This window comes from Vibrio sp. 10N.239.312.D08 (assembly GCF_041466145.1).
Classification (GTDB): Bacteria; Pseudomonadota; Gammaproteobacteria; order Enterobacterales; family Vibrionaceae; genus Vibrio; species Vibrio crassostreae_C.
This window is the reverse complement of record NZ_JBFSSD010000044.1, coordinates 1-41754: the sequence shown is the minus strand read 5'-3', so window position 1 is coordinate 41754 and position 41754 is coordinate 1. Positions and strand designations below refer to the sequence as shown.

At 44.1% G+C, this 41754-nt stretch carries 33 protein-coding genes and 1 other annotated feature; of the genes, 17 read left to right on the top strand and 16 right to left on the bottom strand.

Annotated elements, in window-relative coordinates:
• Positions 1-503: 503 nt before the first annotated feature.
• Positions 504-1649 carry a Na/Pi symporter gene (locus AB6D58_RS19315; protein WP_136982885.1) on the bottom strand — a complete coding sequence of 382 codons (1146 nt, stop codon included), beginning with the start codon at positions 1647-1649 and terminating at the stop codon, positions 504-506.
• Between the two features lie 389 nt (positions 1650-2038).
• Here AB6D58_RS19315 and nhaR point away from each other — a divergent pair, with 389 nt between their 5' ends.
• Positions 2039-2929: a transcriptional activator NhaR gene (gene nhaR, locus AB6D58_RS19310; RefSeq protein WP_017059341.1), complete on the top strand. Its 891-nt coding sequence runs from the start codon at positions 2039-2041 to the stop codon at positions 2927-2929.
• A 100-nt stretch (positions 2930-3029) separates the two neighbouring features.
• Positions 3030-3323 (top strand): metalloregulator ArsR/SmtB family transcription factor, encoded by a 294-nt coding sequence (locus AB6D58_RS19305; RefSeq protein WP_004735028.1) that lies wholly within the window; start codon positions 3030-3032, stop codon positions 3321-3323.
• Positions 3324-3640: 317 nt separating this feature from the next.
• Here AB6D58_RS19305 and rpsT read toward each other — a convergent pair whose 3' ends face one another.
• The gene (gene rpsT / locus AB6D58_RS19300) at positions 3641-3901 is read right to left on the bottom strand and encodes a 30S ribosomal protein S20 (RefSeq protein ID WP_004739529.1); all 261 of its coding nucleotides are present in this window, start codon (positions 3899-3901) and stop codon (positions 3641-3643) included.
• Positions 3902-4152: 251 nt separating this feature from the next.
• Here rpsT and murJ point away from each other — a divergent pair, with 251 nt between their 5' ends.
• The 6 genes from murJ (at position 4153) to ispH (ending at position 12013) form a co-directional block, all read left to right on the top strand.
• Positions 4153-5715 (top strand): murein biosynthesis integral membrane protein MurJ, encoded by a 1563-nt coding sequence (murJ, locus tag AB6D58_RS19295; RefSeq protein WP_032545655.1) that lies wholly within the window; start codon positions 4153-4155, stop codon positions 5713-5715.
• 70 nt (positions 5716-5785) lie between these two features.
• On the top strand, positions 5786-6721 hold the full coding sequence (gene ribF / locus AB6D58_RS19290; RefSeq protein WP_372158151.1) for a bifunctional riboflavin kinase/FAD synthetase: 936 nt from the start codon (positions 5786-5788) through the stop codon (positions 6719-6721).
• A 63-nt stretch (positions 6722-6784) separates the two neighbouring features.
• Positions 6785-9661 carry an isoleucine--tRNA ligase gene (ileS, locus tag AB6D58_RS19285; RefSeq protein WP_372158148.1) on the top strand — a complete coding sequence of 959 codons (2877 nt, stop codon included), beginning with the start codon at positions 6785-6787 and terminating at the stop codon, positions 9659-9661.
• A gap of 157 nt (positions 9662-9818) precedes the next feature.
• A complete protein-coding gene (gene lspA / locus AB6D58_RS19280; RefSeq protein ID WP_004739521.1) occupies positions 9819-10319 on the top strand; it encodes a signal peptidase II in 501 nt (166 codons plus the stop codon).
• A gap of 149 nt (positions 10320-10468) precedes the next feature.
• Positions 10469-10900 (top strand): FKBP-type peptidyl-prolyl cis-trans isomerase, encoded by a 432-nt coding sequence (gene fkpB / locus AB6D58_RS19275; protein ID WP_017059345.1) that lies wholly within the window; start codon positions 10469-10471, stop codon positions 10898-10900.
• Between the two features lie 156 nt (positions 10901-11056).
• Positions 11057-12013: a 4-hydroxy-3-methylbut-2-enyl diphosphate reductase gene (gene ispH, locus AB6D58_RS19270; protein ID WP_029235087.1), complete on the top strand. Its 957-nt coding sequence runs from the start codon at positions 11057-11059 to the stop codon at positions 12011-12013.
• A 139-nt stretch (positions 12014-12152) separates the two neighbouring features.
• On the opposite strand, the gene btsR is transcribed toward ispH, so the two are convergent.
• From btsR to AB6D58_RS19255, 3 genes are all read right to left on the bottom strand, one after another.
• Positions 12153-12884, bottom strand: coding sequence for a two-component system response regulator BtsR (gene btsR, locus AB6D58_RS19265; RefSeq protein WP_061019027.1), 732 nt, complete (start codon positions 12882-12884; stop codon positions 12153-12155).
• 105 nt (positions 12885-12989) lie between these two features.
• On the bottom strand, positions 12990-14660 hold the full coding sequence (locus tag AB6D58_RS19260; RefSeq protein WP_017080271.1) for a sensor histidine kinase: 1671 nt from the start codon (positions 14658-14660) through the stop codon (positions 12990-12992).
• Positions 14661-14924: 264 nt separating this feature from the next.
• Complete coding sequence (locus tag AB6D58_RS19255; protein WP_017062863.1) at positions 14925-16415, bottom strand: carbon starvation protein A; 1491 nt, start codon at positions 16413-16415, stop codon at positions 14925-14927.
• A 374-nt stretch (positions 16416-16789) separates the two neighbouring features.
• Between AB6D58_RS19255 and AB6D58_RS19250 the strand changes: the two genes are divergently transcribed.
• Positions 16790-17140 (top strand): DUF2799 domain-containing protein, encoded by a 351-nt coding sequence (locus AB6D58_RS19250; RefSeq protein WP_017059350.1) that lies wholly within the window; start codon positions 16790-16792, stop codon positions 17138-17140.
• Positions 17141-17258: 118 nt separating this feature from the next.
• On the opposite strand, the gene murQ is transcribed toward AB6D58_RS19250, so the two are convergent.
• The gene (murQ, locus tag AB6D58_RS19245; RefSeq protein ID WP_032545650.1) at positions 17259-18179 is read right to left on the bottom strand and encodes an N-acetylmuramic acid 6-phosphate etherase; all 921 of its coding nucleotides are present in this window, start codon (positions 18177-18179) and stop codon (positions 17259-17261) included.
• A 45-nt stretch (positions 18180-18224) separates the two neighbouring features.
• A complete protein-coding gene (locus AB6D58_RS19240; protein ID WP_372158145.1) occupies positions 18225-19340 on the bottom strand; it encodes an anhydro-N-acetylmuramic acid kinase in 1116 nt (371 codons plus the stop codon).
• Positions 19341-19461: 121 nt separating this feature from the next.
• On the opposite strand from AB6D58_RS19240, the gene nagZ reads away from it, so the two are divergent.
• The 3 genes from nagZ (at position 19462) to tyrA (ending at position 23000) form a co-directional block, all read left to right on the top strand.
• The gene (gene nagZ / locus AB6D58_RS19235; protein ID WP_372131556.1) at positions 19462-20451 is read left to right on the top strand and encodes a beta-N-acetylhexosaminidase; all 990 of its coding nucleotides are present in this window, start codon (positions 19462-19464) and stop codon (positions 20449-20451) included.
• A gap of 246 nt (positions 20452-20697) precedes the next feature.
• Positions 20698-21771, top strand: a complete 1074-nt coding sequence (locus AB6D58_RS19230) for a 3-deoxy-7-phosphoheptulonate synthase (RefSeq protein WP_017059354.1) — start codon at positions 20698-20700, stop codon at positions 21769-21771.
• A gap of 101 nt (positions 21772-21872) precedes the next feature.
• A complete protein-coding gene (gene tyrA, locus AB6D58_RS19225) occupies positions 21873-23000 on the top strand; it encodes a bifunctional chorismate mutase/prephenate dehydrogenase (protein WP_017056144.1) in 1128 nt (375 codons plus the stop codon).
• Between the two features lie 143 nt (positions 23001-23143).
• On the opposite strand, the gene AB6D58_RS19220 is transcribed toward tyrA, so the two are convergent.
• The 3 genes from AB6D58_RS19220 to ettA form a co-directional block, all read right to left on the bottom strand.
• Positions 23144-24154 carry a M23 family metallopeptidase gene (locus tag AB6D58_RS19220; RefSeq protein ID WP_102321445.1) on the bottom strand — a complete coding sequence of 337 codons (1011 nt, stop codon included), beginning with the start codon at positions 24152-24154 and terminating at the stop codon, positions 23144-23146.
• A gap of 49 nt (positions 24155-24203) precedes the next feature.
• Positions 24204-24572, bottom strand: a complete 369-nt coding sequence (locus AB6D58_RS19215; RefSeq protein ID WP_371724422.1) for a PilZ domain-containing protein — start codon at positions 24570-24572, stop codon at positions 24204-24206.
• Positions 24573-24662: 90 nt separating this feature from the next.
• A complete protein-coding gene (gene ettA, locus AB6D58_RS19210) occupies positions 24663-26330 on the bottom strand; it encodes an energy-dependent translational throttle protein EttA (protein ID WP_017056147.1) in 1668 nt (555 codons plus the stop codon).
• Positions 26331-26593: 263 nt separating this feature from the next.
• On the opposite strand from ettA, the gene sltY reads away from it, so the two are divergent.
• Together sltY and trpR are read left to right on the top strand one after the other, a co-directional pair.
• On the top strand, positions 26594-28543 hold the full coding sequence (sltY, locus tag AB6D58_RS19205; protein ID WP_102321444.1) for a murein transglycosylase: 1950 nt from the start codon (positions 26594-26596) through the stop codon (positions 28541-28543).
• A gap of 172 nt (positions 28544-28715) precedes the next feature.
• Positions 28716-29009 (top strand): trp operon repressor, encoded by a 294-nt coding sequence (trpR, locus tag AB6D58_RS19200; protein WP_102394033.1) that lies wholly within the window; start codon positions 28716-28718, stop codon positions 29007-29009.
• Positions 29010-29137: 128 nt separating this feature from the next.
• Here trpR and yjjX read toward each other — a convergent pair whose 3' ends face one another.
• The 6 genes from yjjX to AB6D58_RS19170 form a co-directional block, all read right to left on the bottom strand.
• Positions 29138-29659 carry an inosine/xanthosine triphosphatase gene (gene yjjX, locus AB6D58_RS19195; RefSeq protein WP_017059359.1) on the bottom strand — a complete coding sequence of 174 codons (522 nt, stop codon included), beginning with the start codon at positions 29657-29659 and terminating at the stop codon, positions 29138-29140.
• Positions 29622-32000: a putative bifunctional diguanylate cyclase/phosphodiesterase gene (locus AB6D58_RS19190; protein WP_372152497.1), complete on the bottom strand. Its 2379-nt coding sequence runs from the start codon at positions 31998-32000 to the stop codon at positions 29622-29624. The genes yjjX and AB6D58_RS19190 overlap by 38 nt, the downstream gene beginning before the upstream one ends.
• A gap of 333 nt (positions 32001-32333) precedes the next feature.
• Positions 32334-33509 (bottom strand): prephenate dehydratase, encoded by a 1176-nt coding sequence (gene pheA, locus AB6D58_RS19185; protein ID WP_017059361.1) that lies wholly within the window; start codon positions 33507-33509, stop codon positions 32334-32336.
• 12 nt (positions 33510-33521) lie between these two features.
• Positions 33522-33643 (bottom strand) — a sequence feature (Phe leader region).
• A 110-nt stretch (positions 33644-33753) separates the two neighbouring features.
• Complete coding sequence (gene hpf / locus AB6D58_RS19180) at positions 33754-34089, bottom strand: ribosome hibernation-promoting factor, HPF/YfiA family (RefSeq protein ID WP_004735034.1); 336 nt, start codon at positions 34087-34089, stop codon at positions 33754-33756.
• 424 nt (positions 34090-34513) lie between these two features.
• Positions 34514-35938, bottom strand: coding sequence for a transporter substrate-binding domain-containing protein (locus AB6D58_RS19175; protein ID WP_372158140.1), 1425 nt, complete (start codon positions 35936-35938; stop codon positions 34514-34516).
• Positions 35939-36078: 140 nt separating this feature from the next.
• Positions 36079-36807: an outer membrane protein assembly factor BamD gene (locus tag AB6D58_RS19170; protein ID WP_017059363.1), complete on the bottom strand. Its 729-nt coding sequence runs from the start codon at positions 36805-36807 to the stop codon at positions 36079-36081.
• A gap of 137 nt (positions 36808-36944) precedes the next feature.
• Here AB6D58_RS19170 and rluD point away from each other — a divergent pair, with 137 nt between their 5' ends.
• The 3 genes from rluD to clpB all read left to right on the top strand — a co-directional run bounded on the left by rluD (position 36945) and on the right by clpB (position 41378).
• Positions 36945-37919 (top strand): 23S rRNA pseudouridine(1911/1915/1917) synthase RluD, encoded by a 975-nt coding sequence (gene rluD, locus AB6D58_RS19165; protein ID WP_017059364.1) that lies wholly within the window; start codon positions 36945-36947, stop codon positions 37917-37919.
• Between the two features lie 2 nt (positions 37920-37921).
• Positions 37922-38662, top strand: a complete 741-nt coding sequence (gene pgeF, locus AB6D58_RS19160; RefSeq protein WP_372158137.1) for a peptidoglycan editing factor PgeF — start codon at positions 37922-37924, stop codon at positions 38660-38662.
• Positions 38663-38804: 142 nt separating this feature from the next.
• Positions 38805-41378: an ATP-dependent chaperone ClpB gene (clpB, locus tag AB6D58_RS19155; protein ID WP_017062851.1), complete on the top strand. Its 2574-nt coding sequence runs from the start codon at positions 38805-38807 to the stop codon at positions 41376-41378.
• Positions 41379-41754 lie beyond the last annotated feature (376 nt).

Below are 41754 nucleotides of genomic sequence, written 5' to 3'. Positions count from 1 at the left end.
GGTTGGAGAGTTGATCTTATTCTTCGTGCTGAAGGATTAGAATGCGGTGTTCATGACACGCTTACTATGTTACTCGTATACTCTCAACGCGCATTGGCTCTTTCTCTTCGATACTCGCTTACACGCATCTCGAATCTTTTTTCGATTCATCATTCCCTAGACTGACGAAGGAAGGAGTTGGGAGTCTCTTTCGTGGTGTGTTTGTGGGATTCCCTATCACGCTCGTTCCTCGCTGTAGGGAATGACGGAAATATATAGATGCGGGTAAACGAGATGCGGGATACGAAGAGCTAGAACGGACTTCTTTGGTGAGTAATGCTTACCTTACCGATTTACTCTTATATCGTATCAGTTTCAGCTCTTGTCACAAGCTTACTCATATCTCGAATTTGATTTTAGCTCTTCGTTACTCGTTTACCCGAATCCCGTATCTGCTCTTAAAAAGAAAAAGCCCGCAACCTAGGAGGTAGCGGGCTTTGCTATAAGCGATGTTTATTTTGCTATTAAGCGGTAAGAGCTAACACGCTACCAGGCAGTACAAGGAATACCGCAACAAGGTAACCAGCCACTACAGCTTTGTTCTTCACAGCCATGTCTGAAATCATGTCTGCCGCTTTAACTGGAAGTTCACGTAGGAACGGGATACCGAAGATGAATACCGTTGACATGATGTTGAACACCAAGTGTACTAGAGCAATTTGTAGTGCGAATACTGCGAACTCACCAGACACTGCTGTAGCTGCAAGTAGAGCCGTAATACATGTACCGATGTTCGCACCCAGAGTGAATGGGTAAACGTCACGTACTTTAAGAACACCTGAACCTACTAGTGGAACCATCAAGCTTGTTGTCGTAGAAGAAGACTGAACAAGGATAGTCACGATAGAGCCAGAAGCGATACCGTGGATTGGACCACGACCGATTGCGTTCTTTAGAATCTCACGAGCACGACCAACCATTAGGCTCTTCATCAGCTTACCCATTACAGTAATAGCTACGAAGATAGTTGCGATACCTAGAGCGATAAGTATGATGCCGCCAACAGTGTCGCCAAACGTTGATAGTGGTTCTTTAATCGCACTTACAACAGGCTTAGTGATTGGCTTGATGAAGTTAAGACCACCCATGCTCATATCACCTGTTGCTAGCATCGGTGATACTAACCAGTGAGAAATTTTCTCTAGAATTCCAAACGCCATCTCTAGTGGTAGGAAGATAGCAACGGCTAATAGGTTAAAGAAGTCGTGGATTGTCGCACTTGCGAATGCACGTTTGAACTCTTCTTTACAACGAACGTGACCAAGGCTAACTAGCGTATTGGTTACCGTAGTACCAATGTTAGCACCCATGATCATAGGAATTGCTAGCTCAACAGGTAAACCACCTGCCACAAGGCCAACGATAATTGAAGTAACTGTACTTGATGATTGAATAAGCGCTGTTGCTACTAAACCAATCATTAAGCCTGCAACTGGGTGTGAAGCAAATTCGAAAAGAACCTTTGCTTGCTCGCCTGTTGCCCATTTGAAGCCTGTACCAACCATTGAAACTGAAAGTAATAGTAGGTAAAGCATGAATGCCAAGTTAGCCCAGCGTAGCCAACGAGTAGTGCTCGAGATAGGCGCTGCTGCAGTAGTAGCTTGGTTCATAATGTTTTCTCCATTGGACCGTTTAAGTCTGTGTTTGGTCTGTTTGTTTAATCTGAGCGTGATGTTAGAGGGGAAATATTTCAGTAATATTACATTTTGGTTTAGGTGCGACTTTTTTGTGATGATTTACTCTTTAAATATTCCAATTGCTAATGTGGTTGTTTTAAGTTGTTGTTTTAAATTGTTTTTTAATGGAAATTCTATAGGTGATATAGATCTTAAAAGTTAGAAAAAAATTGAAAATAATCGATGAAATATTACATTATGAAATCAGACACTTCGAAAAAATAAGTGGTAAATCTATGTTTGGTTAGGTTTTTCCGAGTTTGTTGAGTGGCGGTGTCATATTTGATATAAAAGGGTATCTACTCTTTTATTACGGCACATCTATGTCGCACCTCAACTACAACCATCTGTATTACTTCTGGATGGTTTGCAAGCAAGGCTCTGTTACTAAAGCTGCAGAAGCCCTATTCCTAACACCACAAACGGTAACGGGGCAGATAAAAGCCTTAGAAGAACGCATGGATGGCAAGTTGACCAAGCGTAATGGCCGAAGTGTTGAGCCTACAGAGCTTGGGCAACTGGTCTTTAAATATGCCGATCGTATGTTTGGCCTGAGTTACGAGATGCTGGACATCGTGAATTACAGCCAGCACTCCAATATTCTGTTTGATGTTGGCGTCGCGGATGCGCTCTCTAAAAGACTCGTCAGTAAGATACTGATGTCGACCATCCCTCCAGATAACAGCATTCACTTGCGCTGTTTTGAATCGACCCATGAAATGCTACTTGAGCAACTCTCTCAACATAAGCTCGATATGATTTTGTCTGACTGTCCGGTGGACTCTAGTCAAAGCCCGGGCCTGTTCAGTAAAAAGCTGGGTGAGAGTGGAATGAGCTTTTTTAGTTCAGGTCAGGTTGAAGGGGTTAATTTCCCTGCTGTATTGGAGCAAAGAAAGCTTTTGATCCCTGGCAGCCGAACCTCAATGGGTCGTAAAGTGCTGCAATGGTTTGATAGACAAGGGCTTAAGCCAGATATTTTAGGTGAGTTTGATGATGCCGCATTGATGAAGGCTTTTGCTCGTTACCATCATGACGTAATATTTTTAGCACCGACGATTTATATGTCTGAAGTGGAAGACGACACATCACTGCAACTATTAGGCGGTATTGAAGAGTTAAAAGAGGAGTACTACGTCATATTTGCTGAGAGGATGATCCAACATCCAGCAGTAAAAAACGTATGTGACGCAGATTTTAGCAAATTGTTCGAGTGAGATAGTTTGTTAATGAATTGATATCGATTATCATAACTCCGCAATATGCCGGAAATACTGATAGCCCGTAGTTGGCGTAAAGGTTGTAGGGAGCCAAACTATGAACTTAAAAGAGATGGAGAAGAACTCAGCACAAGCTGTGATTCTACTCAAAGCCATGGCTAACGAGCGTCGCTTACAGATTTTGTGCCTATTACATGGCACTGAACTGTCGGTTGGGGAGTTGTGTGGCAAGTTGGAACTGAGTCAGTCTGCTTTATCTCAACATCTTGCTTGGTTGAGAAGAGATGGTTTGGTCGAAACTCGCAAAGAAGCTCAAACTGTGTATTACACATTGAGTAGTGAAGAAGTAAAAGCGATGATTAACCTACTGCATGGTATTTACTGCAAGTAGCTTATTGCTGGTGGGAGGGGGATTTCTTATCAGCGATAGAATAACACAAGGAAGTGTTAGCATTTCACATTGAACGTTAGTGTTTACCTACCTATCTATCTATCTATCTATCTATCTATCTATCTATCTATCTATCTACGTACCAATTTGCTTCTCTATTTATTTTTCTGATTGTTTGTTTTATCTATCTGCTTAAATTGTTTATCGGTCAGAAAAACGGCTGTTAGCACGTAAAATAAAAGCGTTACTCAAAATTTAGATATAAAAAAACCGGCCTAGGCCGGTTTTTTTCGTTTTGCGTTGTAATCAAATTTCTATTAAAGAGCTTTGATTGCAGCAGCGAAACGAGACTTATGACGTGCAGCTTTATTCTTATGAATAAGGCCTTTAGTCGCCATACGGTCAAGAAGTGGTGTAACTTCTACAAGAGCAGCAGTTGCAGCTTCTTTATCACCAGCTGCGATAGCTGCGATAGTCTTTTTCATGTAAGTGCGCATCATAGAACGACGGCTAGCATTGTGCTGGCGACGTTTCTCAGCTTGGATAGCGCGCTTCTTAGCAGATTTACTGTTTGCCAAGGGTCTAACTCCCAAAAACTTAGTTCGGTGACAATTTAAGGGCGAGGACTATCCCTCATTAGCGCTTAATTGTCAAATGATTTGTGCAAAAACCAATCGTAGCCAAACAAACTTTGGTATGGAAAGGTCATCGCGGTTAAGATGGCGGGGATTCTAACAGCATTTTTAGACCAATGCTAATAAATATGCTTCTTAGGACAGGATAGTATTTATCCTCGCTTGAAAGTAATCAACCAGTGTCAGAGGTTTCTGTGAGTAAACGACTATTAAAGTCAGGCCTGATTGTCAGCGCAATGACTTTTGTTTCCCGTGTATTGGGGCTAGTACGTGATGTAGTAGTAGCAAATTTGATGGGGGCAGGAGCGAGTGCCGACGTATTTTTCTTCGCTAATAAAATTCCTAATTTCTTACGTCGACTTTTTGCAGAAGGTGCGTTTTCTCAAGCGTTTGTTCCTGTATTAACGGAATATCACGCCGCAGGTGATAAAGATAAGACACGAGATTTAATTGCTAAGGTGTCGGGGACGCTCGGGGTTTTAGTTTCTATTGTCACCGTCATCGGGGTATTGGGCTCTGGCGTGATCACCGCGATGTTTGGTGCGGGTTGGTTTATCGACTGGCTAAATGATGGCCCATCAGCACCCAAATTTGAGCTAGCGAGCTTTATGCTCAAGATTACCTTTCCTTATTTATGGTTTATCACCTTCGTCGCTTTATCTGGTGCCATTCTTAATACATTAGGTAAATTTGCGGTCTCTTCTTTTACTCCTGTGTTCTTGAACGTGATGATCATAGGCGCTGCATGGTTTATCTCACCTAATTTAGAACAACCAGAAATTGGTTTGGCTATTGGTGTGTTTCTTGGTGGCTTAGTCCAATTCCTTTTCCAAATGCCTTTCTTGATCAAAGCGGGTGTGTTGGTTAAGCCGAAGTGGGGATGGAGAGACCCGGGTGTGGTTAAGATCCGCACATTAATGATCCCTGCTCTGTTCGGTGTATCGGTCAGCCAAATCAACTTATTGTTTGATACCTTTATTGCCAGCTTCCTCGCAACAGGCTCTATCAGTTGGTTGTACTACTCAGACCGACTGCTTGAATTTCCTCTCGGTTTGTTCGGTATCGCGATTGCGACTGTGATTCTTCCTGCTTTGTCTCGTAAACACGTAGATGCTCAAGGGGAAGGGTTCGCGCATACCATGGATTGGGGCGTGCGCATGGTGTTGCTGCTTGGTATTCCTGCGATGTTAGGTCTTATCGTTTTAGCTAAACCCATGTTGATGGTGCTATTTATGCGTGGTGAGTTCTCTCCACACGATGTACAGCAAGCATCGATGTCATTGGTAGCTTACGCATCAGGCTTGCTTAATTTCATGCTGATTAAAGTTTTAGCTCCGGGCTATTACTCTCGCCAAGATACCAAAACACCGGTTAAGTACGGCATTATCGCTATGGTGACCAATATGGTGTTTAACGCGATCTTTGCTTATTTTTATGGCTATGTGGGTTTGGCGATTGCGACGGCACTGTCTGCCTTTGTGAATATGGCCTTGTTATATCGAGGATTGCACCTTGCGGGTGTGTATCAATTAACTAAGACAACCTTGTTGTTCAGTGCCAAATTAATTATCTCAGGTGTGGTGATGGTAGCGGCTATTTTATGGCAGCTGGATAATATGCAACATTGGCTTGAATGGAGCTTTAGCCAGAGAGCGCTGACATTAACTGGCTTGATTGGACTTGGTGGCTTTGTTTATATTGTTTCGGTACTGATTTTAGGTATCCGAGTAAAACATTTAAAAGCAGCGACAGATTAATACTGATTAGTATATAATCCGTCGGTTTCACACAATAAATGATGCAAATAACAGGTTTTAGCTGATCATAATGGAACTGATCCGAGGTATACACAATATTAAAGCGCAGCATCATGGCTGTGTATTAACCATAGGTAACTTCGATGGTGTTCATTTAGGACATCAAGAGGTTTTGAGTCAGGTTTCTAAACAAGCTGCAGCATTAGGGCTACCTTCTGTTGTTATGACGTTTGAACCGCAGCCTATGGAGCTGTTTGCCCGAGATGGAGCGCCAGCACGTTTAACTCGTTTACGAGACAAATACGTGCAACTGAGTAAGCTAGATATCAGTCGCTTATTGTGTGTTAATTTTAATCAGTATTTTGCAAGTTTATCCGCGGAAGCATTCATTAAGGATCTTTTGGTTGATAAGCTTGGTGTGAAGTTCTTGGTGGTTGGTGACGATTTTTGCTTTGGTAAAGGTCGTACCGGTAATTTCGCTATGCTCAAAGAGGCGGGCGAGAAGTACGGTTTTGAGGTGGTCAGCACCCAAAGCTATTGCTTAAACCAATTACGAGTAAGCAGTACTGAGATACGAAATGCATTAGCGGTCGATGACTTGGCTGCAAGTGCTACCATGTTAGGACGTGATTACAGTATTAGTGGTCGAGTGTCCCATGGTCGAAAACTAGGGAGAACTATCGGTTTCCCTACCGCTAATATTCCATTAAAGCGTTGTGTTTCTCCTGTATCGGGAGTGTATGTTGTTGAAGCTTTGGATATCGACGGTGTTCCTGTCGGTGGCGTTGCTAATATTGGACAACGACCAACAGTTAATGGGGTAAGGCAGCAATTGGAAGTGCATTTTTTTGACTTTAAAGCCAATTTATATGGTAAACAGTTAGAAGTACGACTTTTGCACAAACTGCGCGACGAGATAAAATTTGAATCGTTCGACGCACTAAAGAATCAAATAGAATTGGATGCTGAAGCCGCAAGGGTGTGGCTGCTTCAGCTAAAGAATTAATCGGATGATTCCACCGATTAACATAATGTCTAACTTCGCCCAATATAACGGAATTAAGAATCGATGAGTGATTATAAAGATACCCTGAACTTACCAGAAACAGGGTTCCCAATGCGCGGCAATCTGGCAAATCGTGAGCCAGAAATGCTGAAGCGTTGGTACAAAGAAGATCTTTACGGCGAAATCCGTAAGGCAAAGAAAGGTAAAAAATCTTTCGTACTGCATGATGGCCCTCCATACGCGAACGGCGATATTCACATTGGCCACGCGCTGAATAAGATTCTTAAAGACATTATTATCAAATCTAAGACCCTTTCTGGTTTTGATGCACCGTACATCCCTGGTTGGGACTGTCACGGTCTTCCAATCGAGCTAATGGTTGAGAAGAAGAAAGGTAAGCCTGGTCAGAAGATTTCGGCGGCTGAATTCCGCGAAGAGTGTCGAAAGTACGCTGCGGGTCAAGTTGAAGGTCAGAAAGAGAGCTTCAAACGTCTTGGCATCATGGGCGAGTGGGACAAACCTTATCGCACTATGGATTTTGGCACAGAAGCGAACATCATTCGTTCTCTTGGCAAAATCGCAGACAAAGGTCACCTTCTTAAAGGTTTCAAACCCGTTCACTGGTGTACTGATTGTGGTTCTGCTCTGGCTGAAGCTGAAGTTGAATACAAAGATAAAGTTTCTCCATCTATCGATGTGAAATTTACAGCAGCTGACGAAGCGGCGCTTCTAGAGAAATTTACTCTAGCTGAAGGTCATGCGGGTCAAGGCGAAATTTCTATCGTTATCTGGACAACAACACCATGGACTCTGCCTGCTAACCGCGCAGTATGTCTACGTGATGATCTTGAATACGTGCTTATCCAAGTTGAAGCGAATGGCGACCAGCCTGCTCAACGTATCGTTGTTGCTTCTGAACTAGCAAAAGACGTAATGGATCGTGCAGGTATCGAGCACTTCCACAACCTTGGTTTTGCTACAGGTGCTGATCTTGAGCTTTCTCAGTTCAACCACCCGTTCTACGACTTTACTGTTCCTGCAGTTCTTGGCGATCACGTAACAACAGATTCAGGTACTGGTGTGGTTCACACTGCGCCTGGTCACGGTCAAGAAGATTTCGTGGTTGGTAAAAAGTACAACCTAGAAATCGCTAACCCAGTTGGTTCTAACGGCGTTTACCTGCCAGATACAGAGCTATTTGCTGGTCAGCACGTATTCAAAGCGAACGACTCTGTTTTAGAAGTTCTAAAAGAGAAAGGTGCACTTCTGCATCACCACGCTTACGAGCACAGCTACCCACACTGTTGGAGACACAAAACTCCAATCATCTTCCGCGCAACGCCACAATGGTTCATCTCTATGGATCAAGCTGGCCTACGTGCTAAAGCACTAGAGTCAATCAAGAGTGTTGAGTGGTTGCCTGAATGGGGTCAAAGCCGTATCGAAGGCATGGTTGAAGGTCGTCCTGAGTGGTGTATCTCTCGTCAACGTACTTGGGGTGTGCCAATTGCTTTGTTTGTTCATAAAGAAACAGCAGAACTTCACCCAGAAAGCCCAGCGCTTATTGAAAAAGTTGCGAAGCTAGTTGAAGAGAAAGGCATTCAAGCTTGGTGGGATGTAGACGCTGCTGAACTTATGGGCGCAGAAGACGCTGATAAGTACGAAAAAGTAATGGATACGCTAGACGTATGGTTCGACTCAGGTGTTACGCACTTCTCTGTTGTTGATTCTCGTGAAGAGTACAACTTCCTGAACGAAGAGCGCACTCACAGTGCTGATCTTTACCTTGAAGGTTCAGACCAACACCGTGGCTGGTTCCAGTCTTCTCTAATTTCATCTATCGCGATGAAAGACGAAGCACCGTACAAGCAAGTACTAACGCACGGTTTCGTAGTGGATGGTAACGGCCGTAAGATGTCTAAATCTATCGGTAACGTTGTTGCTCCTAAAGACGTAACCAACAAGCTAGGTGCAGATATCCTGCGTCTATGGGTTGCTTCTACAGACTACACGGGTGAAGTTGCGGTTTCTGATGAAATCCTGAAGCGTTCAGCGGATGCTTACCGTCGTATTCGTAACACGGCTCGTTTCTTCCTAGCGAACTTGAACGGTTTCAACCCTGAAACTGACCTAGTTCCTGCTGAAGAGATGGTTGCACTTGATCGCTGGGCTGTTGGCCGTGCTCAAGCTGCACAAGAAGAGATTGTTAAAGCATACGGCGAGTACAACACTCACGGTGTGACTCAACGTCTAATGCAGTTCTGTTCTATCGAAATGGGTTCTTTCTACCTAGACGTAATCAAAGACCGTCAGTACACAGCGAAGCAGGGCAGCCATGCTCAACGTAGCTGTCAAACGGCGCTTTACTACATCGTAGAAGCTCTAGTTCGTTGGATGGCACCTATCATGTCGTTCACTGCAGATGAAATTTGGAACGAAATGCCAAGCTCTTTACCAACTGGAGAGCAGCGCGACACGTTCGTATTCACAGGTGAGTGGTTCGAAGGTCTATTTGGTCTTGCAGAAGGCGAAGAGCTAAGCAACGAATTCTGGACTGAAATCCAGTCTGTTCGTGGCGCAGTGAACAAGCTTCTTGAAGATGCTCGCAAAGAGAAAACGATCGGTGGTGCACTGCAAGCTGAAGTGACTCTATACGCTGACGATGCACTAGCGGCTAAAATCAACAAGCTAGAAGATGAGCTACGTTTCGTACTTATCACCTCTGCAGCTGTTGTTAAGCCACTGAGCGAGAAGTCTGATGCAGCGCAAGCGACAGACGTTGCTGGTCTATTCGTTGAAGTTGCGGCTACTGAAGCTGAGAAGTGTGACCGTTGCTGGCACCACACTCCAGATGTAGGCACTATCGAAGGCCACGAGAAAGTTTGTGGTCGTTGTGTGTCGAACATCGACGGTGAAGGCGAAGTGCGTAAGTTCGCATAACGACTCAGAGAAAGACTGAACTTTTTGTAAAAATCATAGCCCCAGTATCAACTGGGGTTATTTTTAGTTATAGGAAATGTGTTTAACCAAGTTGGTAATCAAGGTCACGTAAGGTGACTAACAATGAATACCAACTTCGTAAATACTAGGAATAGAAATGAGTGAAGTTTCGTTAAAACAATCTGGTGTACGTTGGTTATGGCTGGCTCTATTGGTCTTCTTGGCTGATATCGGCATTAAACTCTTTGTCATGGACAATATGGGTTATGGTTGGGCAAACCGTATTGAGGTGCTGCCATTCTTTAACTTTTTGTACGTGCATAACTACGGTGCAGCGTTTAGCTTCTTGAGTGATCAAAGTGGTTGGCAGCGTTGGTTATTTACGGGTATCGCATTTGCGGTAACAGGTATGCTGACGTACTGGATGAGCAAACTACCAGCAACAGAGAAGTGGAATAACATTGCTTATGCGATCATCATTGGTGGTGCAGTAGGTAATGTGTTTGACCGAGTCGTACATGGCTTTGTTGTCGATTACTTAGACTTCTACTGGGGCACTTACCACTGGCCTGCATTTAACTTAGCGGATATGGGAATCTGTATCGGTGCTGCGATGATCATCTTAGATGGTTTCCGTAAGAAAGACGAAAGCAAATAGCTTGCTTCAAAGTCAGTCTATGACTCACAGAATAGAATAGCCCTAAGCGCTGTCGGTTGATTCCGACGGCGCTTTTTTTTATGCTTCAGTCAACAAGGAAGCAAAGCACAGCGCATCCTCAAATAATAAAGAAGTCTAAGGAAAGTAACGTGGCAGCAATTAAAAATGATTCAGCAGTAACTCTACATTTTACGATTAAAATGAAGGATGGTTCAGTTGCCGATAGTACGGAGAACATGGGCAAACCAGCGAAGTTCGTCATGGGTGATGGCAGCCTAAGTGAGAACTTTGAAGCGTGCTTACTTGGACTTGAAGCCGGCACTGAAAAGTCTATCGAACTGAAGGCGGAAGACGCGTTTGGTATGCCAAACCCAGATCATATTCACTATATGGATCGTGCTAAGTTTGTTGGCGACTCTGAAGTTGAAGTGGGCACTATCATGGCATTTTCAGGTCCTGACGGTATGGAAATTCCAGGTATTATTACTGAGATCGCAGGTGATTCAGTGACGGTTGATTTTAATCACCCACTCGCTGGTCAAGACGTTAGCTTTGACGTCAATATCTTAACGGTAGAATAACTCTCTTAACGTTAGAATAGCTGTCTTCACGCTAGAATAAGATAGCCTTACAGCTGTGATCTCACCCAGAGCTTCACTGTCTAGACGCTTCACTGTAGAATGCGAACCTCGCTGACGGCGAACTCTATAGAAGCAACCTTAGTACCGCGGTAAATGATGAGCAATGAAATGAAAATAATGTTAGCTAACCCTCGTGGCTTTTGTGCCGGTGTCGATCGTGCGATCAGCATCGTAGAGCGTGCACTCGAAATGTATCAGCCACCGATCTATGTTCGCCATGAAGTGGTACACAACCGCTTTGTTGTTGAGGGGCTCAAGCAGCGTGGTGCTATTTTTGTCGAAGAACTGAGTGAGGTGCCAGACGACAACATCGTGATCTTTTCGGCTCACGGTGTTTCTCAAGCGGTTCGTAAAGAAGCGAAAGAGCGTGAGTTAACGGTATTTGATGCGACGTGTCCTTTGGTGACTAAAGTTCATATGGAGGTTGCTCGTGCGAGCCGCAAACATATGGAAGTGGTACTGATTGGCCACGCAGGTCACCCTGAAGTGGAAGGCACTATGGGTCAGTACGCGAGCCAAACTGGTGGTATGTACTTGGTTGAAAGACCAGAGGACGTACAGAACCTCGTGGTGAATGATCCAAGTAACCTGCACTATGTTAGCCAAACTACGCTATCAGTAGATGAAACTGCAGATGTGATTGAAGAGCTACGTCGAGTGTTCCCTGAGATTCAAGGCCCACGTAAAGACGACATCTGTTACGCGACTCAAAACCGTCAAGACGCTGTGCGTGAGATGGCGAATGACGTTGATGTGGTGATAGTGGTTGGTTCTAAGAACTCATCGAATTCAACTCGTCTAAAAGAGCTAGCTGAGAAACTAGGCACACCAGGCTACCTAACTGACTGTCCTGAAGACATTCAAACCGAGTGGGTTGAAGGGAAAAAGAAAATCGGTGTAACAGCCGGTGCTTCTGCTCCTGAAGAGCTGGTAAACCAAATTCTAGATCGTATTCGTGAGCTAGGTGCGACTGACGTTGAAGAGATTCAAGGTCGTGAAGAGAACATGTTCTTTGAAGTACCAAAAGAGCTACAGATTAAGCAAGTCGACTAATCTCTATTGATTGGTGACAAGATCGATGCGTAACACTATCGATTTGCAAACACTATTGATTTGTAAACAGCAGGAAGCCAACGTTGATACGTTGGCTTTTTTGATCGTGCTTTGGAACAAGGCGTCTAATTCTAACGCGTTACTGGAGACCGAGTTGCTCTTTTAAAGTCTTTAAATAACGACGACTCACCGGGACTTCAAAGCCAGTCAGGGTAATGATCTCTGCTAATCCATTTTCTAGCAGTTTGATCTCTTGGATCGATTTTATGTTGATCAAATACTGTCGATGACAGCGGATCAAATCGGTCTTTTCTTCCAAGATCTTTAGTGTTAACTGTGAGGTTGCGGTTTGCGATGAGCTACGAACATGCACACCACTGATATCGGAATAGGCGCACTCTACCGTTTGGCTTGCCATGATCACAATGCGGTTATGACCAATACATGGGATTTGCTCTAAGTGACAGGGAGCAATCGCTGAGATGTTCTGTTCTGGTGCTTTCTGATTTTGTTTGATGACCTTATTCAGGCGGCAAACACTCTTATTTAATCGACAAGGTTCAACGGGTTTGAGTAGGTAGTCAAAGGCATTGTCTTCAAAGGCTTGAATCGCATATTGATCGTAGGCGGTCACAAATACCACGTAGGGCATGGTTTCTGGGTCAAGCATGCTCAGCAATTCAATCCCAGTAACCTGAGGCATTTGAATGTCCAAATACACCACGTCAGGCTTGAGAAGGTTGATTTGCTTTAGCCCTTCAATTGCATTACTCGCTTGGCCAATGACTTCCACTTCTCCGGTTTCGGTCAGCAGCTCAATCAGCTCTTCGCGAGCAAAAAGCTCATCATCGATAACTAGTGCCTTTAACATCCTACAATCTTCATCTTGGTTCTATCCCTGCTTGGTTCACGCTTATCTTTTAAATGTCTGCTTCTAAATGTTTCAACTCGGAGCGATCCGTCTCCGAAAATACCATTATTTGAGTATAGGTATGATAAAACTCATTCGAGTAAATTGCTGTGGTTGAGATTCTATTTTTAGTGCTGAATCTTGTCCAAAGAAATTAGTGAGTCGTTTATCAACAATTTCCATCCCTAATCCTACATGATCTTGAGATGGCTTCTGATAATTACCTGCATTGTCTTCAACGGTTAACTTGAACCCACCCTCGAAAGCCTCGCTAGAGATCTTTACTTTACCGCCTTCCAACATATTAGATATCCCATGTTTGATGGCGTTTTCTACCAGCGGTTGCAGGGTAAAGCTCGGCAATTGAGATTCATATAACTGCGGGTCGATATCCCATTCCACTTCTAGTCGATCGGTAAAGCGTGCTTTCTCTATGGTCAGGTAAGCGTTGACGTGTGCCAGTTCGTCTTTGAGCTTCACGGTGTTGATGTTCTGCTTTAGGTTGCTTCTAAAGAAGTGAGACAGGTGTTGAATCAACTCTCGAGCTTTATCTGGGTCACGACGTGTTACTGCGCTGATAGTATTAAGCGCATTGAACAAGAAGTGCGGGTTCACTTGAGCGTGCAGCAGTTTGATTTCTGCTTGTGTCAGTAGCGTTTGCTGCTGCTGGTAGTTGCTAAATAGGATCTGGCTCGATAATAGTTGAGCGATACCTTCACCCATCGACATATTGATAGTTGAGAATAGTTTCAGCTTTGGCTCATACAGTTTGATGGTGCCGACCACTTCGTTACCCGCGCGCAATGGAATAATCAACGCAGAACCCAATTTACAATCCTGCGACAAGGAGCATTGGTATGGGTTCTCTTTGCCATCAAGGTAGATGATGTCGTTCTGTTCCATCGAAGTGAGCGTGCTTTGCGATGAAATCGGGGTGTTCGGAATATGGTGTTCATCACCAATACCAACGAACGCGAGGATTTTCTCTCGGTCGGTAATCGCTACCGCCCCTACGTTGGTCTCTTCATAAACGATACGTACGATTTTTTGTGCGTTATCGGAATTGAACCCACCATGCAAAATACCCACCGAACGTTCGGCAATGGTCAGTGCGCGGCGTGAGAAGGTAGCCGAGTACTTTTCGAAGATGGTTTTTCTGTCTTGGATGATGCTCATGAACAGTGCTGCACCGACCGAGTTAGCGATGATCATTGGCGCCGCAATATCGGAGACCAGAGCATAGGATTGTTCGAAGGGTTTTGCGACCGCCAGCAGAATCAGCATCTGAATGATCTCTGCAAACAGGGTTACCGAGAAAACCACTAACGGATTAAACAGTTGGCTGGCTTTGTTCTTTCTCACGAGATAAACGTGTAACAGGCCGCCAATCAAGCCTTCTGCTGTGGTTGAAATCGCACAAGCCAAGTCTGTGAAGCCGCCTAATGAGTAACGGTGAATTCCACCAGTAAAGCCGACGGCAAAGCCAACGACAGGGCCGCCAAACAGACCTCCCATTACCGCACCCATCGCACGCGTGTTGGCGATGGCATCATTGATCTGCAGTCCGAAATAGGTACCCATAATGCAGAACAGGGAAAACAGAACGTAGCAGCTGATCTTATGGCTTAAGCGAGATGAGATGCTCAACAAAGGGAGAATCAGTGGTGTTTTACTCAGCATGTAAGCAATCACTAAGTAGACGCAGGTTTGTTGCAGCAGAGAGAGAATGAGTTCCATATTTTCACCTATTGAGACGCTTGTTAAGTGTAAAGCTCATTGCTTGGTAACGGTAGCTTTGCTTGTGTTTTCGTAGGTTATATTCGCTTCCCAGAGTCGAAAGCACTAACGCCTGAAAACACTAAAGCCCATCACAGTGGACGGGCTTTAGTCTTAGATTCCACGAATCACTGAGTGATTACGGGAGCAAGCGAAGTTGTGTTTGGCTGTTCTTTTGTCTCATTCTCTGAAGATTGGTCTCTTGTTCCCAAGAGCCTTAAAGAACTAGGCTGTTTTGGTAACGCCTTTTGCTTCTTTCTCTTCTTCATCAGCTAGGTCGATATCGCCTTTGCCTTTTGAAATTTTAATAACGTAAGCCGCAACACCTAGCGCACTCACCACACCAATGATGGTTGAGATTTGCATTGGTAGACCGAAGCCCAGTTGGCTGTTGTTCAGGATGAATGTGATACACACAGACGTCATGAAGATAGCTGGAACTGTTGTTACCCAGTGCAGTTTGTTGTGGCGAAGTAGGTAAGCTGAAGCTGTCCACAGCATCATTACGGCTGTTGATTGGTTAGCAAAACCGAAGTAGCGCCAGATGATACCGAAATCAACTTGAGTCAGGATGCCACCGATAACGAACAGTGGTAACGCCATTAGTAGACGGTTACGCAGTGTTTTCTGTTCCATGTTGAAGTATTCAGCAAGGATAAGACGGCTTGAACGGAACGCTGTGTCACCAGAAGTGATTGGTAGGATAACCACGCCAAGGAAAGCAAGGATACCGCCAAATACACCCAGTAGACCAAATGAAGCGCTGTATACCACGTTACCTGGGCCGCCGTTTGCAATTGCGTCAGACAGAGACTCAACCGAACCGAAGAAAGACAGAGCAAGTGCACACCAGATTAGAGCGATGATGCCTTCACCAATCATTGCGCCGTAGAATACGAAGCGACCGTTCTTCTCGTTTTCCATACAACGCGCCATCAGAGGAGACTGAGTGGCGTGGAAGCCAGAGATAGCACCACATGCGATAGTGATGAAGAGAGCAGGCCAAAGTGGTAGGTCATTCGGGTTCATGTTGGTGAACATGTCGCTGATCTCAAAGCCCCCCATGATTTGGTGTTCGTCAGATAGACCAATCGCAGTGATTAGGCCAACAGACATAAAGATAAGCAGTGCACCGAACAGTGGGTAGAAGCGACCAATGATTTTATCGACAGGGACAATCGTTGCGATGATGTAGTAAGCAAAGATGATAACAACCATCGTAGTTGCAGACATCGCGAAATCAGTTTGGTCGTTCACTAGGTTAGTGATCATACCTGCTGGAGCAGATACGAATACCACACCAACAAGAAGCAGTAGAACAATGGCAAAGATGTTCATAAAGTGTTTTGCGCCATTGCCTAGGTAACGTCCAGTGATGGTTGGAACCGAAGCTCCGCCATTACGGATAGATAACATACCTGAGAAGTAGTCGTGTACTGCACCTGCGAAGATACAACCTAGAACGATCCAAAGCATTGCTGCTGGACCATAAAGGGCACCCATGATAGGGCCGAAGATTGGACCTACACCTGCGATGTTAAGCAGCTGAACTAGGTAAACCTTTGGTGTCGACATTGGAACGTAGTCCACGCCATCTTGCTTAGTGTGAGCAGGTGTTTGGCGTTTTTCATTGATACCGAAAATCTTCTCGATAAAGGTACCGTAAATAAAGTAGCCACCAATGAGTGCTGCGACACAGGTAAGAAACCACATCATAATTTGTTATCCCTGAATGTATTAATTAAGTCAGGGTGTATATTAAAGGAGTCGATGAGAAGAAACTTCCGCTACGAGAGTGAGTGGTCGAATAGCCAATTTAGCGGTGTTATAACTGATTTAGTGGTTTGTTCACTGTGATGAGTGGCCGATATTTCTATCGAGAGGCCGATATTTCTATCGAGAGGCCTATTAGCTCTATAGAGAGGTTGTTTGAGTTGGCTTAACGGCGACTATTGATTCTGAGTGGTCGGAATGAACCTAAAGTGGCGAACATTAGACAATAAGTGGACATCGATAGGCGTTCAGCGGAGAATCACCACAAAGGCAGCGCTTCGTCAGAAAGTGGTGAAGTAACAATATAAAGGATTGAAATGAAAAAAATAATCGTACTATTCGCCGTGGCATTTAGCCTTGCAGGATGCAGCGCCAATGTTCAAGATTTAGCAGCTGAAGGCAATTGGCAAGAGATTGGCTATCGTGATGGTATCAAAGGCCACACTCAGCGTTCGTATTCAGAGATGACTGAGCTTGGCGCAGTCGATCAAGCGAGTTACACAGAAGGTTATCACCTAGGTGTGACTGAATATTGTAATCCGAACCATGCTTATCAGATTGGTTTATCTGGTCAGGTGTATGAAGGCGTGTGTTCTGGTACGGAAGACGCTCAACGTTTCCGTATGGAATGGCAACGCGGCTGGGACGAGTTCTCAAACGACTATTAAGCCCAAGCTAGCCATAAAAAATTAAAACTAAAAAAAAGACCAGTACCGCGTGTGTGCTGGTCTTTTTGTATGTCGTTGAAGTAGCTGTCTAAATGAGAAGCTACAAGCCAAATTAAGATTACTGATTATTCTCGACGGCTTTTCTCAAGAAGCCATTTTGCTTATCAAGCTGAGCCTTGGCTAACTCTAAATCTAGCCCTGTTAGAATCATCAAAATAGATAACTTCACATCGTAATCAGTCGCTTTAAGTGTCGACACCGCCAGTGCTTTATCGCACTCCGTTGCTTGGATAACGATACGAGCGGCGCGGGCAACCAACTTTTCATTGGTCGCTTTTACGTCGACCATAAGGTTTTGGTAGCTCTTACCAATGCGAATCATGCTGGCAGTGGTCAGCATATTAAGCACCAGCTTTTGTGCTGTACCTGATTTGAGTCGTGTTGAACCAGTCAATGCTTCTGGGCCAACCACCGGGCTAATTGCGATTTGAGCGATTTCAGCAATTGGAGAGTCAGGGTTACAAGATAATGCAACCGTTACTGCGCCAAGCTGATTGGCATAGTTGAGTGCACCAATCACGTAAGGTGTGCGACCGCTCGCAGCAATACCTACCACGACATCATTTTCTGAAAACTGAATCGCTTTCAGATCTTCAATGCCGAGAGTTAGCGAGTCTTCTGCACCTTCTTTGGCTTTTAAAATCGCCTCTGGTCCGCCTGCAATTAAGCCGATAACCATTTTGTCCGAAACACCGAAAGTCGGTGGGCATTCTGAGGCGTCTAACACACCTAATCGACCACTGGTGCCTGCGCCCATATAAATCAGTCGACCACCGTTTTGAAAGACATGAGCAATTTTATCGACCGCTTTCGCGATCTGTGGCAGTTCCGCTTCAATCGCCAGCGGGACTTGCTTGTCTTGTTGGTTAATCTTTTCAACCACTTCGAGAGAGGTGAGCAGATCAATATCCATAGTGTCAGGGTTTCTCCCCTCCGAAACGAGGTGCGAGAGCGCTGATATGAGAGCGTCGTTACTCATAATGATCCTTAAATGGTGATTCTAAAATGATGGTTCTAAAGTTGTTTAGTCAGCACGATAGAGAACGCCTAGAGAGGCCGCTCTGCTTGCGCCAGTCACTTCTGGTAAATTGCTTGGCAGTTGATGAATATGACGTTGAGCAAGCCACGCAAAAGCCATCGCTTCCATGTAATCGGCGTTCACGCCTTTACTGGTGGTTGAGTCAACCTCCCAACTTGGAAGCAGTTCAGACAGCCTCTTCATCAACAATGGATTTCGTGTACCACCGCCACACACATACAGTGCAGGCTGGTCACCCAAGCGATAAGTCTCCACTTCATTGGCTATCGTCAATGCGGTGTATTCGCAAAGTGTGCGCTGAACATCTTCTGCTGCAAGATCTTTAAATTCTGTTAATTGTTGCTCTAGCCACGGTAGATTAAACAGTTCTCTACCAGTACTTTTCGGTGGTATTTGAGATAGATAAGATTCATTTAACAACTGTTCGAGAAAGGCTTGATTGAGCTGACCTTTAAGCGCAAATTGGGCATCACGGTCAAACTTATCGCCCGTGTGTTTATCAACCCAAGCGTCCATCAACATATTGCCCGGGCCAGTATCATAACCAAGTGTTGGCTGATTAGGGCGCAGCACTGAAATATTCGAGATACCACCAATATTCAACACCACAACTGAGCTGTCTTGTGGCTGGAAAATAGTATGGTGGAAGGCAGGGACTAATGGCGCACCTTGTCCGCCTAATGCCATGTCTTTACGCCTGAAATCGGCAACCGTTTGAATCTGTGTTTTAGCGGCAATGATGTTGGCATCACCCAACTGCATGGTAAATGGCGAATCGCCGCTTGGCTGGTGGAATACCGTTTGACCATGATTACCAATCGCAGTCACAGAAGATGCAGGTGTACCTGACTTTTCGAGAAGTTGCAAAACCGCATCGCCAAACAGATGGCCAAGCTGGTGGTCGAGTTCTCCAATGGCAATTAAATCGGTTTTCTGACCAATACAAACTTCAAGCAGACGCGCTTTGAGGTCGTCAGGCATTGGGAACTCATCATGAGCAAGCAATGTGATGCGCGTATCTTCAATCGACACTAAGGCAGTATCAACACCGTCCATACTCGTCCCTGACATCACACCGATATACAGTTCTTTATGATCCATTTCTAAGCTCTTGCACTGCATTCTTAAAGTCTTCCACAGATTGGTTTAAAAACATTGTAAAGCAAATTTAAAGAGAATAATCTCGGGAAGTTTATGAAATTAGGTTTAATAAGGGATAAATATGGGACCGTTGTGGGTTGATGTTGCAGGCTACGAGCTGACAGCTGAAGACAGAGAAATTTTAGATCACCCAACTGTTGGTGGTCTCATCTTATTTGCTCGAAACTACCACGATAGCAAACAGTTATCGGCGTTAAACAAAGAAATTCGTAAGGTAGCGAAACGTCCTATTTTGATTGGTGTCGATCAAGAAGGTGGCCGAGTTCAGCGCTTCCGCGATGGCTTTTCAATTATCCCAGCTGCTCAAGAATTCGCGACTAAGAATAATGGCGAACAGTTAGCAGAACAAGCGGGCTGGCTGATGGCGGCAGAATTGATTGCCCACGATATCGATCTGAGCTTTGCGCCAGTATTAGACAAAAGCCATGACTGTAAAGCGATTGGTAGCCGAGCGTTTGGCGAAGATATTGATACTATTGTTCGTCATAGCAGCGCTTTCATCAAAGGCATGAAGTCGGTTGGCATGGCGACGACAGGCAAGCACTTCCCTGGACACGGTGGCGTGATTGCTGACTCACACTTAGAGACGCCATATGACCCTAGAGACGACATCTTTGAAACAGACATGGCAATCTTCAAGGCGCAAATTGAAGCTGGAATATTGGATGCCATGATGCCAGCTCACGTGGTTTTCTCTCACTATGATGATCAACCTGCGAGCGGTTCACAGTATTGGCTGCAGAAAGTATTGAAGCAGCAGCTTGGGTTTAAAGGCTTGGTGTTCTCTGATGATTTAACGATGGAAGGCGCTGCCATAATGGGTGGACCAGCCGACAGAGCGAAAGCGGCCTTGAATGCAGGTTGTGACATGGTGTTGATGTGTAATAAACGAGATGCACAAATTGAAGCTCTGGATAACTTAGCGATTCAAGAGGTGCCTTTAGCCAACTCATTGCTTAAAAAACACAGCTTTGATTTGTCGAAACTTCACTCGGATGCTAGGTGGAAAGAGACCTCAGAGACGATTAAGCGAATGCTAGGCAGTGAGTGATAAATAAACACATAATAATTTTAGATAAGGCGATATGATAAATATCGCCTTTTTTGTATGTGTGATCCATGGTTTAAACCTATTTATCTCTTAGAGTGAGCTAAATTCAATGTGTAAGATAAAATTTACAGTTAATGTTTTTTATTGTTTACACTTGCAATCGTTTTTTTAGCTGTTATTGTGTTTTTAAAGATTGTTAGCCCAAATGGAAATGTTGGGTGTAAAAATAAATATACAGGTTGAGTTATGCAGAAAAGTGAATTAAGCAATGTCAATATCATCGACGAACAGGTACTGATTACTCCTGAGGAGTTAAAAGCAAAACTGCCTTTGAGTGATAATGCTCGTCGTTTCATTCAAGAGTCTCGTCAAACTATCGCAAACATCATTCATAAGAAAGATCATCGCATGCTTGTTGTATGTGGCCCATGTTCTATCCATGACATTGAAGCTGCGAAAGAGTACGCGAAACGCCTAAAAGCCTTATCTGAGCAACTTAGCGATCAACTGTATATTGTTATGCGTGTTTACTTTGAGAAACCTCGTACCACTGTCGGTTGGAAAGGTTTGATCAATGACCCACATCTAGACGGCACTTTCGATATTGAGCATGGTCTGCATGTTGGTCGTGAACTACTTGTTGAACTCGCTGAGATGGAAATCCCACTAGCGACTGAAGCATTAGACCCAATTAGCCCGCAATACCTAGCAGATACCTTCAGCTGGGCGGCTATTGGCGCTCGTACGACTGAATCTCAAACTCACCGTGAGATGGCAAGTGGTCTTTCAATGCCAATCGGTTTTAAAAACGGCACCGATGGCAACCTAGGCACTGCAATCAACGCAATGCAGGCGGCTTCTTCTAGCCACCGTTTCATGGGTATCAGCCGCGAAGGTCAGGTTGCACTACTAACAACGCAAGGTAACCCAAATGGTCACGTGATTTTACGTGGCGGTAAGCAGACGAACTACGATTCAGTATCGGTACACGAATGTGAGCAAGAGCTGGGTAAATCTGGTTTAGAGGCAGCGCTAATGGTCGACTGTAGCCACGCGAACTCTCGTAAAGATTTCCGTCGCCAACCTTTAGTTGCAGAAGATGTGATTCACCAAATTCGTGAAGGCAACAAGTCGATTATCGGCCTGATGATTGAAAGCCATATTAACGAAGGAAACCAATCTTCGGATATACCTCTCAATGAGATGAAATACGGCGTTTCTATTACCGACGCGTGTATCAATTGGGATTCAACTGAGGCACTATTGAAGCATGCACATACGGAATTAGTCCCGTTCTTAGAGAACCGTTTGAAAGGTTAGTCAGAGTTTTAAATTTAAGTGCCTCATCTAATGGGGCATTTTAAGATCTGTTACTAGCGAAATCAGCGTTAGTACGGGCTTATAGATTAGTAAGGAATAAAATGGCCGTTGAACTGAACGAATTACGCGACCAAATCGATGCTGTCGATAAACAAATGTTGGATTTACTTGCTCAGCGATTGGCTCTAGTAGAGAAAGTCGGTGAAGTAAAAAGTGAACATGGTTTACCTATTTATGTACCAGAGCGTGAGGCTGCAATGCTGGCATCTCGTCGTCAAGAAGCCGAGAAAATAGGGGTTCCACCACAGCTAATCGAAGATATTTTGCGTCGTACTATGCGTGAGTCTTATGCCAGTGAGAAAGATTCTGGTTTTAAGTGTCTAAACCCAGAGTTACGTTCAGTGGTTATCGTTGGTGGTAATGGTCAACTTGGTGGCTTGTTTGGTCGTATGTTCAAACTGTCTGGCTACGAAGTAAAAATCCTTGGCAGCCAAGATTGGGATAAGGCCGACGAAATCTTAGATAATGCTGGGCTTGTGGTTGTTACGGTTCCAATTCACCTAACGGAAGGTGTGATTGCGAAGCTAGGTAATCTACCAAGCGATTGTATTCTATGTGATTTGACGTCAATTAAATCTAAACCTCTACAAGCAATGATGAACATGCATCAAGGCCCAGTAGTTGGATTGCACCCAATGTTTGGTCCTGATGTTCCTAGCCTTGCTAAGCAGGTGATTGTTTACAGTGATGGTCGTGGTTCTGAAAGTTACCAATGGCTACTGAATCAATTTGGTATTTGGGGCGCGAGCCTTTGCCAGATGGATGCAGCTGAACACGATCACGGCATGACCTTGATTCAAGCACTTCGTCACTTCACCTCTTTTGCTTACGGCTTGCACCTGAGTAAAGAGAACCCGAACATTGATCAACTTCTGAAACTAAGCTCACCAATCTACCGACTTGAGATTGCGATGGTTGGTCGTCTATTTGCTCAAGACCCGAACTTGTACGGTGATATCATTCTGTCTTCGGATGAGAATATAGAGATGATTCGACGCTTCCATAGCTGTTTCGGAGAAGCGTTAGAAATCCTAGATGGCAAAGATAAGGCTAAGTTTGTTGAGAGCTTCAACCAAGTGAGTGATTGGTTTGGTGACTACTCACAACAATTCTTGCAAGAGAGCCAAAGTCTTCTAAAACAAGCACATGACTCGATTCATCGTGGTTAATACTGATTTGAAATCATAAAAAAGAGCGACCATCTGGTCGCTCTTTTTGTTTGTGCTGAACGCTATGAAAGCATTTTGCCTACAGTAGACTAAAAGCAATTAGACCATCATAGGCCAAATCAACAGGTCTTAGCTATTAACAACTAGTTAGTCGTGATAGGTTTTTTGCTATCTTCACTCGATACGGTGTCGATGGTCGAGCTAATGTAAGGCACGTTAGTCAGGTTGATCTGCAAGCGAACCACATTATCAATCAGCTGAACGAGTGGGCCCCACTTAACCTTTTTCTCTTTCTCGAACACGTAGTTGAAGTTTTCCGGTGTCCAATCCATCAAGTATTGAGGGTTCAATGAACGACCAAGGAAGCGTACTTCATAATGCAAGTGTGGGCCGGTTGAGTTACCTGAGTTACCACAGCTCGCAATCACATCGCCTTTACTCACAAACTGACCGCTACGTACCTTGAACTTCTGTAGGTGCGCATAAGAACTCATGAAACCAAACGAGTGACGCATAGTAATAAAGTTGCCGAAGCCTTTTTTACTTGGGCGTACCGTTTCAATGACTCCATCTGCGGGCGCGACAATATCTTCACCACGCTTACACGTTAGATCGATACCAGTATGTACATGGCGTTTCCCTGAAATAGGGTTAGTGCGGCTACCATAAGAAGAAGATATACGTTGATAAGCCATCGGACTGTCGTTTGGAATCAAGCGGAACATTGTGGCTCTTACTGCTGAATCGACTGCAGCCGCATCAATGCGATCTTCTAAAGAAATATCATCGGTAAGCAGATCTTCATCAGCAAGACCCAGTACTGATTCCACATCGAATACACGCTTACCAAGTAGCTGAATCGTGCCTTCTTTCTCGGTCAGTGTTTGCGATAGCGAATGGTTGGTTTCTACTTGCTCAGCATAAAGAAATTCTGTTTGTTCTTTTTCAACAATCAGTGTTTCAATCAACTGTTGGGCATCACCCGCTTGCAGTGCGAGTTCTTGTTTACTCTCGAAGTGCATGTACGCCGCTCCGCCAATCAATAGCGGTACTGAAAAAATGGCAGTAGTGCAAATGAGCACGGCTTTACGGCCGAAGTAAAACGTCTGTTCCCCCTGACTAGAGGGAATAGTAATGGACACTTTTTTAGACATGGTTCTGTATTAACTAAATGCTTCTAATAGAAAAAGGGTAATGGAGATATTATTCCTTGCCTAAGTCGGTAAGGTGTTCAATCTCTCTATAAAGCAGGTCATTGTCACCAACATTAAGCTCAACAAGGCGCTTAAGGTGGCTGATACTATCAATATCTAAATGCTCTATGCGTAAACGCATTGAGGTATTGATGGTAGAGACTATCGTTGCTTCTAACTGAATATTGATATCACTGTTTTCGAGTTTAAAGCTCACTTGAACAGGGACATCATGGCTAAGTTGTTTTGATTCATTGCATTGAATGAGTAAACCATGGAGTGATAAGTCTTGCACTGAGCCTGATACCTTTACTTGTCCTTGTGAGATCTCAGTCGGGACTTGATAAATAACTCGTGAAAATTGACGTCTTTCAACCATAAGTAATCTCTCTATATCGATGCATTACACGTAAGCCAGATATATCAAAGGCCGCTATTATCGCGGCCTTTGTTCAAAATACAAGCTTATTTACTTAGCTATACGCTTGTACTTGATACGGTGCGGCTCTGCCGCTTGTGCGCCTAGAGTCTGCTTAAGCCACTCAGTGTACTCAGTATAGTTACCTTCGTAGAAGTTAACTTGACCTTCATCACGGTAGTCTAAGATATGGGTCGCAATACGGTCAAGGAACCAACGGTCATGCGAGATAACCATTGCACAGCCCGGGAATTCAAGCAGTGCTTCTTCAAGAGCACGTAGCGTTTCAACGTCAAGGTCGTTGGTAGGCTCATCGAGTAGCAGTACGTTACCGCCCGCTTTTAGCAGTTTCGCTAAGTGAACACGGTTACGTTCACCACCAGAAAGCTCACCGATGATCTTCTGTTGGTCGTTGCCTTTAAAGTTGAAACGAGAACAGTAAGCACGCGCAGGGATTTCGAAGTTGTTGATCTTAATGATATCAGCGCCTTCAGAGATCTCTTGGAATACTGTCTTAGTGTCGTCCATGCTGTCACGGAACTGATCAACAGAAGCAAGCTTAACGGTTTCGCCTAGTTCAACTGTACCTGAATCTGGCTGTTCTGCACCGCTTAGCATCTTGAATAGTGTTGATTTACCTGCACCGTTGGCACCAACGATACCGACGATTGCACCCTTAGGCATGCTGAACGATAGGTCGTCGATAAGAACGCGATCACCAAACGATTTAGTTAGGTTGTTCACTTCAAGAACTTTGTCACCTAGACGCTCACCTGGCGGGATAAACAGTTCGTTAGTTTCGTTACGCTTCTGGTATTGGCCAGTTGTCAGTTCTTCAAAACGAGCCATACGAGCTTTAGACTTAGCTTGACGGCCTTTAGGGTTTTGACGAACCCATTCAAGTTCTTTCTCGATTGTCTTTTGACGTGCGCTTTCGCCCGCTTTTTCTTGCTTAAGACGCTCGTCTTTTTGCTCTAGCCAAGACGTGTAGTTACCTTCCCATGGGATACCTTCACCACGGTCAAGTTCTAGAATCCAGCCAGCTGCGTTGTCTAGGAAGTAACGGTCGTGGGTAATCGCCACAACAGTACCACTGTAATCAACAAGGAAGTGCTCAAGCCATGCTACTGATTCTGCATCCAAGTGGTTGGTTGGTTCATCAAGAAGCAGCATGTCTGGCTTTTCAAGAAGTAGACGACAGATAGCAACACGACGACGCTCACCACCTGATAGGAATTCAATTTTCGCATCCCACTCAGGAAGACGAAGTGCATCAGCAGCACGCTCTAGAGCAGTCTCTAAGTTGTGACCGTCTTTTGCTTGAATCAGAGCTTCTAGTTCGCCTTGCTCTTTTGCCAGTGCATCGAAGTCTGCATCTGGTTCTGCGTAAGCTGCGTAAACCGCATCAATACGCTTAAGTGCGTCAGCAACGTCAGAAACCGCTTCTTCTACGATTTCACGAACAGTTTTTGATTCGTCTAGCACAGGCTCTTGTGGTAGATAACCTACTTTAAGGCCTTGTTGTGCACGTGCTTCACCATCAATATCAGTATCAATACCAGCCATGATACGTAGTAGGGTAGATTTACCTGAACCATTTAGACCCAAAACACCGATTTTAGCGCCAGGAAAAAAGCTAAGAGAAATGTCTTTAAGAATTTGACGCTTAGGTGGAACAGTTTTGCTCACCCGAGACATGGTATATACGTATTCAGCCATTGCCGATCGATCCTAATTATTGTTCAAAATTGTCTGTTATTTTATACCAATATCCTCAAAGATGTTACTCCTAGGGCAGAAAAGCCACTCTTGAACAAATCCTTACCTATTATTGTCACATTGGTCATTAAAACTATATTTAATGGGCTTCTGAGGCGAAGTGTTAAATATTAATAATATTTACACTCAAATCCTTTACATTTGATGTGATGTCGGGCGTAAATAGACTTCACGTATTCATACACGCACTAAGGAAAGAGCGAATGTTTTTCCGCATTGGTAATACGAAAATTGCTGTGGCTGCATCGGCAATTTTGTCTTCGGTTTCACTGGCTCCGGTCGCTATGGCTAGCAATGCATCCGAGCTTGAAATGCAGCGTGACGTTTATGACAAAGCGCAAGAGGTTTTAGACAGCCGTGATCTAAAAGCTTACTCCGCGCTGCGTAACAAAATTCAAACATACCCTTTAACACCTTACACCGATTATCGGGCCTTTCTGATTGGCTTAGGTGATCGCACACCTGCTGAGGTCGATGCTTTCATTGAAGAGAACAAGGCATTGCCTTTCTCCAATCGAATGCGCGCACCTTATTTGGACTCATTGGCTTCTCAAAAACAGTGGAAGACGATCCTTGAGTTTCAAACCAAAGAGCCTGTCGGTGAAAAATACCAATGTATTTATTATCGAGCGCATTACGAGCAAGGTAACCAAGAGCTTGCCTTTAAAGGAGCTAAACAACTTTGGTTGAGTGGTAGTGGTGTTGATGACGCTTGTGACCCTTTATTTAAAAGCTGGGATCAAGCTGGGCTAAGAACTGATGAGCTGATTCTGGATAGAATGCTGCTAGCGTTCGAGGGCCGTAACGGTAAGTTAATGAGCTATCTGATTAAGCAATTGGATCATGATGAGTCAATTGCTCAAGCGAAGCAGATGAAGGCGTTGTACAACAAGCCTGAAAATGTACTCGCGTTTGCTAAAAAACATCCAGCGAATGAATTCTACCAAGCTCAAACCGAGTTTGCTTTCGAGAAGCTAGCAAGGAAATCATCAAGCAGTGCTCAAAAGGTGTTTGATGATGTCATCAAGGCTCAGAAGTTTTCGAAAGAGAAATCTCAAGAGCTCGCTGATTACCTAACGTTTCGTCTGATCAACACCGACTCTGAAGAGTTAATGGTGTGGCGCGACAAAATGCTCGCGAGTTCATCAAAGCAAGTTCTGCTGGAACGACGTGCTCGCTTAGCAATTCAACATGCCGATTGGACGGGTTTGAAAGAGTGGATAGCGCGCTTGGATGATAAACATCAGGCTTCGCTTCGTTGGCAATATTGGCAGGGCAGAGCTGAAATCGCGACGGGCGATACTGACAAAGGCAATAAGCGACTGTCAGATATCTTGGGTCAGCGTAATTTCTACAGTGTGGCTGCGGCTAAGCAGTTAGGTAAGCCAGTTCAATATCCAACATCGACACTTAAATACAATGCTGAAACAGTGAAGCCATTCGACACCTCTTTGGTGCGTATTGGTGAACTGATTGACCGAGACAAAATTGCGGCAGCGAAAAGTGAATGGCGCTGGTTACTGACCAATGCAGATAAAGAGCAAAAAGAGATGCTTGCCGCTTACGCTGCGACACAGCGTTGGAATCACTTTACCGTAACAGCGAGTATCTCTGCGAAGATGTGGGATAACATTGCGCTGCGCTTCCCTGTTGCTCATAAGTGGTGGTTTAACTTCTACGCTGAAAAGCACGATCTCGATCCAATCACTTTGATGTCTTTAGCAAGACAAGAGAGTGCGATGGATTCAGAAGCTCGCTCTCCAGTTGGCGCGCGTGGCATTATGCAAATTATGCCCAAGACGGCGCAATACACAGCGAACAAACATAAGATTAAGTATCAGGGCAGCGATGATCTTTATGATGTCGGCAAAAACATTGAGATTGGCAGTCACTACTTAGATGGTTTACTCGCTCAATATGATGACAACCGTATCTTTGCGTTTGCGGCTTATAATGCTGGACCTAGCCGTGTGAAACAGTGGCGTTCACGCAGCGATGAAAAGCTCGATGCCTTTGCATTTATCGAAATGATCCCATTCAAAGAGACACGTGGCTACGTTCAGAATATCTTGATGTTTGAGACCTACTATCGAGATATCTTGGGTGAGAAAGGGACGTTTTTAGCGCCCCATGAGGCAAAAACGAAATACTAAGCCTTCGGCATTTGGCCCGAAACTGAGTAAGAATAAAGGCAGTGAGTGCGAACCATTTCCACTTACTGCCTTTTTACATTGGATCGCATCAAGTGTTTCGGTATAAAGTGTTAAACGCTTTCAATCGTTAAGCGACTCTTTAAAGTCAGAATTTAAAAGTAAGTGTAGAGATATGGCATCACAACCTGAATATGATAATTGGCAACAACTGATGGACTTGGTAAAGACGGCTGTCGAAAAAGATCAGCACGAGCTGTTGTTGACTATGATGATGACACCAGACGAGCGAGATGCTCTGGTTGCTCGAATTAATATCTTCTGTGAGCTGATGAAAGGCGATATGTCTCAACGACAGGTGAGTCAAATGCTGGGCGTAGGCGTAGCGACGATAACCAGAGGCTCAAATGAGCTAAAGGCCAAATCTGAGCAAGAGAAAATCGTGATCGCCGACCTATTGCTAAAGTAATAATGGAATTAAGCTATCACGCGATAGTATGAATACGAATTCGATAAAAAACGCTAACTGGATGTTAGCGTTTTTTGTTTCTGAAGATTGTTCTTGGAATCTTTTGAAGTTTAAGGAAGCCTCAAATACTAAATAGGAAAGTGTTCAGGATTCACAAATGGGATCAGAGCCAAAATTAAAGCTTGATGATAGACCGAACTGCGTGATAATTGGTTATGTGTCAGTAGGCCAATGGCACCACCTTTCTGTTTGATATTGTCGGTACCAAACACTTCATCCATCACATCCCCTAACTCGTTTGCATGCTCTAGTTTCTCAAGCACGGCTGGTGGCAGCATCAGACTTGCTGAACGAGACTCGCCACGTTGGCCATTCGTTTCGATCACCATCCAGGCAAAGGTGACGTTTGTTTCTATTCCCGCTTCTAGACCAACATAGAAGTCTGCATCAGGCTGAGCTTGAGTTGCGTTGTGAACTCGATTCACGGCACCTTGATAGGTTTCATCATTGCTCATCGGTTGATCGGCGACACCACTAGGGACGCTGATGCCTTTGAAATCAAATTCAGTATCAGGAAAAGCAGATAAGAACGCACTTTTAACGGCGTTTATTTTAGCTGGGTTCAGCGATGCGATGATTACAGATTTCATGTGTCGGATTCTTTTTGTTGTCGATTAGATTGAGTTGATGTTGTCGGTACCAGTCACTCAATTCTTCTAGTGGCATGGGTTTACCAAAGTAATAGCCTTGCAGCATATCGCACTGTGCATCCTGTAACCACTGGTGCATGTCTTGAGTTTCAATCCCTTCGGCGGTGACCTTTTTCCCCTGAGCATGACACAACCCGATAACTGGTTTTACGATGTTCTGGTTATCGGTTTCAATTAAGGTATCCAAAAACGCTTTATCCAATTTAATTTTCTGAGTTGGATACTGCACCAGTTGAGTGATAGAGGTGTAACCGGAACCAAAGTCATCAATCGCCAGTCGATAACCCATGCATGACAGCTCATTCAGCAATGGGAAGCCTTCTGAGTTTGAGTAAAAGGTTTCAGTGATTTCAAAATCGATTAGGCTTGGTGGAATTCGATTTAACTCCGCGTGTTCTTTAATGAAACCCGCAAGGTGAGTGGTTTCAATGCCAGCAGAAGATAAGTTGATCGACAATTGAATCGAGTGATCAAATTGAGCCTGAAGTCGATGGAATGAAGCAAACGCATTCTGTATTACCCAGCGGTCAACATGTTCAAACAGCCCGGTTTGTTCGGCTATTGGAATGAACTCATCTGGTGGAACCAAACCAAGTTGCTTTGAATTCCAACGCAATAACACCTCAACGCCAATAACATCAGTCCCGGTGGAATCCATGTAGGGCATGTAAACGAGCCTGAATTCATCATCAAAATTCTTACCTCTAAGCGCACGTTCAATATCTGCTTGGCGCTGAATGGCTTTGTCTAAATCCCGTGAATAGTCAGCAAATTGGTTTTTACCGGCACGCTTGGCTTGGTACATCGCGGTATCCGCGTTGGACAGAAGCTTCTCGATTGAGTTGCCATCATTAGGGTAGGTCGCAATACCAATACTGACCGTGATCGGAAAGCTGCCTGATTCGGTGACAAAGCCTTTTTGCAGTGGAGTGAGCAAATCGTTCGAGAATCGATGCGCGACATTTCCTCGGTGACTAGGAGCGTTAATGTAGACAACGAACTCGTCTCCAGAAAGTCGGGCTGGCATACAATGAGCGTCGAACTCCTCTTTATAGTGACGACAAATATCTGAAATACGCTGAGCAAAAGAGACCAGAATCGAGTCGCCGATTTGATGTCCGTATTTGTCGTTCACAAACTTGAAGTTGTCCAAGTCAAAATAGAGAACCCAGGTTTCGGTATTCGAACTCGGTTTTGGCAACGATTGCTGAACGAAGGTTTGAAACTGATGCCTATTGGCTATTTGGGTTAACTGATCATTTTCGGCCAAGAGCTTGGTCTGTTGGTAGGTGTTATCTAACTCTTGGTACATGTCATAAAAACGCTGTGATAGGCGGCCAAGCTCATCACGAGTGCCCAAGCGTTCGATGTTCTTACGTTGTTTTTTTTCGACTTGCTGTAGCTGTCGATCGAGCCGCGTTATTGGAGTAATCACAGTGCGAGACAGAAGCATGAGTAGAAGAGCGACAGTCACAAACGCAGACAGGGCAAACGACAAACTCAGCTTGTTCCAAATTGAATCGAGCTTGTTTTCTAATAGGAATTGCGCCGGATCGACCGTGGCGTACAGTTCTGGAGCAAGCTTGACTGAGTGGGTGACATCATTTTCCAAAGAAACCGCTATGGATGTGAAGAATAAACTGGTTTGGTAGTCGAACTCTATCTGTTTTCTCAGCGCATTAAATTTGTCGAGAGAGACAGAGACAACAACAAAGAACACATCGTCGGGTTGATTGTTAACGGTTGGGAAAATCGCTTTTCTATCTACCTTGTCATAGTGAACCAACATCCCTTCGCCTTGGGAGTTTTGAATATAGTTGGTACTCGATGTTGCTAAGGTGTCTTGATAGTGCAGGTCAACATACTCCAATATCTTACTGTCAATCTGAGTGCGTGAGTCATTGCTATTATCCGCGTAATAACGCAGTTTTCGATCACCATTAAGAAGCGCTAAACCTGTATAGCTTTCATCGTCATCTTGCAGGAAATGAATGGCTTCTCGAAGATTACTGACCAGTTCAAGATCGCGAGATAGATTTTGATCAGTGAGAAAATAACGCTTCACCATATCACTCTGGGTCAAGGTGTAAGAGTAGCTATTGAGGAACGAACGAGATTGGCGAAAGTATCCGGCTAGTTTTTCCATGTTCAGTTGAAGTGCGTTGTCTTCGCGTTTGATGAAACTGCTTTTTTGCGTCGAATAAATAATATAGCTAGAAGCCGCGGTACTGATCAGTATCACAGGGGCTATTAGTAGTAAGATTTTAGTACTTAGCTTCATAGTTAATGACAACACTATTTATAAATTAAGCGCATAAGTTTATGTTACTTAATGCTTACTCGCTATTAATTATACGTAGTTCGATGATTTCCTGTGAAGGGGGTAAGGTTTTGTCTTTATTGATAAAAAAAGCCACTAATGAGTTTTTGTTAGAAAGGCTCAAGTAGTGGAGAGAGTAAGCGTGCCGAATGTGCGAAACAAGTGAATTGTGTTTCAGGCATGCTAGGGTGAGTTTTCTTAGCGAGAATAGTACTCGACTAGAGGGTGATTTAAGTATTTGGCCTGCTGTAGGCCAAATACTTATGTTAGCTAAAAGCTGATACTCACTTTCAGCTATGACAACTTAACTTGAGTCGCTTTGATGTTCTCACTTGGGTAGCAACCCAACACCTTAAGGTGGCGAGTAATGGCTGTTAGTTCCGTTATCGCTTGTTGCATATTATCTGAATCCAGATGCGCCTCTAAATCGACATAGAACATCTCTTCCCAAGGGTTACCCATGATAGGACGAGATTCTAGCTTAGTCATGTTGATGCCTAAGCGTTGCAGGATCAGTAGTGTTTCTACCAAAGAACCCGCCTCTTGAGATGTCGACATGATGAGCGTTGTTTTCGCTGGTATTTGAGTCGATACTTCAACAGGCTTACGCGCCACAACGATGAAACGAGTGTGGTTCTCTGTTTGGTTTGCAATATTGCTCTGGATTGGCTGTAGTCCATAAAGCTTACCGCTCGATGCATTACCAATAGCAGCTACGTCATTACCACCCAATTCTTTAACTTTTTTCATTGCATCAGCGGTGCTTGCGCAAGACTCAAGGTTGACACCCTTAAGGCGGCTCAAGAACTCACTGCATTGTTGATGAGGTTGTGGGTGCGAGTAGAGTGTTTTGATGTCTTCTAAACGGATATCACTTTTAGCAACAAGGCAGTGCTCAATCGGTTGAGAAAGTTCGCCAACAATGTATAGAGTCGTATGCTGTAACAGGTCGTAGACCTCGTTAATTGACCCTGAACTGGTGTTCTCAATCGGCAGGACACCGTAGTCGGCATGGCCAGACTCTACTGTTGATGCGACTTCTTTGAAGTGATTACAGTTCAGCTCAATCAATTCCATATTCTTGCGGCTGAAGTATTCGCGGCTCGCAAGGTGAGAATACGATCCCTTAGAACCTAAGAATGCAACGCGAGCCAATGGTTTACGGCTTTGCGGGTTCGCTAGGTTTTGTAAGTATGACTGTTGTAGTAAAACGGAATCTTCGATGATGGTGTGAAACAGCTTGGTAATGTACTGCGCATCAAGTTCGTATTTATCTTTGCCGTTGTTGATCAGCTTAACTAATAGTTGTTGTTCTCGTACTGCATCACGAACTGGTTTTGATGTCTCTACTTTGCTTTTAGCGACTTCGATACTTAGCTTGCGACGCTCTGAAAGTAACTTCAGGAGTTCGTCGTCTAAATCATTAAGACGAAGGCGGATATCATCCAGTGAAATTGAGCGGTCAGTCATAAATGTGTCCTTATAAAAAAGCCTCCCTAGTGTGGGAGGCTTCTTGTTCGTTTTTGACTTGTTTTTCTAAAACGACTTAGCCTCCGATTTACGGAAGAAAAAAGAAGTCAAAAATAAACAAAGATTGAGTGTGCATAAAAAGTGATTGTTTTATGAATGTTTAAACACAATAAGCAAGCGAGCTACGAGCGTCAAGCAAAAAAATAGCGCCCTGAGGCGCTATTTTTTAATCTGTTCTCTTTCCTTATTCTACTTCAGCTTCTAGCTCTTCGATTTCAGGCTTTTCAGCGCGGCGCGCTTCTGGTTTATGGCGTAGCTTGTTGAGTTGACGCTCTAGTTTTTGTTCTACTTCGTTGATCGCTACGTAGAGGTCGTCATGGATTGATGAAGCAACAAGTTGGCCTTTTGGTACGGTTAGTACCGCTTCAAATTTCTTCTTCTTGTTTGGTTCTTCGCTAAAGCTCGCTTGGCAGCCAATGATGTCTACTTGCCATTTATCTAGCTTTTTAAATTTGCTTTCTATGTGATCACGGATTGCAGAGGTAATGTCGATGTTTTTACCAGTGATGTTCATTTTCATAGAAGTTTTCCTCTGTTGTATCCCTCATGGGTTAACTTCAGATTACGACTTTTAGGAATAAAGAATGTGATCTAGATCTTGTTTTGGTTGGGTGGGATAAGCATTAAAATCAAATGTGATCTTACGCAAGTCTTAGTATCTTTTTGGCGAAAAATGCTTGTTATCCTTATGAAAAACGATAACTTGGAGGCAAGGCTTCGCTAAAAATTAAATCAGTTTTTAGGGGCGTCCTACAGCCTATGGAAAGTGCTTGATTGAAATTTACTCAATAGTGTTTTGTGATATAGGTCTTGTAATATAGGTCGCTACATAAGCTTCTTCAGAATTAGATAAACAAAAGCCGCATAAGTATTCTTATGCGGCTTTTGTGTTTTTTAGCTTTACCTAATACCTTTGGCTCCCCAGCTCTGGGATGGAGGCGATCCTAGTCGTTAGTGTTCAGTAATCTCGCTGTGCCGTCCTCTCGGATAGCATTGATAGCTTGTAATTGTTTATAGATTACGAAGTAACGATTGATGTTGGCAACATAGGTTACGGGTTCTTTACTCACGTATTTGCGAGTGATGATTTCTACGTTTTTAAACCAGATGTTTGGGTTGTAACCTTTCTGCTTGGCAATGCTCCTCATCTTTCTGATCTTAGCAGGACCAGCGTTGTAAGAAGCCAAGGTAAAGTAGATTTGATTGTCGGGTGATATTGCCGGGTCGTCAAAATATCGGTCTTTGATAAAGCGCATATACTTCACACCCGCATGGATGTTGTTATCCACCTTATGGATGTTCTTGATGTTGACGTTTTTATCTTTGGCGGTACTCGGTAATACCTGCATCACACCAATAGCCCCGCGATGAGAAATCCGGCTCTGATCCAGTCCTGATTCTTGGAAACCTTGAGCTGACATCATCAAAGGATCAAATTCATACTTGCTCGAATACTTTTCAAAGACATCTGAGAGTTTAGCTACTCGGTCTACTTTATTGGGGTTGAGTGCTCGGCCTAACCAGCGAGTATTGTCGATGTATTTCTGGTAGATGACATTCCCAAGCAGGGTGCCTGTTCGTGCGGTCTTGACGTATTTGTTTATCTCTTTCTTCAGTTGAGGGCTGTCTTTTCTTAAAGCCCAAGCAATACGACCATTTTCTCGTAAAGGTAAGTCGTTATGGACTTGAATGTTTTCCATTACATCGATCCAGAGCTTGGCTTTATGGTTATCCAGAATTGTGCCTTGTATATAACCTTGGTTAACCAGTTCTATCAGCTCGTAGTCTTGTAATGACTCCTCGATAAAGTGGACATGCAGTGGTGGTAAACCTAGCTCGTTAAGCTCCTTATTAAATCTTTGTACACTCTCGAAGTAACTCGAGCTTGCTCGTATCCACACCTCTTTGCCACTCAATTGCTTGATTTCGGTGATAGGTTCGGCCTTTTTCCCTGTGATAATGAGTTCTTTACCATCTTTAATCATCGGATCCGAAAAATCGATGGTTCGTAATCGTTTATCGGTGATCGTTAGGTTAGCGACAGCGACATCACCATAGCCAGACTCTAAAGAGGGAAGTAGATCATCTCGTTGCACGGGGATGATTTGAACATTGAGATAGGGATGTTTCTTACGAAGGCTTTTCTCAAAGTGGTAGAGCATTTCTGCCACGATGCCTTTTGGCTTGCCATCCTCGATGTAATAGAAACCAAGATCGGCAGACACTAGCACTCTAACCGTTCCTTTGGTTTTGAGCACATCCAAGTCACCCATGTAAGGCTTATTGCTTAATGGAGACAGTTCTAATGCGTAGGATAAGTGGCTAAATAGCGATATCCAGATAAATAATAACAACCTACTCACATCCACACTCCATGTTGATGTTTTGTTAAAAGTTATCTTTTGAAGATACCGTGTATTATGCGATCCATCAAGTTTGCGATATGTAGATGAAAAAAAGCGCGCTAGTAAATTAGCGCGCTTTTAGGATTGAGATGTAAGAGGTTTGATTAAGGTAGTGGGTTTAACTCAATCAACTTTTCTGTTCTTAACACAGCGTCATCTAGGCCGAGTTGTTGATAAGCTTTTAGCTGGATATCTAAAGACTTACGCGCAGCAATGGTGTCTGGGTAAGTTTTTTGCAGCTCTTGCGTTCTGTTGATCGCAGCAATCCAAGCTTCGCGGCGTAGGTAGAAATCAGCGGTTGCTAAGTCATACTCTGCTAGGCGGTTCTTAAGTGCGAACATGCGTTTTTGTGCATCTTCAGCATAAGGGCTACTAGGGAAACGTTCGAGTAGTCGCTTGAAGTCAGCAAACGCAAGTTTCACTGGTTCAGGATCTCGGTCACTACGGTCGATATTAAAAATATCGTGCATGAAGTTTCGGTCTTGCGCCATGTGCGTTAAGCCGCGCATGTAAAGAACCCAGTCTTGTTTCTCATGCGTTGGGTTCAAACGTAGGAAACGTGAAATGGTAGCGAGGCCAAGTGCCAAGTCATCATTTTTGTAGTAAGCGTAAATCAGATCGAGCTGTACTTGCTCAGAATAGGCGCCGAATGGGTAACGTGAGTCTAGGGCTTCTAGCTTTTCTATTGCTGAAAGCCAGCTACCGCTCTGCAGTGATTCTTGAGCGTCAGAGTAGAGAACCGATGGTGGTACATCTGGCACTATCTCTTCACTACTTGAACAACCAACCAAGAGTGATACGGCTAATAGACCCGATAAAGTAAGGTGTTTCATGTCAGGCGTCGATTCCTTGAATTAAATATTTCGTAAGCTTCCGTTACTTTCTAACCAGTAACAGATACAATGATGCAATTATTCTATTTTATCCATACTAATGGGTATTAGTCTCACGGTTTTTAAAAAAGTTCGATATGGCTCAGCAGATCACATTAACAGACACAGTAAAAAGCAGCCAGTTAGGTCAACGTTTAGACCAAGCTGTCGCTGAACTATTTACCGATTTTTCTCGCTCTCGCATTAAAGAGTGGCTTCTTGACGGCAAAATCCAAGTGGATGGCGAAGTTATTACAAAGCCGCGCGTTAAGGTTTTGGGCGGTGAAGAGATCATCTTGCAAGCTGAACTTGCAGATGAAGAGCGCTGGGAAGCACAAGATATTCCTCTAAACATTGTCTACGAAGATGATGACTTATTGGTTATCAATAAGCCTCGCGATCTGGTTGTACACCCAGGCGCAGGCACACCGGATGGAACCATACTAAACGCATTGCTTTTCCATTACCCACAGATTGCAGAAGTGCCTCGTGCAGGTATTGTGCACCGTCTTGATAAAGACACAACAGGCCTTATGGTTGTGGCTAAAACGGTTCCAGCTCAAACTCGTCTTGTGCGTGCTCTTGCTAAGCGTCGTATTACTCGTGAATATGAAGCAATTGCAATTGGCAAAATGACCGCTGGTGGTGTGGTAGAGAAAGGCATTAGCCGTCATGCAACTAAGCGTACCTTGATGGATGTAAATGAATTAGGAAAGCCAGCGGTAACTCACTACCGTGTTGCTGAGCACTTCCGCGAGCATACTCGTATTCGTCTACGCCTAGAAACGGGTCGTACTCACCAAATTCGTGTTCACATGTCATACCTTCAGCATCCGCTGCTAGGTGACGTTGCATACGGTGGTCGTGCTCGTATTCCAAAAGGTGCATCTGAAGAACTAACAACAATGATTCGTTCTTTTGATCGCCAAGCACTGCACGCCGTTATGCTTAAATTTGTTCACCCAATTACAGGTGAAGAAGTTGAGTTCCACGCTCCTGTGCCAAATGACATGGTCGTGATGGCTGAAGCGTTACGTGTTGATGCGCGCGAAAACTTGGAAGACGACATTTAATCATGTCGATGATCATCCCTAACTGGAATGCACCAAAAAACGTGAAAGCATTTGCTTCGACACGTTTTGATGGTTTTTCTACTGGTGCGTATCAAGGATTAAACCTAGGTACGCATGTTGGGGATGATGCTTCGCTTGTTGAAAACAACAGAGCCTGGCTCAAGCAACACGCTAATATGCCTGCCGCTCCGGTATGGCTACATCAAACTCATTCAACAGATGTCGTTACGGTTTTACACCCTACGGCAGATATTCTTGATGCTGACGGTGCATTTACCACAGCTAAAGATGTTGTTTGTTCTGCGATGACAGCCGATTGCTTACCTGTAATCCTTACTGATACCAAAGGCACTCAAGTTGCTGCAGTTCATGCTGGTTGGCGTGGTCTTGCTGGTGGTATTCTTGAAAATGCCGTCGCAAAGTTTTCAAACTTAGGTTCAGAGAATAAGATCATTGCTTGGCTTGGTCCTGCAATAGGCAAACAAGCTTTTGAAGTAGGCGATGATGTGTTGGAAGCTTTCGTTAGTTTTGACTCTCAAGCTAAGCTCGCATTTGAAGCCAAAGCTGAACCAGGCAAATGGCTAGCGAATATGTCTCAGCTTGCAACGCAACGACTGAACAAAGTTGGTGTAACTTTTGTGACAGACTCTAATCTATGTACCTTCGCTGATGCCGATGCGTTCTATTCTTATCGTCGTGATGGTATTACTGGACGCCAAGCTACTTTTATTTGGTTAGAGTAACCTTTAACTAGTGCAACCAGTCATCCAGCTCATTTATATTTTTATAACAGCTCTATTCTTCATTCTTATCCCTTGAAAATCCGCGTTACCGTATCCATCTTCTAACCATAAGATAAACATATCTAAGAGTAGGAAGGTTGGCATGCGTCTCGATCGATTCACTAGTAAATTCCAAATTGCGATATCTGATGCTCAGTCGCTCGCATTAGGTCGTGATCACCAATATATAGAGCCTGTGCACCTAATGGTGTCTTTGCTTAATCAAGATGGTAGTGCAATTCGTCCATTGCTCACCATGCTGAATATTGATGTGGTTCAATTGCGTTCAAAGCTAAGCGAAATATTAGACCGTGTACCGAAAGTAAGTGGTATCGGTGGTGATGTTCAACTGTCGAATGCAATGGGTACTTTGTTCAACCTATGTGACAAGGTCGCACAAAAGCGTCAAGACACATACATTTCTTCGGAAGTCTTCCTACTTGCCGCAATTGAAGATAAAGGCCCTTTAGGTAACCTGCTTAAAGAGCTAGGTCTTACTGAGCAAAAATTATCTCAAGCTATCGAGCAGGTTCGTGGCGGTCAAAAAGTTGATGACCCAAATGCCGAAGACCGACGCCAAGCGTTAGAGAAGTTCACCATCGATCTGACTGAAAGAGCGGAGCAAGGCAAGCTGGATCCGGTAATTGGCCGAGATGACGAAATCCGCCGTACTATCCAAGTACTTCAGCGTCGTACTAAGAACAACCCAGTCATTATCGGTGAACCTGGTGTTGGTAAGACAGCTATCGTTGAAGGTTTGGCTCAGCGCATTATTAACAATGAAGTGCCAGAAGGTTTAAGAGGCCGACGCGTACTTTCATTAGACATGGGTGCTTTGGTAGCTGGCGCTAAATATCGTGGTGAGTTTGAAGAGCGTTTGAAGTCAGTCCTCAATGAATTGTCTAAAGAAGAGGGCAATATCATTCTCTTCATCGATGAAATTCATACTATGGTCGGCGCTGGTAAAGGTGAAGGCTCTATGGATGCCGGTAACATGCTAAAACCAGCGTTGGCTCGTGGTGAACTCCACTGTGTTGGCGCAACGACTCTTGATGAATACCGTCAATACATAGAGAAAGATCCAGCGTTAGAGCGCCGCTTCCAAAAAGTGCTTGTCGATGAACCAACGGTTGAAGACACGGTGGCGATTCTTCGTGGTTTGAAAGAGCGCTATGAACTTCATCATCATGTAGAAATTACCGACCCAGCAATCGTGGCTGCAGCAACACTATCTCATCGATACGTTTCTGATCGTCAACTGCCGGATAAAGCGATTGATCTGATTGATGAAGCGGCTTCGAGTATCCGTATGCAGATCGACTCAAAACCTGAGTCGCTAGATAAGCTCGAGCGTAAAATCATTCAATTGAAGATCGAGCAGCAAGCTCTTACCAATGAAAATGATGAAGCCAGTGAAAAACGCCTTCGAACATTACAAGAAGAGCTTTCTGACAAAGAACGAGATTTCGCAGAGCTTGAAGAAGTGTGGAATGCAGAGAAAGCCGCGCTTTCTGGCACGCAACACATCAAGTCAGAGCTAGAACAAGCTCGTATGGATATGGATTTTGCGAGACGTGCTGGTGATCTTAACCGAATGTCTGAATTGCAATACGGTCGAATCCCAGAATTAGAGAAGCAGTTAGATCTTGCGACTCAAGCTGAAATGCAAGAAATGACGCTGCTGCGTAATAAGGTCACTGATGCAGAAATTGCAGACGTGCTATCGAAGCAAACAGGCATACCTGTTTCTAAAATGCTAGAAGCCGAGAAAGAGAAGCTTCTTAACATGGAAGGTGTTCTACATAAGCGAGTTATTGGCCAAGCGGAAGCAGTCGAAGTGGTATCGAATGCGATTCGTCGTAGCCGTGCAGGTTTATCTGATCCAAACAAGCCGATTGGATCTTTCTTATTCCTTGGTCCAACTGGCGTTGGTAAAACGGAGTTGTGTAAAACACTCGCGAACTTCATGTTTGATAGTGACGATGCAATGGTGCGTATCGACATGTCTGAGTTTATGGAGAAACACTCTGTTGCTCGTTTGGTTGGTGCTCCTCCGGGTTACGTTGGATATGAAGAAGGTGGTTACTTAACAGAAGCAGTGCGTCGCAAGCCTTATTCAGTGATTTTGCTAGATGAAGTAGAGAAAGCGCATCCGGATGTTTTCAATATCTTATTGCAGGTGCTTGATGATGGACGCTTAACCGATGGACAAGGTCGTACAGTCGATTTTAGAAACACGGTAGTGATCATGACATCCAACCTTGGCTCTTCGAGAATTCAAGAGAACTTCAATACGCTCGACTACCAAGGAATAAAGAATGAAGTGATGGAAGTGGTAGGTAAACATTTCCGTCCTGAGTTTTTGAACCGAGTTGATGAAAGCGTGGTGTTCCATCCATTGGGTCAAGAGCACATTCAGTCGATAGCCGCTATTCAGCTTGAGCACCTTAAGAAGCGCATGGAAGACAATGGTTATGAGCTTGAAGTCTCGGATAAAGCACTCAAGTTGATTTCTCAAGTTGGTTTTGATCCAGTATATGGCGCGCGACCTTTGAAAAGAGCGATTCAACAAAGTGTCGAGAACCCGTTAGCGAAAGCGATATTGGCAGGAAAAATTAATCCAGATAAGAAAGTGCAGCTATTAGTAAACAACGACCGCATTATTGCTCACCAATAGTTGAAGTAAGAACGGTAGGTGCGATTGGTCGAAATTAAGGCTTGATCGTACCTATTTTGAACGCTTTGTGTGAATAGTGTTCGAACGGTCGCCGGTGGCGGCTTTTTTTCGTTTTTAGCCTTGTGCAAAGGATTATTCTCTCTATAATGCGCCTCCGTTGCCAAGGATAACCAAGCGGTTTGAACTGGGTGACAAGACGGTGATAAGCATTTAAGATGCTTTGAAAAATTAGCTGGAAAAAGTGTTTGACACTGGAATTCAATCCGCTAGAATGGCCGTCCACTTCGAGAGGCTCCTTACTAAAAGGAATGCTCGACAAGTAAAGCTCTTTAACAATTTAAACCTATCAATCTGTGTGGGCACTCGTTGATGAATA

Excerpts from the sequence above, each read along its gene's own strand:
- AB6D58_RS19315 (WP_136982885.1), bottom strand. The coding sequence starts at position 1,649 with ATGAACCAAGCTACTACTGCAGCAGCGCCTATCTCGAGCACTACTCGT.
- AB6D58_RS19190 (WP_372152497.1), bottom strand. The coding sequence starts at position 32,000 with ATGAAGCTAAGTACTAAAATCTTACTACTAATAGCCCCTGTGATACTG.
- btsR (WP_061019027.1), bottom strand. The coding sequence starts at position 12,884 with ATGTTAAAGGCACTAGTTATCGATGATGAGCTTTTTGCTCGCGAAGAG.
- ettA (WP_017056147.1), bottom strand. The coding sequence starts at position 26,330 with ATGGCTGAATACGTATATACCATGTCTCGGGTGAGCAAAACTGTTCCA.
- yjjX (WP_017059359.1), bottom strand. The coding sequence starts at position 29,659 with ATGAAATCTGTAATCATCGCATCGCTGAACCCAGCTAAAATAAACGCC.
- pheA (WP_017059361.1), bottom strand. The coding sequence starts at position 33,509 with ATGACTGACCGCTCAATTTCACTGGATGATATCCGCCTTCGTCTTAAT.
- nhaR (WP_017059341.1), top strand. The coding sequence starts at position 2,039 with ATGTCGCACCTCAACTACAACCATCTGTATTACTTCTGGATGGTTTGC.
- ribF (WP_372158151.1), top strand. The coding sequence starts at position 5,786 with ATGGAACTGATCCGAGGTATACACAATATTAAAGCGCAGCATCATGGC.
- hpf (WP_004735034.1), bottom strand. The coding sequence starts at position 34,089 with ATGAAAATGAACATCACTGGTAAAAACATCGACATTACCTCTGCAATC.
- ispH (WP_029235087.1), top strand. The coding sequence starts at position 11,057 with ATGAGCAATGAAATGAAAATAATGTTAGCTAACCCTCGTGGCTTTTGT.
- AB6D58_RS19250 (WP_017059350.1), top strand. The coding sequence starts at position 16,790 with ATGAAAAAAATAATCGTACTATTCGCCGTGGCATTTAGCCTTGCAGGA.
- AB6D58_RS19220 (WP_102321445.1), bottom strand. The coding sequence starts at position 24,154 with ATGTCTAAAAAAGTGTCCATTACTATTCCCTCTAGTCAGGGGGAACAG.
- AB6D58_RS19215 (WP_371724422.1), bottom strand. The coding sequence starts at position 24,572 with ATGGTTGAAAGACGTCAATTTTCACGAGTTATTTATCAAGTCCCGACT.
- clpB (WP_017062851.1), top strand. The coding sequence starts at position 38,805 with ATGCGTCTCGATCGATTCACTAGTAAATTCCAAATTGCGATATCTGAT.
- AB6D58_RS19255 (WP_017062863.1), bottom strand. The coding sequence starts at position 16,415 with ATGATGTGGTTTCTTACCTGTGTCGCAGCACTCATTGGTGGCTACTTT.
- nagZ (WP_372131556.1), top strand. The coding sequence starts at position 19,462 with ATGGGACCGTTGTGGGTTGATGTTGCAGGCTACGAGCTGACAGCTGAA.
- AB6D58_RS19230 (WP_017059354.1), top strand. The coding sequence starts at position 20,698 with ATGCAGAAAAGTGAATTAAGCAATGTCAATATCATCGACGAACAGGTA.
- AB6D58_RS19260 (WP_017080271.1), bottom strand. The coding sequence starts at position 14,660 with ATGGAACTCATTCTCTCTCTGCTGCAACAAACCTGCGTCTACTTAGTG.
- trpR (WP_102394033.1), top strand. The coding sequence starts at position 28,716 with ATGGCATCACAACCTGAATATGATAATTGGCAACAACTGATGGACTTG.
- AB6D58_RS19305 (WP_004735028.1), top strand. The coding sequence starts at position 3,030 with ATGAACTTAAAAGAGATGGAGAAGAACTCAGCACAAGCTGTGATTCTA.
- pgeF (WP_372158137.1), top strand. The coding sequence starts at position 37,922 with ATGTCGATGATCATCCCTAACTGGAATGCACCAAAAAACGTGAAAGCA.
- sltY (WP_102321444.1), top strand. The coding sequence starts at position 26,594 with ATGTTTTTCCGCATTGGTAATACGAAAATTGCTGTGGCTGCATCGGCA.
- tyrA (WP_017056144.1), top strand. The coding sequence starts at position 21,873 with ATGGCCGTTGAACTGAACGAATTACGCGACCAAATCGATGCTGTCGAT.
- rluD (WP_017059364.1), top strand. The coding sequence starts at position 36,945 with ATGGCTCAGCAGATCACATTAACAGACACAGTAAAAAGCAGCCAGTTA.
- AB6D58_RS19240 (WP_372158145.1), bottom strand. The coding sequence starts at position 19,340 with ATGGATCATAAAGAACTGTATATCGGTGTGATGTCAGGGACGAGTATG.
- lspA (WP_004739521.1), top strand. The coding sequence starts at position 9,819 with ATGAGTGAAGTTTCGTTAAAACAATCTGGTGTACGTTGGTTATGGCTG.
- AB6D58_RS19170 (WP_017059363.1), bottom strand. The coding sequence starts at position 36,807 with ATGAAACACCTTACTTTATCGGGTCTATTAGCCGTATCACTCTTGGTT.
- ileS (WP_372158148.1), top strand. The coding sequence starts at position 6,785 with ATGAGTGATTATAAAGATACCCTGAACTTACCAGAAACAGGGTTCCCA.
- murQ (WP_032545650.1), bottom strand. The coding sequence starts at position 18,179 with ATGAGTAACGACGCTCTCATATCAGCGCTCTCGCACCTCGTTTCGGAG.